Annotated in this window: 50 protein-coding genes and 12 pseudogenes (2 of these 62 running past the window's edge); 35 read left to right on the forward strand and 27 right to left on the reverse strand. The window is 61.5% G+C overall.

The window, feature by feature from the left end; all coding sequences use genetic code 11:
- Both tnpA and tnpB read left to right on the forward strand, forming a co-directional pair.
- A protein-coding gene (gene tnpA / locus ABIF91_RS44715; protein ID WP_060913208.1) for an IS66-like element accessory protein TnpA crosses the window boundary here: on the forward strand, nt 1-46 show its 3' portion. It extends 407 nt beyond the left edge of the window; only the last 46 of its 453 coding nucleotides appear in the window; its start codon lies beyond the left edge, outside the window; the stop codon is at nt 44-46.
- Nucleotides 36-344, forward strand: a complete 309-nt coding sequence (gene tnpB, locus ABIF91_RS44720) for an IS66 family insertion sequence element accessory protein TnpB (RefSeq protein WP_157783827.1) — start codon at nt 36-38, stop codon at nt 342-344. Before tnpA ends, tnpB begins: the two co-directional genes overlap by 11 nt.
- Here the strand turns inward: tnpB and ABIF91_RS44725 are convergent.
- Complete coding sequence (locus tag ABIF91_RS44725) at nt 332-2422, reverse strand: recombinase family protein (RefSeq protein ID WP_424579900.1); 2091 nt, start codon at nt 2420-2422, stop codon at nt 332-334. The two genes, tnpB and ABIF91_RS44725, sit on opposite strands and share 13 nt — an antisense overlap.
- Nucleotides 2419-2748 carry a hypothetical protein gene (locus ABIF91_RS44730; RefSeq protein ID WP_035696893.1) on the reverse strand — a complete coding sequence of 110 codons (330 nt, stop codon included), beginning with the start codon at nt 2746-2748 and terminating at the stop codon, nt 2419-2421. The genes ABIF91_RS44725 and ABIF91_RS44730 overlap by 4 nt, the downstream gene beginning before the upstream one ends.
- Before the next feature lie 178 nt (nt 2749-2926).
- On the opposite strand from ABIF91_RS44730, the gene tnpC reads away from it, so the two are divergent.
- The 4 genes and pseudogenes from tnpC to ABIF91_RS44750 all read left to right on the forward strand — a co-directional run.
- A complete protein-coding gene (gene tnpC / locus ABIF91_RS44735; RefSeq protein ID WP_424579912.1) occupies nt 2927-4468 on the forward strand; it encodes an IS66 family transposase in 1542 nt (513 codons plus the stop codon).
- 44 nt (nt 4469-4512) lie between these two features.
- Nucleotides 4513-5082 (forward strand): YecA family protein, encoded by a 570-nt coding sequence (locus ABIF91_RS44740; RefSeq protein WP_035718258.1) that lies wholly within the window; start codon nt 4513-4515, stop codon nt 5080-5082.
- Nucleotides 5037-5963: pseudogene (locus ABIF91_RS44745) on the forward strand (IS256 family transposase); the annotation flags it as partial. The gene ABIF91_RS44740 and the pseudogene ABIF91_RS44745, both read left to right, overlap by 46 nt.
- A 31-nt stretch (nt 5964-5994) precedes the next feature.
- Nucleotides 5995-6346, forward strand: a pseudogene (locus tag ABIF91_RS44750) (DDE-type integrase/transposase/recombinase); the annotation flags it as partial.
- A 112-nt stretch (nt 6347-6458) separates the two neighbouring features.
- On the opposite strand, the gene queD reads toward ABIF91_RS44750, so the two are convergent.
- The gene (gene queD / locus ABIF91_RS44755; protein ID WP_051393948.1) at nt 6459-6833 is read right to left on the reverse strand and encodes a 6-carboxytetrahydropterin synthase QueD; all 375 of its coding nucleotides are present in this window, start codon (nt 6831-6833) and stop codon (nt 6459-6461) included.
- Between the two features lie 590 nt (nt 6834-7423).
- Nucleotides 7424-8767 (reverse strand): IS1380-like element ISBdi2 family transposase, encoded by a 1344-nt coding sequence (locus ABIF91_RS44760; protein WP_424578699.1) that lies wholly within the window; start codon nt 8765-8767, stop codon nt 7424-7426.
- 257 nt (nt 8768-9024) lie between these two features.
- Here ABIF91_RS44760 and ABIF91_RS44765 point away from each other — a divergent pair.
- The 4 genes and pseudogenes from ABIF91_RS44765 to ABIF91_RS44780 form a co-directional block, all read left to right on the forward strand.
- Nucleotides 9025-10154, forward strand: a protein-coding gene (locus ABIF91_RS44765; RefSeq protein WP_424579913.1) for an IS3-like element ISRj2 family transposase whose coding sequence is annotated in 2 segments (ribosomal slippage) — nt 9025-9277 and nt 9277-10154 — 1131 coding nt in all. Because the reading frame shifts where the segments join, the coding sequence is not laid out codon by codon here.
- A 161-nt stretch (nt 10155-10315) separates the two neighbouring features.
- Nucleotides 10316-10570, forward strand: a pseudogene (locus tag ABIF91_RS44770) (transposase); the annotation flags it as partial.
- Between the two features lie 100 nt (nt 10571-10670).
- Complete coding sequence (locus ABIF91_RS44775) at nt 10671-11939, forward strand: IS256 family transposase (protein ID WP_038952271.1); 1269 nt, start codon at nt 10671-10673, stop codon at nt 11937-11939.
- 36 nt (nt 11940-11975) lie between these two features.
- Nucleotides 11976-12242, forward strand: a pseudogene (locus ABIF91_RS44780) (transposase); the annotation flags it as partial.
- Nucleotides 12243-12362: 120 nt separating this feature from the next.
- Here ABIF91_RS44780 and ABIF91_RS44785 read toward each other — a convergent pair.
- Together ABIF91_RS44785 and ABIF91_RS44790 are read right to left on the reverse strand one after the other, a co-directional pair.
- On the reverse strand, nt 12363-12734 hold the full coding sequence (locus ABIF91_RS44785) for a transposase (RefSeq protein ID WP_424579901.1): 372 nt from the start codon (nt 12732-12734) through the stop codon (nt 12363-12365).
- A gap of 254 nt (nt 12735-12988) precedes the next feature.
- Nucleotides 12989-13765 (reverse strand): annotated as a pseudogene (locus ABIF91_RS44790) (IS630 family transposase); the annotation flags it as partial.
- A 230-nt stretch (nt 13766-13995) separates the two neighbouring features.
- Here ABIF91_RS44790 and ABIF91_RS44795 point away from each other — a divergent pair.
- From ABIF91_RS44795 to ABIF91_RS44810, 4 genes are all read left to right on the forward strand, one after another.
- Nucleotides 13996-14856 carry a tyrosine-type recombinase/integrase gene (locus tag ABIF91_RS44795; protein ID WP_035695117.1) on the forward strand — a complete coding sequence of 287 codons (861 nt, stop codon included), beginning with the start codon at nt 13996-13998 and terminating at the stop codon, nt 14854-14856.
- Complete coding sequence (locus ABIF91_RS44800) at nt 14856-16082, forward strand: IS91 family transposase (protein ID WP_424579164.1); 1227 nt, start codon at nt 14856-14858, stop codon at nt 16080-16082. The genes ABIF91_RS44795 and ABIF91_RS44800 overlap by 1 nt, the downstream gene beginning before the upstream one ends.
- Nucleotides 16083-16378: 296 nt before the next feature.
- Nucleotides 16379-17470: an IS630-like element ISRj1 family transposase gene (locus ABIF91_RS44805; RefSeq protein ID WP_424579902.1), complete on the forward strand. Its 1092-nt coding sequence runs from the start codon at nt 16379-16381 to the stop codon at nt 17468-17470.
- A gap of 55 nt (nt 17471-17525) precedes the next feature.
- Nucleotides 17526-18590 (forward strand): IS630-like element ISRj1 family transposase, encoded by a 1065-nt coding sequence (locus ABIF91_RS44810; RefSeq protein ID WP_011084514.1) that lies wholly within the window; start codon nt 17526-17528, stop codon nt 18588-18590.
- 28 nt (nt 18591-18618) lie between these two features.
- Here ABIF91_RS44810 and ABIF91_RS44815 read toward each other — a convergent pair whose 3' ends face one another.
- A complete protein-coding gene (locus tag ABIF91_RS44815; protein WP_370164765.1) occupies nt 18619-18753 on the reverse strand; it encodes a DUF3606 domain-containing protein in 135 nt (44 codons plus the stop codon).
- Between the two features lie 148 nt (nt 18754-18901).
- On the opposite strand from ABIF91_RS44815, the gene ABIF91_RS44820 reads away from it, so the two are divergent.
- Both ABIF91_RS44820 and ABIF91_RS44825 read left to right on the forward strand, forming a co-directional pair.
- Nucleotides 18902-19258, forward strand: coding sequence for a hypothetical protein (locus ABIF91_RS44820; protein ID WP_284282849.1), 357 nt, complete (start codon nt 18902-18904; stop codon nt 19256-19258).
- A gap of 307 nt (nt 19259-19565) precedes the next feature.
- Nucleotides 19566-20483 (forward strand): carotenoid biosynthesis protein, encoded by a 918-nt coding sequence (locus ABIF91_RS44825; RefSeq protein WP_284282850.1) that lies wholly within the window; start codon nt 19566-19568, stop codon nt 20481-20483.
- A 197-nt stretch (nt 20484-20680) separates the two neighbouring features.
- Here the strand turns inward: ABIF91_RS44825 and ABIF91_RS44830 are convergent.
- Both ABIF91_RS44830 and ABIF91_RS44835 read right to left on the reverse strand, forming a co-directional pair.
- Nucleotides 20681-21810 (reverse strand): IS3-like element ISRj2 family transposase gene (locus tag ABIF91_RS44830; protein WP_129557670.1). Its coding sequence is split into 2 segments (ribosomal slippage): nt 20681-21558 and nt 21558-21810, totalling 1131 coding nucleotides; the frame shifts between segments, so codons are not numbered across the junction.
- A gap of 54 nt (nt 21811-21864) precedes the next feature.
- Complete coding sequence (locus ABIF91_RS44835) at nt 21865-22203, reverse strand: hypothetical protein (RefSeq protein WP_424579903.1); 339 nt, start codon at nt 22201-22203, stop codon at nt 21865-21867.
- 522 nt (nt 22204-22725) lie between these two features.
- On the opposite strand from ABIF91_RS44835, the gene ABIF91_RS44840 reads away from it, so the two are divergent.
- Nucleotides 22726-23331: a recombinase family protein gene (locus ABIF91_RS44840; RefSeq protein ID WP_424579904.1), complete on the forward strand. Its 606-nt coding sequence runs from the start codon at nt 22726-22728 to the stop codon at nt 23329-23331.
- 10 nt (nt 23332-23341) lie between these two features.
- Here ABIF91_RS44840 and ABIF91_RS44845 read toward each other — a convergent pair.
- A pseudogene (locus tag ABIF91_RS44845) lies at nt 23342-24507 on the reverse strand (IS256 family transposase); the annotation flags it as partial.
- On the opposite strand from ABIF91_RS44845, the gene ABIF91_RS44850 reads away from it, so the two are divergent.
- Nucleotides 24389-25609 carry an IS256 family transposase gene (locus tag ABIF91_RS44850; protein WP_424579905.1) on the forward strand — a complete coding sequence of 407 codons (1221 nt, stop codon included), beginning with the start codon at nt 24389-24391 and terminating at the stop codon, nt 25607-25609. The pseudogene ABIF91_RS44845 and the gene ABIF91_RS44850 sit on opposite strands and share 119 nt — an antisense overlap.
- Here the strand turns inward: ABIF91_RS44850 and ABIF91_RS44855 are convergent.
- Nucleotides 25597-27273 carry a recombinase family protein gene (locus ABIF91_RS44855; RefSeq protein WP_424579914.1) on the reverse strand — a complete coding sequence of 559 codons (1677 nt, stop codon included), beginning with the start codon at nt 27271-27273 and terminating at the stop codon, nt 25597-25599. The genes ABIF91_RS44850 and ABIF91_RS44855 overlap by 13 nt on opposite strands.
- On the opposite strand from ABIF91_RS44855, the pseudogene ABIF91_RS44860 reads away from it, so the two are divergent.
- Nucleotides 27208-27384: pseudogene (locus ABIF91_RS44860) on the forward strand (IS256 family transposase); the annotation flags it as partial. The gene ABIF91_RS44855 and the pseudogene ABIF91_RS44860 overlap by 66 nt on opposite strands.
- Nucleotides 27385-27782: 398 nt before the next feature.
- Nucleotides 27783-27917 (forward strand): annotated as a pseudogene (locus tag ABIF91_RS44865) (transposase); the annotation flags it as partial.
- A 29-nt stretch (nt 27918-27946) separates the two neighbouring features.
- Here the strand turns inward: ABIF91_RS44865 and ABIF91_RS44870 are convergent.
- The gene (locus ABIF91_RS44870) at nt 27947-29215 is read right to left on the reverse strand and encodes an IS256 family transposase (RefSeq protein ID WP_038952271.1); all 1269 of its coding nucleotides are present in this window, start codon (nt 29213-29215) and stop codon (nt 27947-27949) included.
- 240 nt (nt 29216-29455) lie between these two features.
- Nucleotides 29456-30282 (reverse strand): annotated as a pseudogene (locus ABIF91_RS44875) (IS3 family transposase); the annotation flags it as partial.
- 236 nt (nt 30283-30518) lie between these two features.
- On the opposite strand from ABIF91_RS44875, the gene ABIF91_RS44880 reads away from it, so the two are divergent.
- A protein-coding gene (locus tag ABIF91_RS44880) for an IS3-like element ISRj2 family transposase (protein ID WP_086023025.1) occupies nt 30519-31648 on the forward strand; the annotation gives its coding sequence in 2 pieces (ribosomal slippage) (nt 30519-30771 and nt 30771-31648; 1131 coding nt in all).
- A gap of 145 nt (nt 31649-31793) precedes the next feature.
- On the opposite strand, the pseudogene ABIF91_RS44885 reads toward ABIF91_RS44880, so the two are convergent.
- The 5 genes and pseudogenes from ABIF91_RS44885 to ABIF91_RS44905 all read right to left on the reverse strand — a co-directional run.
- A pseudogene (locus tag ABIF91_RS44885) lies at nt 31794-32240 on the reverse strand (conjugal transfer protein TrbE); the annotation flags it as partial.
- A gap of 9 nt (nt 32241-32249) precedes the next feature.
- A complete protein-coding gene (locus tag ABIF91_RS44890; RefSeq protein WP_284282884.1) occupies nt 32250-32549 on the reverse strand; it encodes a conjugal transfer protein TrbD in 300 nt (99 codons plus the stop codon).
- Complete coding sequence (locus ABIF91_RS44895; protein WP_028181482.1) at nt 32542-32922, reverse strand: TrbC/VirB2 family protein; 381 nt, start codon at nt 32920-32922, stop codon at nt 32542-32544. The genes ABIF91_RS44890 and ABIF91_RS44895 overlap by 8 nt, the downstream gene beginning before the upstream one ends.
- Nucleotides 32912-33880 carry a P-type conjugative transfer ATPase TrbB gene (gene trbB / locus ABIF91_RS44900; RefSeq protein ID WP_028181483.1) on the reverse strand — a complete coding sequence of 323 codons (969 nt, stop codon included), beginning with the start codon at nt 33878-33880 and terminating at the stop codon, nt 32912-32914. Before trbB ends, ABIF91_RS44895 begins: the two co-directional genes overlap by 11 nt.
- 15 nt (nt 33881-33895) lie before the next feature.
- A pseudogene (locus ABIF91_RS44905) lies at nt 33896-34454 on the reverse strand (acyl-homoserine-lactone synthase).
- Between the two features lie 412 nt (nt 34455-34866).
- Here ABIF91_RS44905 and repA point away from each other — a divergent pair.
- The 5 genes from repA to ABIF91_RS44930 all read left to right on the forward strand — a co-directional run bounded on the left by repA (nt 34867) and on the right by ABIF91_RS44930 (nt 39409).
- On the forward strand, nt 34867-36081 hold the full coding sequence (gene repA, locus ABIF91_RS44910; RefSeq protein WP_080660038.1) for a plasmid partitioning protein RepA: 1215 nt from the start codon (nt 34867-34869) through the stop codon (nt 36079-36081).
- Entirely contained in the window at nt 36078-37106 is a 1029-nt protein-coding gene (gene repB, locus ABIF91_RS44915) for a plasmid partitioning protein RepB (RefSeq protein WP_424579906.1), read from the forward strand. Before repA ends, repB begins: the two co-directional genes overlap by 4 nt.
- A 281-nt stretch (nt 37107-37387) precedes the next feature.
- The gene (repC, locus tag ABIF91_RS44920) at nt 37388-38713 is read left to right on the forward strand and encodes a plasmid replication protein RepC (protein ID WP_028181486.1); all 1326 of its coding nucleotides are present in this window, start codon (nt 37388-37390) and stop codon (nt 38711-38713) included.
- A 79-nt stretch (nt 38714-38792) separates the two neighbouring features.
- The gene (locus ABIF91_RS44925) at nt 38793-39257 is read left to right on the forward strand and encodes a hypothetical protein (RefSeq protein ID WP_284282882.1); all 465 of its coding nucleotides are present in this window, start codon (nt 38793-38795) and stop codon (nt 39255-39257) included.
- Nucleotides 39254-39409, forward strand: a complete 156-nt coding sequence (locus ABIF91_RS44930) for a hypothetical protein (RefSeq protein WP_284282881.1) — start codon at nt 39254-39256, stop codon at nt 39407-39409. The genes ABIF91_RS44925 and ABIF91_RS44930 overlap by 4 nt, the downstream gene beginning before the upstream one ends.
- Before the next feature lie 18 nt (nt 39410-39427).
- Here the strand turns inward: ABIF91_RS44930 and ABIF91_RS44935 are convergent.
- Nucleotides 39428-39595 (reverse strand): annotated as a pseudogene (locus tag ABIF91_RS44935) (integrase); the annotation flags it as partial.
- Nucleotides 39596-39707: 112 nt separating this feature from the next.
- Here ABIF91_RS44935 and istA point away from each other — a divergent pair.
- A complete protein-coding gene (istA, locus tag ABIF91_RS44940) occupies nt 39708-41465 on the forward strand; it encodes an IS21-like element IS1631 family transposase (protein ID WP_100214066.1) in 1758 nt (585 codons plus the stop codon).
- 4 nt (nt 41466-41469) lie between these two features.
- On the forward strand, nt 41470-42237 hold the full coding sequence (istB, locus tag ABIF91_RS44945; protein ID WP_038952109.1) for an IS21-like element IS1631 family helper ATPase IstB: 768 nt from the start codon (nt 41470-41472) through the stop codon (nt 42235-42237).
- Here istB and ABIF91_RS44950 read toward each other — a convergent pair.
- The 5 genes from ABIF91_RS44950 to ABIF91_RS44970 all read right to left on the reverse strand — a co-directional run bounded on the left by ABIF91_RS44950 (nt 42234) and on the right by ABIF91_RS44970 (nt 44632).
- Nucleotides 42234-43217, reverse strand: coding sequence for an integrase (locus ABIF91_RS44950; protein WP_424579907.1), 984 nt, complete (start codon nt 43215-43217; stop codon nt 42234-42236). The genes istB and ABIF91_RS44950 overlap by 4 nt on opposite strands.
- Before the next feature lie 2 nt (nt 43218-43219).
- A complete protein-coding gene (locus ABIF91_RS44955; RefSeq protein WP_035696746.1) occupies nt 43220-43606 on the reverse strand; it encodes a type II toxin-antitoxin system VapC family toxin in 387 nt (128 codons plus the stop codon).
- Nucleotides 43606-43860: a type II toxin-antitoxin system VapB family antitoxin gene (locus ABIF91_RS44960; RefSeq protein WP_028153009.1), complete on the reverse strand. Its 255-nt coding sequence runs from the start codon at nt 43858-43860 to the stop codon at nt 43606-43608. Before ABIF91_RS44960 ends, ABIF91_RS44955 begins: the two co-directional genes overlap by 1 nt.
- Nucleotides 43861-43970: 110 nt before the next feature.
- A complete protein-coding gene (locus ABIF91_RS44965) occupies nt 43971-44378 on the reverse strand; it encodes a type II toxin-antitoxin system VapC family toxin (RefSeq protein WP_424579908.1) in 408 nt (135 codons plus the stop codon).
- On the reverse strand, nt 44378-44632 hold the full coding sequence (locus ABIF91_RS44970) for a type II toxin-antitoxin system Phd/YefM family antitoxin (protein WP_038381008.1): 255 nt from the start codon (nt 44630-44632) through the stop codon (nt 44378-44380). The genes ABIF91_RS44965 and ABIF91_RS44970 overlap by 1 nt, the downstream gene beginning before the upstream one ends.
- Nucleotides 44633-44940: 308 nt before the next feature.
- On the opposite strand from ABIF91_RS44970, the gene ABIF91_RS44975 reads away from it, so the two are divergent.
- Both ABIF91_RS44975 and scpB read left to right on the forward strand, forming a co-directional pair.
- Entirely contained in the window at nt 44941-45882 is a 942-nt protein-coding gene (locus ABIF91_RS44975) for a DUF1403 family protein (protein WP_028182290.1), read from the forward strand.
- A gap of 17 nt (nt 45883-45899) precedes the next feature.
- Complete coding sequence (gene scpB / locus ABIF91_RS44980) at nt 45900-46586, forward strand: SMC-Scp complex subunit ScpB (RefSeq protein WP_028182291.1); 687 nt, start codon at nt 45900-45902, stop codon at nt 46584-46586.
- Nucleotides 46587-47022: 436 nt separating this feature from the next.
- Here scpB and ABIF91_RS44985 read toward each other — a convergent pair whose 3' ends face one another.
- On the reverse strand, nt 47023-47376 hold the full coding sequence (locus ABIF91_RS44985; RefSeq protein ID WP_028182292.1) for a hypothetical protein: 354 nt from the start codon (nt 47374-47376) through the stop codon (nt 47023-47025).
- A gap of 533 nt (nt 47377-47909) precedes the next feature.
- Complete coding sequence (locus ABIF91_RS44990) at nt 47910-48116, reverse strand: hypothetical protein (protein WP_424579909.1); 207 nt, start codon at nt 48114-48116, stop codon at nt 47910-47912.
- 725 nt (nt 48117-48841) lie between these two features.
- Between ABIF91_RS44990 and ABIF91_RS44995 the strand changes: the two genes are divergently transcribed.
- The 5 genes from ABIF91_RS44995 (at nt 48842) to ABIF91_RS45015 (ending at nt 55614) form a co-directional block, all read left to right on the forward strand.
- The gene (locus tag ABIF91_RS44995) at nt 48842-49045 is read left to right on the forward strand and encodes a hypothetical protein (RefSeq protein ID WP_035697190.1); all 204 of its coding nucleotides are present in this window, start codon (nt 48842-48844) and stop codon (nt 49043-49045) included.
- A 165-nt stretch (nt 49046-49210) separates the two neighbouring features.
- The gene (locus ABIF91_RS45000; protein ID WP_035697191.1) at nt 49211-51412 is read left to right on the forward strand and encodes an SF1B family DNA helicase RecD2; all 2202 of its coding nucleotides are present in this window, start codon (nt 49211-49213) and stop codon (nt 51410-51412) included.
- 9 nt (nt 51413-51421) lie between these two features.
- Nucleotides 51422-51799 carry a hypothetical protein gene (locus tag ABIF91_RS45005; RefSeq protein ID WP_018273921.1) on the forward strand — a complete coding sequence of 126 codons (378 nt, stop codon included), beginning with the start codon at nt 51422-51424 and terminating at the stop codon, nt 51797-51799.
- Nucleotides 51800-51886: 87 nt separating this feature from the next.
- Complete coding sequence (locus tag ABIF91_RS45010; RefSeq protein ID WP_424579910.1) at nt 51887-54697, forward strand: DEAD/DEAH box helicase; 2811 nt, start codon at nt 51887-51889, stop codon at nt 54695-54697.
- Nucleotides 54694-55614 carry an SWIM zinc finger family protein gene (locus tag ABIF91_RS45015; protein ID WP_284279817.1) on the forward strand — a complete coding sequence of 307 codons (921 nt, stop codon included), beginning with the start codon at nt 54694-54696 and terminating at the stop codon, nt 55612-55614. Before ABIF91_RS45010 ends, ABIF91_RS45015 begins: the two co-directional genes overlap by 4 nt.
- 112 nt (nt 55615-55726) lie before the next feature.
- Here ABIF91_RS45015 and ABIF91_RS45020 read toward each other — a convergent pair whose 3' ends face one another.
- On the reverse strand, nt 55727 holds a 1-nt sliver of the coding sequence (locus ABIF91_RS45020; protein WP_284279815.1) for a hypothetical protein. It continues 233 nt past the right edge of the window; a 1-nt sliver of its 234-nt coding sequence is all that appears in the window; the start codon falls outside the window, past its right edge; only part of the stop codon is in view: it crosses the right edge, with 1 base visible at nt 55727.

Consider the following 55727-nt stretch of genomic DNA (forward strand, 5'->3'; position numbering starts at 1 on the left):
GGCGCTGTGCGAGGTGCTTGCGGCAGTCGGGACGGTTGGTCGATGATCGGGCTCCGACCTGGGTTGTCGATCTGGATCGCGACGCAGCCGATCGATTTCCGTCGGGGATGGACTCACTGGCGATGCTGGTGAGCGAGGCGTTTGGGGCCAATCCGTACGACGGCGGACTTTATGTCTTCCGGTCCAAGCGCCGAGATCGCGTGAAGATCCTGACCTGGGACGGAAGCGGCCTTGTCCTTTACTACAAAAGAATCGAGGGGCAGTTCACCTGGCCGCCGATCAAGGAAGGCGTCATGCCGCTATCTCATGCTCAACTCTCGGTGCTGCTCGATTACGCATGTTGATGCCCCTCCTCGTGAGGCTCAGTGATTCTGAGATCGAGCTGATCGAGTTCATGATTGCGTAGTTTTCGAACAGCCTCAATCACGCGCGACGTGTTGGAGAACAGATGTGCGCCGGAAGGATGACGATCGATCAAAAGGCGCCCTTGCCTGATCTGGACGTAGAGCCAGTTCACGGGAATGTTCAATACGCCTGCAAGTTGCTGTGCGCTGAGCAAGTCGGTTGAATGCCGCCATCGTGTACGTTGCTCGGTAAGCCCCTTGAGGCCGGCGTGCAAGCGAATGCGCTGAACGGTGATCGGCAGCACCTTGTCGGGGCAATTTGGTGACCGGTGTCCTTCGCTCGTCAACTTGGCAGCGATCTCGTCGTCGTGCATCTTGGCGCGGGCGAGCTCAAGCACGCGTTCTCGCATCTCCGCGCCTTGGGTAAGATCGGCTACTGAGTTGACGCGCATCTTTACCTCGATGTCGGTGACGGCTCCGCCGCGCCAGACGATCCTCATTCTGACGACGTCGTGCTCGCCGCGGTCGAGGATCACCTTGTCAATAAGACAGCGCAGCAGCGCCTTGCGTTTCGCGTCGGTCGTGCCCGGGTCCGTCCAGATCTCAGGCAGACGGCCGGAGAGGCGGACGACTTTGTCGTTCAGCACCTTGTTGCCGACGGTGATCTGAGCGATAGCCTGGGGAGACTTCAAACGGGCCAGGGCCTCCTCTGCCACTCGGACCTCCTTCAGAGCCACCTCCCAACGGCACTCGAGTTCGGCGGCGACAAGCCGGTTGTCAGGATCGACGCGGTGGAACTGACGTTCGGCGAGCGCTGCTTCATAGCGCCGGCGTTCGAGCTGCTGCTCGGCACCGCTCTGCATTGCTTTGTACGCCTGTTGCTGAGCGCGACGAGCGCACGACAATGCGTCGATCTCGGCCGGCGCCAGCGCTGTGAGGAACGCTTGCGCCACGGCGGCGTCGACGCGGCGAGCACGGATGTATTGACATGCCGGCAGCCCTTGATGCGAATGCAAGTGATTGCAGACGTACTCGGCTCCCCCCTTGTAGCGAGCGTACATCTTGTGACCGCATCTTCCGCACCATGCGATGCCTTGCAGCAGTAGTTCGCCCTCACGTGGAGCACCCCTGGTCTTGTTGCGCATGTATTCTGCTCGGTTGTCGCTGACGATGCCCCTGATCTTCTCGTAGCTTTGCCAGGCGATATAGGGAGGATAGCGGTCCTTGACGATGATCCGCCATTGCTCGATCGGCTTTGGCACCTTCGTCGGCAATCTTCCGTCCGACGGTCGGCGCAGTCGTGTCCGTCCGTAGACGAAGGCGCCCGCATAGGCAGGATTCTTCAGAATCGCTGCGACCGCGGATGTCGTCGCCCGCGCCCACTGCAGATCGCCGTGACGATCGCGGCGCGGCAGCTCCAGACCACGGTCGTTGAACTCACGCATGACCTTGGCAATGGTGCGCACTTTTAGGAAGGTCTCGAACAACAGCTCGAGCCGTTCCTGCACCTCCAGATTCGGGTCCTTGACGACGACGCCAGACGGATCGCGGACAAGGCCGATCGGTAAGGTGAGCGCAAGCTCACCGCGCTCCGCCTTGGCAAGAAGACCAGCCGTCAATCGACTACGTATCGTATGGAGCTCGAGCTCCGATATCGTCCCCTTTAGGCCAAGCAGCAGTCGACCATTCGCGCTGCCAGGGTCATAGACGCCGTCACGGTCGGCGATGAGGCAGCCGTGCAGCCCGCAGATATCGAGCAGCGGATACCAATCCGAGCAATTGCGGGCGAGGCGCGTCACGTCGATCGACAGGATCAGACCAACCTCTTTGAGCCCAACACGTCCGACCAACTCCTTGAAGCCGCTGCGCTGAGCCGCCGACGCTCCACTGATGCCGAGATCAGCGTCGATGACGTCGATGCCAGCTTCGGGCCAGCCGAGCTCGATGGCGCGTTGGCGAAGCGCGTATTGCAATCGCAGACTCTCTTGGTTGGTCACCACCTGATGGGTCGTCGATTGCCGGATGTACACGACCGCCCGTCGCGCCAGGTGTATCGGTTTGATCAGCTCGGAGTTCATGACTTGCCTCCGCCAGCACCGCGGCGACCTCGCTGACGATTTGGCGCTGCAGTGTCGTTGACAGCGTGGCCCAAAGGTCTTTTGGATCGATCGGCATCGTGTTCGAGCTGCTCAACCAGAGAGGTCAGATCGTGTAGTGCCTCGACGCTCAGCTTCGTTCGATTCTCCATCGACATCCGTGGTTCGGTCGCCGCGACCGGAATCAAAAGGCTGGCACCGTCTCGATATTCGACCTCGTACGAAAGCGGGAAGCCCCCGCCACGATGAACCGAGCGGCGAATGACGCGGAACGTGCGGCCGAACAGCGGATGCGTCGGTTCGAACACTGTAACTTCGATGGCAGGTGATTCGTCAGACTCCCCAGAGGGGATATTTCGATGTGCCCTCGCTTGACGGGTTGGAGTGGACGCGTGTCTCGCCCAAGCCTGTGAAGCAGCTGGCCGTTGTTGGGTGAGAGGAGAGGAGTTCGCTGGAGCATGGAGCGCGCGCATGTATCGTCTGATCATGGCGATTCGTCCCGACGCTCTCCCGACCGACCCGGCGTCTCTGACCGAGATGGTGCTCGCGCTTGATGCCGAGAACGAGAAGCTGCGCGTGGCCATGCAGACACTCAGGGAGATGATCTTCGGGAAGCGTTCGGAGAGGCTTGCGGTGCTCGTCGACGAGCAACTGGCGCTCGAGCTGGATGATCTTCAAACCGACGCCACACGGCCTGCACCGGCCAACGACGATGCGCCCGCGGCGAAGTCGCCCGACAGACCACGCAGGAGAGCGCGCCGCAACATCGGTGCGCTGCCCAAGCACCTGCCGCGTTGTGAGCAGGTGCTGGAGCCGGAGGCGACCGCGTGCCCGTGCTGCCAGGGCCAGCTTCACAAGATTGGCGAGGACGTCAGCGAGGTGCTGGACGTGATCCCGGCGATGCTGCAGGTGCTGCGGACGGTCCGTCCCAAGTACGCCTGCCGCAGCTGCACCGATGGCGTGGTCCAGGCGAAGGTACTGCCACGCCTGATTGAGAGCGGCATGGCCTCGACGGCACTCGTGAGCCACGTGGTGGTCTCGAAGTTCGCCTGGTATCTGCCGCTGTACCGGCAGGTGCAGATCCTGGCCGGCCAGGGCATCCAGCTTGACCGTGCGACACTCGCCGGTTGGATCAAGCGTGCCGCCTGGTGGCTCAAGAGCCTCTACGAACTCCAGCTGCGGATGATCCAGGCTGCACAGCGCGTATTCTGCGACGAGACGCCGATGCCGGTGCTCGATCCTGGACGACATCGCACCCGCATCTGCCAGTTCTGGGCGCATGCGATGGATGACCGGCCATGGGGCGGGCCCTCGCCGCCGGCGGTTGCCTACGTGTTCGCCAACGGCCGCGGCACGGAGGAGATCGCCGGACAATTGATGGGTTTTTCCGGCATTCTGCAAGTAGATGGTTATGCCGCCTACAAGGCGCTCGCCCGCCATCATGGCGGCGCGATCCAGCTCGCCTTTTGTCTCGCCCATGCCCGCCGCAAATTCGTCGAGGTGTACAAGACGACCCAGTCGCCGTTCGCTCGCGAGGTAATCGAACGCCTGCAGGCAGTCTATGCTATCGAAGCGGAGATCCGTGGCAGGACCGCACGCCGCACCAGGAGCGCACCGTTGATGGCGGCACTCAAGGCGCGATTGACCGGGACGGTGGACCAGCTCTTCTCACAGTCGAAGCTGGCAGAAGCGATCAACTATGCGCTCAATCACTGGGACGGGTTGACACTGTTCCTCCGCGACGGCCGTGTCGAGGTCGACAGCAATACAGTCGAGCGTTCCATGCGCCCGATTGCCATGGGAAGACGCAATTCATTGTTCAGTGGCAGCGAAGGCGGCGCCGAGAGCTGGGCGATCCTGGCTTCGCTCGTGAACACGGCAAAACTCCATGAACTCGACCCGCAGTCCTACTTGACCGATGTGCTGGAGCGCATCGTGTCCGGGCGAACCAAAAGCCATCAGCTGCACGAACTGCTCGCCTGGAACTGGAAGGCGGCGCGCCATCGCACCACACAGGCTGCCGCATGAGCCCGCGTCGCCATAAAACAGCATCGTCGGTGACGTCAGCTACGATGCCGCTTACGGAACTCGAGCGATGGCTCCAGGCTCGCGCCAATCGCCATCCTGTCGCCACCAGCATCCCCATGCTCGACGGCCATGCCGCCGCGATCGTCGCCGGACCGGTGTCAATGAGCCCGATCGACTGGATCTGCCCGCTGCTCGCGATCGACGCCGACGCTTTCAACCACGGCGGCACGCCGGAGTTCGCCGCGATCTCCGCCGTCGCGCTGCGCCACAACGACATCAGCAACACCCTCTCGACCGCGCCCGATCGGTTCGAGCCGATACACCGGCGCGATGTCAATGGCGATATCGATCCGCGCCCGTGGTGCCAGGGCTTCTATGCCGCGATGCAGCTCAGACTGTCCGCGTGGGCGCCGCTGCTGGACGCCGCCAACGTCACTCACGGCCTGCTGCTGCCCATCCTGCTGCACAGTCGCGATGATCAGAGCCGTCCGCTGCTCGGAGCGCCACAAAGCGGTCGCGAGACCAGAAACTTTCTGCCTAACGCTCACGCCGACATCCCAGCGGCCGTCGAGGCCTTGCGCCAATACTGGATGCCGATCCGCTACGCACGCTGATCACCGCGGACGTGGTAGCTCATACCGCTTACGACGCACCGAACCTGTCGCCTGCGGTGATTTCCCGGCTGACGGCGGAGTGGCACGGCGAGTACGAGCGTTGGCAGAAGCGCGATCTGTCGGCGCGGCGATACGTGTACGTGTGGGCCGACGGCGTCTTCCTGCAGGCCCGCATGGAGGACCATGGCGAATGCATGCTGGTGCTGATCGGCGCGACGCCGGAAGGCAAGAAGGAACTGATCGGCTTCCAGGTCGGCGTCCGAGAGAGTTCACAAAGCTGGCGCGAGCTCTTGATCGACGTCAAACAGCGCGGGTTGCAGATCGCCCCGGAAATCGCCGTCGGCGACGGCGCACTCGGCTTCTGGAAGGCGCTCGACGAGATCTTTCCCGGCACGCGGCACCAGCGCTGCTGGGTGCACAAGACCGTGAATGCCTTGGACAAGGTCCCACTCTCAGTGCAGGCCACCATGAAGAAGGATTTGCGCGAGGTCTACTGGGCGCCGAGCCGGGCGTCCGCCGAAGTGGCGATCGACGTCTTCGCCGAGAAATACCGCGCCAAGTACGGCCGGGCGGTCGAATGCCTCGCCAAGGATCGCGACGCGCTGCTCGCCTTCTACGACTTCCCGGCCGAGCATTGGGATCACTTGCGCACGACCAACCCCATCGAAAGCGTGTTCGCGACCGTGCGGCACAGAACCGTGCGGACGAAAGGATCGCTGTCGTCAACGACCGCCAGGCTGATGGTGTTCAAGCTGGTTATCACCGCATCAAAGACCTGGCGGCGGCTCAAAGGCACAAATCAGTTGCCGAAGGTGATTGCAGGTGTCAGATTCAACGACGGCATCGAGGTCATCCACATGCCGGCAAACCACGCCGCCTGATCGCCTCGTCACCCAAAATTCCGCATAGCTCGTCGAACATCGCCAGCACAAAGCTCTCAACAATCGGGCCGAGAAATCTCATCAGCCGATGCGGCGACGCGAGCGGATCGTGAAGCGATTCAAGCCGTCCCGTCAGGCTCAACGGTTTCTGTCCGTTCACGATCAGGTCGCGAACCTTTTCCACATCCCCTATCCCGGAGCCGTCACCGCCGACTTCCGTCGTGTTTCGCGCGAGCGAGCCTTTGCGACTTGGCGCGAAATCTCCACGACAAGCGCTATCGCCGAATCTCGAACCTTTGAGAATCGCCTCCTTCAGCTCGACGGTCGATCAAGTTGACGATACCCTCGTCGTTCTCGCGCCGGCCGCCGCGACGGCGAGTTGATCTGCGGGCGGTGTATCGAAATTAAGTTACGGCGAGCCGTCGCGCAGCTACCCCGCGGAAATTGATGCCTCGCTTTCGCGCGATCGCCGTAAAGTCTTTCGCTTTGAGGGCGTTACGCCTCAACCCAATAGCGCAGCGTTTCGTAAATCCGCACGGTCGGGATGAACGGAATCTTGGCTCCGATGCGGTCTTTGAGCCATTCAGCCAGAATCTCGCTGGTGGGGTTTTCCAAGCCGGGGATCTCATTGAGGTAGCGATGGTCGAGGCTGTTGATGATCGGCCGGACCACGGCATCAAGTTCGGCATAGTCGATGACGAAGCCGCGCCGATCCAACTCTCCGATGATTGAGACCTCGACCTTATAGTTATGACCGTGTAGCCGATGGCACTTGTGATCCACGGGCACCATCGGCAAGCGGTGGGCGGCTTCAAAGCTATATTCTGCGGCAATTCTCACGCGAAGAACCTTGTCCAGGGTGTGCTGCATTGGCAGCGCTATCCAAGCCCCAGCTCCTGAGTGGGATTCTTGGGAGCTGAGGCGGGGCTGCAAGTCGCCTCCTGTAATGGCGCTACCGGCGGCAAGGACCACGTGGCCTTAATCGGCTGGCACCGCATTGACCCATGTCAATTTGGCGGGCCAACCACCATCCGTGTGGCCGAGTCCTACGTTTCTACGAGGCATGTTGCCCGGTCTGCCAACATAGCTCACGAGAGCGAGGCGCCGCGCGGTTACGACGATCTTCGACAATGGCGGCATTGAAGGATTTCGCCAATATCGCGTTCGCTACGTGATCCAGGCAACGGGGCTTTGCTTTCACTGAGAGAGCTGACATCGCCTTGCGATCTGAATTCCATACGATCTCACGTAATGATGCGGCTCAGCGGAGCTTGTTGCTGCTTACAGTTACTAGCCCGTCCTATTCGTGAGAGTGCGGCTTTTGGGCCCGATTGATGCGGCCGCACATCTTGTCTGACGAGGCGCACAGGATTGCCTTCGGCTTTTCGCCGCCTGACGACCGGTACTTTGCAACGCGCTTGAGGGATGGGTTGGGCGAACGGGGGCGGACGCCCCGCCGGTCAAGGACCGAGCGGCAGCAGCGCGCCGGGCAAGCCGCAGATCAGGTCGGCTTCGGGACATGCCGCGGCAAACGCAAGGCGAATGCGGCTCGTGGTCTCGACGACACGGGCGGCGATTTTCAAGAGCCGAAGACGCAGCGTCGCGAACTCGGCAGCGGCCAATTCCCGGACTTTGGGAATGGCGTCGCGCACGGTCAGCATCAGCCAATAAGCGGCCGTATGGAGCACGAGACGGACCTGGTTGGCGAGCGCCGAACGGCAGCTGGTGCGGTCGGAGGCGAGCTGCGTCTTATGCAGCTTGATCAGATTCTCGGCTTGGCCGCGCGCGCAATACAGGCTGTCGTAGATCCACTCGGCCGAGCCGACATCGAGGCTGGTGACGACGAAACGGATGTCGAGGCCGAGCATCGTCGCCTCAATACGGGCGACGGTGCGCCGTTCGCGATCCCAGGACTTTGCCTTGTGGCGGGTCTCGGTATAGCCACGCAGAACCGGCAGGTTCTCGATGGCGCGTCGGGTGCGGATGTCGTCGGCGACCTCGTCGACTTTTCTGGCGAGAGGCTTGGTGCCGGACAGACCGAAGATGTAGTCGATGCCGTTGGTCTCGCACCACGCCATGGCCTCCGGCCGGGCATAGTGCCCGTCGCCACGGAACGTAATTCGCGTGTTGTGCCACCGCGTGCGGATATGCCGTACCAGGCGGCGCAGAAGGGCACGCACCTCGACGCCGCCCGGCGTCTTGCCGGGCCTCAGCACGACCGCCACGGGACGGCTCTTCTCCGTGTCGTAGACGTGGATCGGCAGGAAGCAGCGTTCGTCATAATGAGCGTTGAACAGCGAGAGCTGCTGATGGCCGTGGACGACATCGCAGGTATCATCGATGTCGAGCGTGACGGATGCCGGCTCGCGCGGGTAGCTATCCATCCATGCGTCGACCAAAATGTAGGTCAGTCGGATCACGTCGCGCAGGCGCGGAGCATTCTCCAGCCGCGACAGCGTCGGTTGGGAACACAGATCGCGGCCCGTGTCCGGCAGCCGTCCGCAGGCCAGCTTGAATGCGGGATCGGACCGCAGATGATCGAGGTCGTCGGCGTCCTCGTAGCCGCAGCAGATCGCGAACATGCGCGCGCGGAACATATCGACAAGGCTGTGCACGACCCGCGTCGGATCGCGCCGATCCGGGAACACCCGGGCCAGATTGTCGGCCAAGCCGAGACGCCGCTCGGCCATCGCCAGAAGCATCACGCCCCCGTTCGAGGTCAGGCGACCGCCATCGAAGGCAGCTGTGACTTTCTTGGCGTGAACGGCTGGAAACGAGAAGGGCGGAATCGTATCGTCGGTCATGGCGGGCGTGGCGTTCGCGGTTGAAGGTGATGGGGTGGCTTCGCAACCGAATCCTACGCCGCATCAGCGCTTTACACCACGCTCGCCAGCCCTCAGGCGCACTCTTACGAATAAGACGGGCTAGACACCAACCCAATTCTGTCCAGCACCGTCATCCAACTATCGATATAGAGCTGGCCCCGCAAATTCGGACAGTAGCTTGAGTGGATTTTCTGCCTGACAGCGGCGAGGATTCTTGCTGCGAATCAGGAGCGAAGATGACGAAGAAGAGCCGCCGGACGCATTCTCCGGCATTCAAGGCGAAGGTTGCTTTGGCTGCGGTCAAAGGCGACAAGACACTGGCGGAGCTGGCGCAACTGTTTGATGTTCATCCGAACCAGATCACGATCTGGAAAAACCAGCTCCTGGAAGGCGCCGCCGGCGTGTTTGGGCATGACAAGACATCGGCCGAGACGCCGGTCGATTTGAAGGCGTTACATGCCAAGATCGGCGAGCTGGCGTTGGAAAACGATTTTTTGTCCGGCGCGCTCACCAAGGCGGGCCTGCTGAGCGCAAAGCGATGATCGACCGCGGTCATGATCTTTCTATCGTGCGCCAGGCGAAGGTCCTGAAGCTGGCTCGCAGCACGGTCTACTATGAACCTCGGCCAGTTTCGACCGAGGACCTTGCCTTGATGCGTCGGCTCGATGAGCTGCATCTCGATTATCCCTTCGCGGGAGCGCGTATGCTGCGATCGTTGCTGCGGCGGGAGGGCGTATACGCCGGTCGCCGCCACATCGCGACGCTGATGAAGCGCATGGGGATCGAGGCGGTCTATCGTCGCCCGAACACGAGCAAGCCGGCTCCGGGTCACAAGATCTACCCGTACCTGTTGCGCGGATTGAAGATCGAGCGGCCCGACCATGCGTGGGCAATGGACATCACCTACATTCCGATGCGGCGTGGCTTCGTCTATCTCGCGGCGGTCGTCGATGTGTTCAGCCGACGGGTCCTGGCCCATCGCGTCTCGATCACAATGGAGGCGGCCTTCTGCGTCGAAGCGGTCCAGGAGGCGTTGGCGAAGCACGGCAGGCCCGAGATTTTCAACACGGATCAGGGCAGCCAGTTCACCAGCCTCGAGTTCACCGATGTGCTGCTGGACGCGAAGATCGCCATCAGCATGGACGGCAAGGGCGCCTGGCGCGACAACGTGTTTGTCGAGCGGCTCTGGCGCACGGTCAAATACGAAGAAGTATATCTCCGCGCCTACGACAGCGTGTCCGAGGCGCGAGCGTCAATTGCCAAGTATCTGGCCTTCTACAATCAGGGACGCCCTCACTCGAGCCTTGACGGGCGCACGCCCGACGAGGCTTACTTCGGCACGCAAGCTATGGTGATGGCCGCATGACCGTCGCCGACGGTTTTGTCGTCGCTCTGGTCGGGCTACGCCCTCCCGACGCAACGACAAAACCGTAAAGCCCCGCGTTCAGCATAACCCGGCAGGAATCCACTTAAATCCAGCGGGGCGCTGTCCAAACAACCGGGGCCAGCTCTATCATCAGCCATGATACCGACATTCCTGAGTTGGCTAGACCGATCCTACGGCTGCTCGTCGAGCAGTTGCGATCCCTAAACGAGAAGGTGGCGCTGCTCGACCGAGAGCTCGCCCGGCGCGCCAAGGAGGATGCCGAAGCGAAGCGGCTAATGACGATCCCAGGAATTGGGCCGATCACGGCTACGGCGCTCGTTGCCCTGGCGCCGACAGCCCAGGCCTTCAGGAGGGGACGCGACTTTGCGGCATGGCTGGGGCTTACCCCGCTGCAGCGCGAGCTATGGCGGAATCTGGGTGATGACGGTGTGAGGAAGGCGGCGTATCGAGGCGGGTGACGAGCCTGCCAGAACCTCTCGAGGAGAGCGATACGCCATGACCGAGACTACCAATGTTCTTGCTTTCCGTCAGCCGTCCGCGGTTGATGATCCACTGACCGATATCGTTCGTGCCGGCGCACGGGACCTGCTTGCCAGGGCGATCGAGATCGAGGTTGGCGCGTTTCTGGCCAGCACGGCCAATCTGACGCTGCCCGACGGTCGAGCGCGCCTGGTCCGACATGGGCACGGTCCGGTGCGCGAGATTGCGACCGGCATCGGTCCGGTGGAGGTCGCTCGTCCCAAGGTCCGCGACCGCGGAGCGAGCGGGCCAGGCGACCGCCTCCGCTTCAGTTCGGCAATCCTGCCGCTATGGGCGCGGCGGACGAAGAGCCTGGATGCCTTGATCCCGGTCCTCTATTTGCGCGGCATCTCGACCGGCGACTTCCAGGAGGCGCTCTCGGCGCTGCTCGGCAAGGATGCGCCGAACCTGTCGCCTTCGGTGATCGCCGGCCTGAAGGCCGATTGGCAGGTCGAGTACGAACGCTGGCAGAGACGCGATCTGTCGGCGCGTCGCTATGTCTACATCTGGGCCGATGGCGTGTACCTGCAGGCCCGCATGGAAGATCACAGCGAATGCATGCTGGTGCTGATTGGCACCACGCCGGAAGGCAAGAAGGAGCTGATCGGCTTCCAGGTCGGCGTGCGCGAGAGCGCGCAGAGCTGGCGCGAACTCCTGATCGACCTGCGGCAACGCGGGTTACGGATTGCCCCGCAACTCGCCATCGGCGACGGCGCCCTCGGCTTCTGGAAGGCACTGGACGAGGCCTTTCCCGGCACGCGGCACCAACGATGCTGGTGCCATAAAGTGAGCAACGTACTCGACAAGGTCGCCAAATCCGTGCAGGGCCCCATGAAGAACGACCTGCGGAACATCTATCTGGCCCCACACCGGGCCGAAGCTGAAACCGCGATCGACGTCTTCGTCGAGAAATACCACGTCAAATACGGACGTGCGGTGGAGTGCCTGATCAAGGATCGCCATGCGCTGCTCGCCTTCTTCGACTTCCCTGCTGAGCACTGGATCCACCTACGCAGCTCGAACCCGATCGAGAGCGTCTTCGCCACGGTGCGCCACCGAACGGTGCGGACCAAGGGATCGCTGTCGCAACAAACTGCGAAGCTGATGGTGTTCAAGCTCATCGACGCCGCATCGAAGACCTGGCGGCGATTGAAGAGCACGAACCAGTTGCCGAAAGTCATCGCCGGTGTAAAGTTCATCGACGGAATCGAAGTCATTCCGAACACTGAAAGCCACGCCGCCTGATCAGGCCGCGTCACCCAAAATCAGCCATAGCTCCTGCAGCGCTCCACCGGAGGCAAGCAGAAGCTCGGCAAGACGTCACGTATGGGCGAACGAACCCTGCGACGACTGCTGATCATCGGCGCGAGCGCGGCCGTGCGCTGGGCAATGCGCAAAGGCTCGACAGCGGATCCTTGGCTTGCGCGCATGCTTGCCCTCAAGCCGCCCATGCTGGTGATCGTCGCCCTCGCTAACAAGATGGCGCGCATCGTCTGGGCATTGATGGCGAGAGGCGGAACCTATCGGGCTCCGGCTGCGGCGAAGTAGTTCCGCGGCAGGGACCGTGAGTGTGAGAAGGTCAACCGGAGAGTATGGCGCACGGTCACGAGCAGGAATGGGAGTGTCAGAAGTTTTGTGTAAGAGCGTCTCTGTGAGGGGTTTGCGGGGTCAGCGGACTGACCCCATGGGGTCAGTCCGCTGAGCCTGCAAAGCGCTCGCCGAACTGGATGGCAAACTGGCCCATTGCGGCCGTCCATGCAACCGGTCGTCGCCAATGGATGCCGGCACGATCTCGATCTCGCCGTCGTCCGTCAACAGCGCTTTGCTGCTTGTGCCGTTGCGGCTGTTGCCCGACCCGCGGCCCGCCGGGTCGCCCTTCTCATAGCCAAGGTGGTGGGTCAGTTCCGCACCCAGTGCGCGCTCCAGAAGCGCCTTCTTCAGTCGTCTGAAAAGCCCGTCTTCGCCGGCTAAGTCTTCTGGCTTGAGGCTGCCCCCGGCAAGAAGCTGGTCCAAAATCTCAGGTGAAAAATCCGGAGCCATGTGAGTCTCCTGTCAAAGGTAAACTCACAGAAACCATCTTACACCGAGTTACTGACACCCTCGCAGGAATGGGAAAACCACATCATGGATACGCGCCTCGAGCACGCGAAGTTGAATTGGACCCGTTCCGCGAACTCCCATACGGGCCAGCGGCATGTGACAGCCGCAGCAAAAGGCCGGACACATGTCAGCACCCGACCACGCTCCGCGCTCTTCGAAAGATTCTTCTTGCATCAACGGGGGCGTCCACACATGTCCATGACGAGATGGACGTCGAGTTCACGCGGCACGGCAGCCTCGATCTGGTCGAGGAACTTGCGGAACTCAGCAGCACGGTGGCGTCCATAGCACTTGCCGATGACCCGTCCGCTCGCAATGTTGAGGGCGGCGAACAGCGATGTGGTGCCGTGCCTGGTGTAGTCATGGCTTCTTCGGGCCGGCTGGCCGGGACGCATCGGTAGCATCGGCTGACTGCGGTCCAGCGCCTGGATTTGGGATTTCTCATCCACACATAGAACGATGGCGTGCTCCGGTGGCGAGACGTAGAGGCCCACAACGTCGCGCACTTTGGCCACGATTGGATCGGTCGAGAGCTTGAACGTCTCCATCCGGTGCGGCTGGAGCCCGAAGGCCCGCCAGATGCGTTGCACCGTCGACACCGATTGGCCACTGGCTTTCGCCATGTCGCGGGAACTCCAATGGGTGGCGTTCTTGGGGCAACTCTCCAACGTCCTCACGATCACGGCTTCGATGCGGGCATCGTCAACCGTACGTGGCGCCCCGGAGCGCGGCTCGTCATGCAGCCCGTCCACGCGCCGTCCCACAAAACGCCGCCGCCACTTACCTACCGTCGACCGGTCCAGCCCCAGCTTGGCCGCCACTTCCCTGTTCTGACCGCCTTCCGCACAGGCCAGCACTATCCGGGCTCTCAGAGCCAGCGCCTGCGCCGTCTTCCGCCGCATCGTCAGCGACTTCAGTTCGGCACGCTCTTCATCGCTCAATGTTAGGGGCGCAAGTTGCTGGACCGCCATCAGATCCTCCGTCGCTGCTGCAGCCTCTATCCTTGGCACGGCGACGCGAATCTACTGCGAATCTACGATTGCGAACTTGTGACTCAGGACACTAGTACCCACTTTTCTTGGAACGTGAGTCGTGATTGAACGAAGCCGCTGCCGCGGCGTGAGGGGCAAGGTGGCGTAGATCGCCTCCTGGCTGAGAGGATGTGGGTGTTGGAGCCCACCCCCTCAGACAGGAGTATGAGATGGCCGATTTGAGCCCTCTTCGCCGCCGCATGATCGAAGACATGACCGTCCGCAATCTGTCGCCGGCGACGCAACGATCCTACATCAGCGCGGTTTCGAAGTTCAGCCGCTATTTTGGCCGATCGCCTGACCGGTTAGAGCTGGAAGACGTCCGCGCCTTCCAGGTGCATCTGGTCTCGACCGGCATCTCATGGCCGGCGCTGAACCAGATCGTCTGTGCGCTACGGTTTTTCTACGGCGTCACGCTCGGCGAGGCACTGATCCCGGAGCGCATTCCCTATGCGCGAGAACCGCGCAAGCTGCCGGTCGTGCTCAGCGCCGACGAAGTGGTTCAGTTCCTCGAGGCCGTGTCCAGCCTGAAGAGCCGCGCCGCGCTCACCACGGCCTATGCGGCCGGACTCAGGGCCTCCGAAGTCGCGGGACTGCGGATCGAAGACATCGACAGCGCCCGCGGCGTCATCCAGGTGCGCCACGGCAAGGGGGCGAAGGACCGCAACGTGATGCTGTCGCCCCAGCTGCTGGGTATCCTGCGCACGTACTGGCGGCTCGCCCGGCCGCGGCTTTATCTGTTCCCTGGTCGTGACGAAGATCATCCGATCGATCAGACCGTGTTGCACGCCGCCTGTCGGTCGGCGGTGAAGGCTGCGGGCCTGACCAAGCGCGTCACGCTCCACACGCTGCGCCACAGCTTCGCGACGCATCTTCTCGAGAACGGAACCGATATCCGGATCATCCAGGTCTTGCTCGGGCACAATAATTTGTCGTCGACAGCGCGCTACACGCAGGTCGCCACCGATACGATCCGGGCGACGCAGAGCCCGCTCGATCGCCTGTCGCTGGCCGCGGCGGGATGCGGGTGATGATCCGCCCCGACAGCCGCTGCAACAGGCCCGCCATCGAGATCGCCGATATTCTGCGCCGGCATGGCGACACCTATCGCCGTGTACATGCCGGTCATCTCGGTCGGGTCGAGCGGCGCGTGATGAGCGCGATCGTGGCGTGCCGGACCGAGGCGCTCGGCGGCCACATGGAGGCTTGCGACGACTGCGGCATGACGCGGATCGCCTATAATTCCTGTCGCAACCGGCACTGTCCGAAGTGTCAGGGGCCAGCCCGAGCCGCGTGGCTCGCCGCGCGAGAAGCCGACCTGCTGCCGGTTCCCTATTTCCACATCGTCTTCACACTGCCGGCTCCGATCGCCGCGATCGCCTTTCAGAACAAGGCCATCGTTTATGCGATCCTGTTCAAAGCCGCCGCCGAGGCAATGTCGACGCTCGCCGCCAATCCACGCCGGCTCGGCGCCGGGATCGGCGTCGTCGCCGTCCTCCACACCTGGGGGCAGGCGCTGACGCACCATCCCCACGTCCACTGCGTCGTGCCGGGCGGCGGCCTCTCGCCCGATAGCGCGCACTGGATCGCCAGCCGACCAAACTTCTTCCTGGCCGTCAAACCGCTCGCCCGGCTGTTCAGACGCCTGTTCCTCGAACGTCTGACCGCCGCCTTCGACGCCGGCACCCTGAACTTCTTCGGCGATCTCGCATCCCTGGCCGAGCCTGCCGCCTTCGCAGCTCACCTCGTCGCTATGCGGCGCATCAGCTGGGTCGTCTACGCCAAACGGCCGTTCGGCGGCCCCGCGCAGGTGCTGGCCTATCTCGGCCGCTATACCCATCGCGTTGCAATCGCCAACAGCCGGCTCGTCGCCCTCGACGAGGATCACGTCGCCTTTACCTGGAAGGACTACCGCCAGAATGGCGCGACAAAGATCATGAAGCTCAAGCCCGACGAGTTCATCCGCCGCTTCCTTCTTCACACGCTGCCCGATGGCTTCCATCGCATCCGCCACTTCGGCTTCATGGCCAACGGCCATCGCGCTGCCAAACTTGCTCTTTGCCGCAAACTTCTCGATCGTGAGCGGACACCGCCAAACGATGGCGAGCCGTCGCCTGTGGATTCGGACGCTCTGACGTGGGCCAAGGCTCCCGCCTGCCCTGATTGTGGTGGCGTCATGCGCATCATCGAGCGCTTTCGACACAGCTTCAGCTGTTCCGGCGCTCCCACCCAATCGTACCGGTGCGACACATCGTGAGCCAACTTATACCGTGCACGAAGATCGTCATTCGTCATTATGATCCCATCGTCTCGATCATCGCAGACGCTGCCGAATCCGTGCGGCCAAACAGCGCGATGGAAATTGTTCGATGCAGCGGGCCATCGATCGCTACAGCCGGTAAAATGCTCTCTGTCTCAAGTTGCCGCCATTGCGCAACCAAAACGTCGCCGCGTCAGCTCCGCAGTCTGCCGATAGCAACCCGCGATCTCAAACTATCCCCATAGCCGCACCACCGTGCATATTCTCCCGCGGCTTCGTTCAATCCGGCTTCAATGAGGTCGCGTTACAAGCGCTTGCCGCGCCCTCGCGTGAGCGCGACCTCACAGAACTCGAGGAAAGATCGCAAGGTGCTTGAGGCGTGCTGTCGCTCACCGGTGACGTTGCAGCGCGATTTGAAGCGGGCGCGGATAGTTCTGTTGGCGGCGGATGGGCGCAGCACCCGGTCGATCGCCAAGGAAGTTGGGGTCCAGCCGCGGATTGTCAGCCTTTGGCGGCATCGCTATGCCGACCATGGCCTTGAAGGGCTGCAAGACAAGCCGCGGCCTGGCAAGCAGCCGATCTATACGAAGACGACCGACAAGCGGATTCTGAAGCTGCTGGATAAGCCGCCACCGCAAGGGTTTGCGCGCTGGACCGGCCCCCTGCTGGCCGAGGCGCTGGGCGATGTCGATGTCCAATATGTCTGGCGGTTCCTGCGCAGCCACAAGATTGACCTGGTGGCTCGCAAGTCCTGGTGCGAGAGCAACGACCCGAACTTTACGGCCAAAGCCGCCGATGTTGTCGGCCTCTATGTCGCGCCGCCGGCGAAGGCCATTGTGCTGTGCGTGGACGAGAAGCCCTCGATCCAGGCTTTGGAGCGAGCGCAGGGTTATCTGAAGTTGCCCAATGGCCGCGCCTTGACCGGCCAAAGCCACGATTACAAGCGGCATGGCACCACAACATTGTTTGCGGCGCTCGAAGTCGCCACCGGAAAGATCATCGCGACCCATTCAAAACGCCGGCGCCGCGTCGAGTTTCTCGATTTCATGAACAGCGTCACCGCGGCTTTTCCGAACCGCAAGCTTCACGTCATCCTCGACAACCTCAACACCCATAAAAAGAACGAGGACTGGCTCAAGGCCCACCCCAACGTGCAATTTCATTTCACGCCGACAAGTGCGTCATGGCTCAATCAGGTCGAAGTATGGTTTTCCATCTTGCAGGGGCAGTCGCTCAGCGGCACCTCCTTCACGAGCCTCAAGCAGCTTCAGGAACACATCGATGCCTACGTCAACGCATACAACGACAGAGCCGAGCCCTTCGTCTGGACCAAGAAAAAGGTCCGTCAACGCCGTTTCAAAGGCCGCCGTATCACTCAGCTCTGATTCCGGGTACTAGTACCCACTTTTCTTGGAACGTGAGTCGTGATTCAAGGTCGGGATGATACCCGAAGCAAGAGAAGTCCACCTTTCGAGGAAAGATCGCAAGGTGCTTGAGGCGTGCTGTCGCTCACCGGTGACGTTGCAGCGCGATTTGAAGCGGGCGCGGATAGTTCTGTTGGCGGCGGATGGGCGCAGCACCCGGTCGATCGCCAAGGAAGTTGGGGTCCAGCCGCGGATTGTCAGCCTTTGGCGGCATCGCTATGCCGACCATGGCCTTGAAGGGCTGCAAGACAAGCCGCGGCCTGGCAAGCAGCCGATCTATACGAAGACGACCGACAAGCGGATTCTGAAGCTGCTGGATAAGCCGCCACCGCAAGGGTTTGCGCGCTGGACCGGCCCCCTGCTGGCCGAGGCGCTGGGCGATGTCGATGTCCAATATGTCTGGCGGTTCCTGCGCAGCCACAAGATTGACCTGGTGGCTCGCAAGTCCTGGTGCGAGAGCAACGACCCGAACTTTACGGCCAAAGCCGCCGATGTTGTCGGCCTCTATGTCGCGCCGCCGGCGAAGGCCATTGTGCTGTGCGTGGACGAGAAGCCCTCGATCCAGGCTTTGGAGCGAGCGCAGGGTTATCTGAAGTTGCCCAATGGCCGCGCCTTGACCGGCCAAAGCCACGATTACAAGCGGCATGGCACCACAACATTGTTTGCGGCGCTCGAAGTCGCCACCGGAAAGATCATCGCGACCCATTCAAAACGCCGGCGCCGCGTCGAGTTTCTCGATTTCATGAACAGCGTCACCGCGACTTTTCCGAACCGCAAGCTTCACGTCATCCTCGACAACCTCAACACCCATAAAAAGAACGAGGACTGGCTCAAGGCCCACCCCAACGTGCAATTTCATTTCACGCCGACAAGTGCGTCATGGCTCAATCAGGTCGAAGTATGGTTTTCCATCTTGCAGGGGCAGTCGCTCAGCGGCACCTCCTTCACGAGCCTCAAGCAGCTTCAGGAACACATCGATGCCTACGTCAACGCATACAACGACAGAGCCGAGCCCTTCGTCTGGACCAAGAAAAAGGTCCGTCAACGCCGTTTCAAAGGCCGCCGTATCACTCAGCTCTGATTCCGGGTACTAGCGGGGCGTCGTGTGACTATTTCTCGCTCAGGTGCTTTTTGACTTTGGCTACTGAGGTGCCCACCGCTCGAACTGCGCCAGCCAACTGCTGACCGGACATGTTGAAAGACTTCTTCCAGTATTCCTTCTCCCAATCCTCGTTCAGGTTGATCGGAGTATCCGCTTAAGCGATCCCGATTGAGCAAGTGCTACCAAATGAGATAGGTTCGACATGTTGCCGCTTGTGGTACTTTCCGAAGTCTCTTGGTCGGATCTAGACCACGCAGCGCTGCGATCCTGTTCAGATGGGGAGACGTTGAATGCCCGTGAGAAGCCCCGAATACGAGAAACGCGAACGGAAGACAGATCCAGAGCCCGAACGGGCCGCCCAGGCATCAGCCTCTGGAACGGGTGGCACTACGCACGATGTGGGAGAATCAGCGAGGGCCGCATCAAGCCATTCATTTGCGCCTCCAGAATGGAAAAAATCTCTCGAAGAGACAACAGACCTGTTCGCTGCGGCATTGAAGGACGGGTCAAAGCTGGCTGCTTCCTCTCTGCACGCTCAGGCCAATCTTCTGAAAAACCTTGCCAATTCCAAAACTCCCTCGGACGTAGTGAAGTCCCATCTGGATTTCGCGGAGCGGCTCTGGTCGAAACCGTTCAGCGAAGGCTGAGAGATAAGATCACTTAAAGCGGGTCCGTCATCTGTGGCAAGGCAAGCAATTCTCCAAGCGCGAAATAGGGTCGATCGCGCACTATTCCCTCCGAGGTGAGCAAACTTTCGGCGGGGCGATTATTCTTAATACCGGACTATCGGCGCGCATACGCTTGGTAGATTAAGGAGAGAAAAGATCTCTTCGGCAATATTCCCAAGGTTCAGAAGAGACCAAGCAGTGCCATTTTCTGGCAATAGATAGGGTGGATAGTCAACGCAACTGCGTTGCCGTTGATTGCTCGCTCAGCCGACGGAAACCATGCGCAATGACGTTAGATAATGTTGCCCGCAGCAGATTCTGGGCGCGGCAGGAGCCCGCGCTTTGGTTGGCCATCGCTGGCATCCTTGCTGCGGCAATTGGGTTTTCCTGGAATCCAACCCCGCTTGCGCAAGCGCTCGCGGCGATTTTCATTGGCTGCGCGCTGGTCCATGCCACTTTTGACTATGGTCCACGGCGAGCCTTGGTTCTGTTCGTTGCTTGCAATGCAATTGCATTTGCGATGGAAAATCTCAGCACCGCCACGGGCTTTCCATTCGGCATCTATCATTTCGAGGTAGGACCGAACTTGTTGCACGTCGGCTTGATTCCGATTATTGTGGGACCGCTATGGTTCGGAGCCGGTTATTTTTCCTGGGTAGTCGCGTCGGTTCTGCTTGATGGCGCCGACCGTCAGCTCCATCGCCCTTTCAACTTGGTCGCCCTGCCCGTCGTCGCTGCGTTCGTGATGACCCAATGGGATCTTGTGATGGATGCCCCCAACGCGACAATCGCCAAGGTCTGGATATGGCACGACGGCGGTGGGGTATTCGGTGTTCCTCTCTCCAACTATCTTGGTTGGCTGCTTACCTCATGGCTGATTTTTTACGCCTTCGCGCTCTATCTCCGCCGCAGCTGCCTCCAGCCGTATCCAAGGATGAGCCCTAAGCTACCAGCGATTGGCATCCTTTTTTACGTAAGCGCCGGCCTCACGCATATCGTGCCATGGATAATTGGACAAACAGGTCGAGCGGTCGACGCCAGGGGGTATAGCTGGCGGGTTCATGACATCCGCGAAGCCACTGTGGCGATCCTGCTGTTGACGATGGTCTTCACGGCTGTGCTGGCAGCACTGCATCTCCTGCGCCAAACGAGTTGGAACAGCCGGCCAACTGCGTCAAGTCGAAAGAGCGCCGGCACCGATTGATGTAGCCAGCTGGATTGCGCGACCTATAATTCCGAAGGCGCAGGCGGCGGGAGAGCTGGCCCCGGTTGTTTGGACAGCGCCCCGCTGGATTTAAGTGGATTCCTGCCGGGTTATGCTGAACGCGGGGCTTTACGGTTTTGTCGTTGCGTCGGGAGGGCGTAGCCCGACCAGAGCGACGACAAAACCGTCGGCGACGGTCATGCGGCCATCACCATAGCTTGCGTGCCGAAGTAAGCCTCGTCGGGCGTGCGCCCGTCAAGGCTCGAGTGAGGGCGTCCCTGATTGTAGAAGGCCAGATACTTGGCAATTGACGCTCGCGCCTCGGACACGCTGTCGTAGGCGCGGAGATATACTTCTTCGTATTTGACCGTGCGCCAGAGCCGCTCGACAAACACGTTGTCGCGCCAGGCGCCCTTGCCGTCCATGCTGATGGCGATCTTCGCGTCCAGCAGCACATCGGTGAACTCGAGGCTGGTGAACTGGCTGCCCTGATCCGTGTTGAAAATCTCGGGCCTGCCGTGCTTCGCCAACGCCTCCTGGACCGCTTCGACGCAGAAGGCCGCCTCCATTGTGATCGAGACGCGATGGGCCAGGACCCGTCGGCTGAACACATCGACGACCGCCGCGAGATAGACGAAGCCACGCCGCATCGGAATGTAGGTGATGTCCATTGCCCACGCATGGTCGGGCCGCTCGATCTTCAATCCGCGCAACAGGTACGGGTAGATCTTGTGACCCGGAGCCGGCTTGCTCGTGTTCGGGCGACGATAGACCGCCTCGATCCCCATGCGCTTCATCAGCGTCGCGATGTGGCGGCGACCGGCGTATACGCCCTCCCGCCGCAGCAACGATCGCAGCATACGCGCTCCCGCGAAGGGATAATCGAGATGCAGCTCATCGAGCCGACGCATCAAGGCAAGGTCCTCGGCCGAAACTGGCCGAGGTTCATAGTAGACCGTGCTGCGAGCCAGCTTCAGGACCTTCGCCTGGCGCACGATAGAAAGATCATGATCGCGGTCGATCATCGCTTTGCGCTCAGCAGGCCCGCCTTGGTGAGCGCGCCGGACAAAAAATCGTTTTCCAACGCCAGCTCGCCGATCTTGGCATGTAACGCCTTCAAATCGACCGGCGTCTCGGCCGATGTCTTGTCATGCCCAAACACGCCGGCGGCGCCTTCCAGGAGCTGGTTTTTCCAGATCGTGATCTGGTTCGGATGAACATCAAACAGTTGCGCCAGCTCCGCCAGTGTCTTGTCGCCTTTGACCGCAGCCAAAGCAACCTTCGCCTTGAATGCCGGAGAATGCGTCCGGCGGCTCTTCTTCGTCATCTTCGCTCCTGATTCGCAGCAAGAATCCTCGCCGCTGTCAGGCAGAAAATCCACTCAAGCTACTGTCCGAATTTGCGGGGCCAGCTCTGACTTTATGAATCCAAACCGCAGTAAATAGCGGTTGTCGGCAAACCGTTCTCGTTTGAAAAAGGGGATAGCGAAAGGCGAGTTCAGCGGCGCTTCCAGGGCGAGAAACCTTGACAGCGGGATCGGTAAGGTTTGCGTGCCCTGGGCTTTGTGATGGAATCGATCGGCGTCCTCGGCGTTCCAGCCCTGATCGAGCGAAACCTGCTCGCTCACGGAAACCGGTTCAGGGAGACCAGGCGGCGTCAGAGCTTCGATTATCGCGCCAAGCTGGGGGCTGGTCATGACTGCGATCAAAGCAATGACCACGATGATCGCCAGAAGAGCAAGAAAGCGTGGGAGTGTCAGAAGTTTTGTGTAAGAGCGTCTCTGTGAGGGGTTTGCGGGGTCAGCGGACTGACCCCATGGGGTCAGTCCGCTGAGCCTGCAAAGCGCTCGCCGAACGAGGGGATTGAGGAATGTCCCTGATAGTGAGTCTGACGAATCATTTCCGGAGGTGGTCGAGGTTCGGGACCCCCACCATCCTTTGTGGGGGCGCTCATATCGAGTGATTAGGAAGATCGGTCAGCGAGGCCGAGGCATTCCCGCTTCGTATGAAGTTGAGTATCGCGCAGGAAGCAGTCTTCTGATTCAAGCAACCGCAATCGAATATTATGAGCAAGAGGCAAATCAGATTAAGCTGAGTATGGAGGCTCTACTCGAGCTTTTATCGACAGCGGATTGTCCCGACGCACATGAGCATGGATCCAGCCGATCTTTGGTCGACGCTGACGCCCGCGCTCCGACGCCAGATCGTCGAAGACGTCGCCGCAATTTTGGCGGAGATCCCTCATGAAGTCCGAGCTGGTCACACCAAGCCACTTGGCGCGCAAAGCCGTAGTCTACATCCGGCAGTCGACGCCCCATCAGGTCGTAAGCAATCAGGAGAGCCTGCGCCTTCAATACGCGCTTCGCCAGCGCGCCCGCGAACTCGGATGGCGTGAGGCGGCCATCGACGTGATTGATGCCGATCTCGGGTTGAGCGGCGCGTCTATAGCACAGCGTAACGGCTTCAAGGAACTCGTTGGCCGTGTTGGCCTGAGTGAAGTGGGACTCATCCTGTCGATCGACGTGACCCGCTTGGCGCGTAATTGTACCGACTGGTATCCGCTCCTGGATATCTGTGGTCTACGTGGCTGCCTGATCGCCGACCGCGATGGTGTCTATGATCCGGGCACTCCCAACGGACGGTTGCTTCTCGGGCTGAAGGGTTCGATCTCCGAGCTTGAGCTACATACGATCCGCAGCCGGCTGACCGCCGGCCTGCTGGCCAAAGCCGAACGCGGCGAACTTGCGGTTATGCTGCCAATCGGGCTGATGCGGGACCCGAGCGGTGTGGTCGTTAAGGATCCCGACATGGCCGTGCAAGGGCGGCGAGCTATGGCTGATTTTGGGTGACGCGGCCTGATCAGGCGGCGTGGCTTTCAGTGTTCGGAATGACTTCGATTCCGTCGATGAACTTTACACCGGCGATGACTTTCGGCAACTGGTTCGTGCTCTTCAATCGCCGCCAGGTCTTCGATGCGGCGTCGATGAGCTTGAACACCATCAGCTTCGCAGTTTGTTGCGACAGCGATCCCTTGGTCCGCACCGTTCGGTGGCGCACCGTGGCGAAGACGCTCTCGATCGGGTTCGAGCTGCGTAGGTGGATCCAGTGCTCAGCAGGGAAGTCGAAGAAGGCGAGCAGCGCATGGCGATCCTTGATCAGGCACTCCACCGCACGTCCGTATTTGACGTGGTATTTCTCGACGAAGACGTCGATCGCGGTTTCAGCTTCGGCCCGGTGTGGGGCCAGATAGATGTTCCGCAGGTCGTTCTTCATGGGGCCCTGCACGGATTTGGCGACCTTGTCGAGTACGTTGCTCACTTTATGGCACCAGCATCGTTGGTGCCGCGTGCCGGGAAAGGCCTCGTCCAGTGCCTTCCAGAAGCCGAGGGCGCCGTCGCCGATGGCGAGTTGCGGGGCAATCCGTACCCGCGTTGCCGCAGGTCGATCAGGAGTTCGCGCCAGCTCTGCGCGCTCTCGCGCACGCCGACCTGGAAGCCGATCAGCTCCTTCTTGCCTTCCGGCGTGGTGCCAATCAGCACCAGCATGCATTCGCTGTGATCTTCCATGCGGGCCTGCAGGTACACGCCATCGGCCCAGATGTAGACATAGCGACGCGCCGACAGATCGCGTCTCTGCCAGCGTTCGTACTCGACCTGCCAATCGGCCTTCAGGCCGGCGATCACCGAAGGCGACAGGTTCGGCGCATCCTTGCCGAGCAGCGCCGAGAGCGCCTCCTGGAAGTCGCCGGTCGAGATGCCGCGCAAATAGAGGACCGGGATCAAGGCATCCAGGCTCTTCGTCCGCCGCGCCCATAGCGGCAGGATTGCCGAACTGAAGCGGAGGCGGTCGCCTGGCCCGCTCGCTCCGCGGTCGCGGACCTTGGGACGAGCGACCTCCACCGGACCGATGCCGGTCGCAATCTCGCGCACCGGACCGTGCCCATGTCGGACCAGGCGCGCTCGACCGTCGGGCAGCGTCAGATTGGCCGTGCTGGCCAGAAACGCGCCAACCTCGATCTCGATCGCGCTTCTGGAGCGCGCACTGGGTGCGGAGCTGACCCACCACCTTGGCTATGAGAAGGGCGACCCGGCGGGCCGCGGGTCGGGCAACAGCCGCAACGGCACAAGCAGCAAAGCGCTGTTGACGGACGACGGCGAGATCGAGATCGAGGTGCCGCGCGACCGCGCCGGCACGTTCGAACCGGTGATCGTCGCGAAGGGCCAGACCCGCTTCGACGGCTTCGACGAGAAGATCATCAGTCTCTACGGGCGGGGCATGACGGTACGGGAGATCCAGGGCCATCTGGCCGAGCTCTACGGCACCGAGGTGTCCCCCGATCTGATCAGCAAGGTCACCGACGCGATTCTCGACGAGGTCCGCGAATGGCAGAGCCGGCCGCTGGAAGCGATCTATCCGGTGGTCTTCTTCGACGCGCTCAGGGTCAAGATTCGCGATGAGGGGATGGTCAAGAACAAGGCAGTCTACGTCGTGCTGGGCATCACTGCATCGGGCGAGAAAGACGTGCTCGGGCTTTGGATCGAGCAAACCGAAGGCGCCAAATTCTGGCTCAAGGTCATGAACGATCTGAGGAACCGCGGCGTCGCCGACATCCTGATCGCCGTCGTCGACGGTCTGAAGGGCTTTCCCGAGGCGATCAACAGCGTCTTTCCCAAGGCGATGGTCCAGACCTGCATCGTGCATTTGATCCGCAACAGCCTATCCTTCGTGTCCTGGAAGGATCGCAAGGCGATCCTTCCCTCGATCAAGGCGATCTATCATGCCGAGAATGCCGACGCCGCTCTGCTCAGGCTCGAGGACTTCGAAGCCGAGTGGGGCAAGCGCTATCCCGCGATCGGGGCGGCCTGGCGCCGGGCGTGGGAGCACGTCATTCCGTTCTTCGCCTTCGCGCCGGAGATACGCAAAATGATCTATACCACCAACGCGGTCGAGGCGCTGAACCGTTCGCTGCGCAAGATCATCAAAACACGCGGCAGCTTCCCCAACGACGAGGCGGCGATGAAGCTGCTTTACCTCGCCATCAGAAATGCCGGCATCCATTGGCGACGACCGGTTGCATGGACGGCCGCAATGGGCCAGTTTGCCATCCAGTTCGATCACCCATGTTGATGCCCCTCCTTGTTAGGCTGACAGATTCTTAGATCAAGTTGCGCGATGACGTGGTTTCGAAGGTCTCCGATGGCGTGAAGAACGGATGGTGTATTCGGGAAGAGATAGGCGCCGCTGGGCTGGCGATCAATTAGCAAACGCTTGGTTCGGATCTGAACATAGAGCCAGTTTACTGGAATCTCGAGCCTTCGGGCCAGTTCGGGCGGGCTGAGGTATGAGTCGTCATGCTCCCATCGGCTGCGCTGGGCAGTTACCTTGATGGCGGCGGCACGACGGAGCCGCCCAACGGTGATAGGCAGCACCTTATCGGCGCAACGGGGAGAGCGGTGACCTTCCCGAGTAAGGATTGTGGCGATCTTGTCGTCTGGGACGCCGTCGCGAGCGAGCGTCAGAAGGCGTTCCCGCATCTCTGTGCCTCGCGTCAATCTGGTGACGGAGTTGACGCTCATCTTCACTTCGAGCTCCGTCACGGCGCCTCCCCGCCAGACGATCCTAGCCAGGGCCAAGTCGCGCTCACCGCGGTCGAGAACGACCTTTTCGATGAGACATCGCAACAACGCCTTGCGATGCGCATCCGAGATAGTCTCGTCACCCCATATCTGCGGGAGGCGGCCGGTGAGGCTGATGACCTTGTCGTTGAGCTCCTTGCTTATGGCCACTTGTGTGATGGCTTTGGGCGGCGTCTGTCGGGCAAGCGCCTCTTCGGCGGCGCGCACGTCGTTTAGCGCCGCTTCCCATCGACGCTCGAGTTCCGAGGCGACCAACCGATTATCTGGATCAGCTCGGTTGAACTGCCGTTCGGCGAGCGCCGCCGTGTATCGCTTGCGCTCGAGCTCTCGTTCTGCACTGGAGCGTAGCGCATTGTTCGTCTGCTGCTGCACCCGGCGGGAGCGCGACAAGGCATCGAGTTCGGCCGGCGCTAGTGCGGTTAGGAATGCGTCGCCAACGGCTGCATCGATATGGGCGGCGCGGATGTGTTGGCAGGTTGGCTGACCTTCCTGGGTACGCAGGTGATTGCATACATATTCGCCGCCGCCCTTGTAGCGGACGTACATCTTATGGCCACATCGTGCGCACCAGGCAATGCCGTGGAGCAGGAGCTCGCCATTGCGAGGCGCGCCGCGGGTTTTGATGCGCATGTATTCGGCTCGGTTATCTCTGATGACGGATCGGATTTTTTCATAAATTGGCCAGTCGATATAGGCTGGATATCGATCTTTAACGACGATCCGCCACTCCTCCATCGGCCGCGGAGCCTTTTGTGGCAGGGCCCCCTCCCGCTTCGGCGGCCGGAAGCGGGTTCGTCCATAGACAAAGGCGCCCGCGTATGCGGGGTTCTTCAAGATCGCCGCGACGGCAGCCAGCGTCGCGCGCGTCCAGCACAAATCGCCATATCGATCACGACGCGGCAGTTCCAGGTCACGCTCGTTCAACGCTCGCATGACCTTGGCAACGCTGCGCAGCTGCAGGAATAACTGGAAGACGAGACCGAGCCGCCCTTGAGCTATGGCGGAATCTGGGTGATGACGGTGTGAGGAAGGCGGCGTATCGAGGCGGGTGACGAGCCTGCCAGAACCTCTCGAGGAGAGCGATACGCCATGACCGAGACTACCAATGTTCTTGCTTTCCGTCAGCCGTCCGCGGTTGATGATCCACTGACCGATATCGTTCGTGCCGGCGCGCGGGACCTGCTTGCCAGGGCCTTCTTCAGTCGTCTGAAAAGCCCGTCTTCGCCGGCTAAGTCTTCTGGCTTGAGGCTGCCCCCGGCAAGAAGCTGGTCCAAAATCTCAGGTGAAAAATCCGTAGCCATGTGAGTCTCCTGTCAAAGGTAAACTCACAGAAACCATCTTACACCGAGTTACTGACACCCTCGAAAGCGTCGCCACCAAAGGCGCCGAATTGCGCTGGCAACTGTCGACATGGCTTCCCCGGTGTCAGCGACGAGCTTCAGGAGAGAACCGCGTAAACAGCACTACTACAACTACATGATCTTGTAGGCTACCCCGGCTGTCGACCTCCTTGAGACGCGATCACTATCTTTCTGCGTCACAAGCGGTAACCTAACGTGATCACACAACAAGGACATCTCGGCAGCGTACGGACGAGCTCTTGTTCGAGCCGCCATCCCTCGTCGGATCCAAATGGCTCAGCACGACCGCCTCAAGATCGATGCGGCATCCAAGTCTACTTCTGCGACCCGCAAAGCCCTTGGCAGCGCGGCACTAACGAGAACACCAACGGGTTGCTGCGGCAGTACTTTCCGAAAGGCACAGACCTGAGCATCCACAGCGCCGACGAAATATCGAGCTATGGCTGATTTTGGGTGACGCGGCCTGATCAGGCGGCGTGGCTTTCAGTGTTCGGAATGACTTCGATTCCGTCGATGAACTTTACACCGGCGATGACTTTCGGCAACTGGTTCGTGCTCTTCAATCGCCGCCAGGTCTTCGATGCGGCGTCGATGAGCTTGAACACCATCAGCTTCGCAGTTTGTTGCGACAGCGATCCCTTGGTCCGCACCGTTCGGTGGCGCACCGTGGCGAAGACGCTCTCGATCGGGTTCGAGCTGCGTAGGTGGATCCAGTGCTCAGCAGGGAAGTCGAAGAAGGCGAGCAGCGCATGGCGATCCTTGATCAGGCACTCCACCGCACGTCCGTATTTGACGTGGTATTTCTCGACGAAGACGTCGATCGCGGTTTCAGCTTCGGCCCGGTGTGGGGCCAGATAGATGTTCCGCAGGTCGTTCTTCATGGGGCCCTGCACGGATTTGGCGACCTTGTCGAGTACGTTGCTCACTTTATGGCACCAGCATCGTTGGTGCCGCGTGCCGGGAAAGGCCTCGTCCAGTGCCTTCCAGAAGCCGAGGGCGCCGTCGCCGATGGCGAGTTGCGGGGCAATCCGTAACCCGCGTTGCCGCAGGTCGATCAGGAGTTCGCGCCAGCTCTGCGCGCTCTCGCGCACGCCGACCTGGAAGCCGATCAGCTCCTTCTTGCCTTCCGGCGTGGTGCCAATCAGCACCAGCATGCATTCGCTGTGATCTTCCATGCGGGCCTGCAGGTACACGCCATCGGCCCAGATGTAGACATAGCGACGCGCCGACAGATCGCGTCTCTGCCAGCGTTCGTACTCGACCTGCCAATCGGCCTTCAGGCCGGCGATCACCGAAGGCGACAGGTTCGGCGCATCCTTGCCGAGCAGCGCCGAGAGCGCCTCCTGGAAGTCGCCGGTCGAGATGCCGCGCAAATAGAGGACCGGGATCAAGGCATCCAGGCTCTTCGTCCGCCGCGCCCATAGCGGCAGGATTGCCGAACTGAAGCGGAGGCGGTCGCCTGGCCCGCTCGCTCCGCGGTCGCGGACCTTGGGACGAGCGACCTCCACCGGACCGATGCCGGTCGCAATCTCGCGCACCGGACCGTGCCCATGTCGGACCAGGCGCGCTCGACCGTCGGGCAGCGTCAGATTGGCCGTGCTGGCCAGAAACGCGCCAACCTCGATCTCGATCGCCCTGGCAAGCAGGTCCCGCGCGCCGGCACGAACGATATCGGTCAGTGGATCATCAACCGCGGACGGCTGACGGAAAGCAAGAACATTGGTAGTCTCGGTCATGGCGTATCGCTCTCCTCGAGAGGTTCTGGCAGGCTCGTCACCCGCCTCGATACGCCGCCTTCCTCACACCGTCATCACCCAGATTCCGCCATAGCTCCGAAATATCCGCTGTAGCAGCGGCCCTCAACGCCCGACCGAGAAAGACACTGGGCTGGAAAACGCCGGCAGAAGCGCTTGACGAATTACTGTCATGAGTGAAAACAATAACAATTGGTGTTGCGACGACCGTTTGAATCCGCCCTGACTACCCTGGTCGGAGTGGTGCAACAGTGCGTCGGGCTTGCCGCGTCGCCAGACGGCCATCAGCAGGGCATCGGTCACCAACTAAGCTGTCATGGCGGCGCTCATCGACCAACCCACCACCCGGCGTGAGAACAGGTCGATCACTGCTGCGACGTAGAGCCAGCCCTCGGCCGTCCAGAGATACGTAAAGTCGGCGATCCACTTCTGGTTCGGCCGCTCGGCAATGAAGTCCTTCAAGCGCCGGCGTCGCGGTCGCGCCCGCAAGCCTTGCAGGCGCATCAGCCGTTCGATTTGGTGGAGGCCACAGTCCGCCCCATCGGCAAGCAGATCACGCCAAACCCGGCGCGCACCATAGGTGCGGTCGCTCGCCATGAAGCTTGCCTTCACCTTGCCGCCGAGCTCTTCGTCGCTGCGGGATCTGGCACTGGGCGAGCGATTCAGCCAGGCATGGAAGCCCGACCGCGACACCCCCAGCGCATCGCATAGCCATGCCACCGGCCAGATCGCCCGGTGCTTCGCGATGAAGACGAACTTCATGTCGCTTCCTTCGCGAAGAAGGCTGCGGCCTTTTTTAGGATATCCCGCTCGGCCTTTAACTTGGCGAGCTCACGGCGCAACCGCGCGATCTCATGTTGCTCCGGCTTCATCTGCCCGTGGCCGGGAAAGGCCTGCACCGGATCGGAGCCGAACTCTTTCACCCATTTGCGCAGAACGTTCTCATGGACATCCAGGTCGCGCCCGGCCTGCGCCACCGACACCCCACGCTCCCTAACCAGTTTGACCGCCTCGATCTTGAACTCGCGACTGAACTTCCGTCTCTTCATCGCCCACCTCCGGCTTCATGAAACATTCTAACCTCGGTGTCCATCAAACCGGCAGCAGCTCAATCATCCTCGTTTGGAGGAGCGGTGATCCGCCAAGTCAGTCGGGACGCGTGTTCGTTCACTTTCCGCTTGGACCGGCGCAGTACTGAGAGCTGGCCCCGCAAATTCGGACAGTAGCTTGAGTGGATTTTCTGCCTGACAGCGGCGAGGATTCTTGCTGCGAATCAGGAGCGAAGATGACGAAGAAGAGCCGCCGGACGCATTCTCCGGCATTCAAGGCGAAGGTTGCTTTGGCTGCGGTCAAAGGCGACAAGACACTGGCGGAGCTGGCGCAACTGTTTGATGTTCATCCGAACCAGATCACGATCTGGAAAAACCAGCTCCTGGAAGGCGCCGCCGGCGTGTTTGGGCATGACAAGACATCGGCCGAGACGCCGGTCGATTTGAAGGCGTTACATGCCAAGATCGGCGAGCTGGCGTTGGAAAACGATTTTTTGTCCGGCGCGCTCACCAAGGCGGGCCTGCTGAGCGCAAAGCGATGATCGACCGCGGTCATGATCTTTCTATCGTGCGCCAGGCGAAGGTCCTGAAGCTGGCTCGCAGCACGGTCTACTATGAACCTCGGCCAGTTTCGGCCGAGGACCTTGCCTTGATGCGTCGGCTCGATGAGCTGCATCTCGATTATCCCTTCGCGGGAGCGCGTATGCTGCGATCGTTGCTGCGGCGGGAGGGCGTATACGCCGGTCGCCGCCACATCGCGACGCTGATGAAGCGCATGGGGATCGAGGCGGTCTATCGTCGCCCGAACACGAGCAAGCCGGCTCCGGGTCACAAGATCTACCCGTACCTGTTGCGCGGATTGAAGATCGAGCGGCCCGACCATGCGTGGGCAATGGACATCACCTACATTCCGATGCGGCGTGGCTTCGTCTATCTCGCGGCGGTCGTCGATGTGTTCAGCCGACGGGTCCTGGCCCATCGCGTCTCGATCACAATGGAGGCGGCCTTCTGCGTCGAAGCGGTCCAGGAGGCGTTGGCGAAGCACGGCAGGCCCGAGATTTTCAACACGGATCAGGGCAGCCAGTTCACCAGCCTCGAGTTCACCGATGTGCTGCTGGACGCGAAGATCGCCATCAGCATGGACGGCAAGGGCGCCTGGCGCGACAACGTGTTTGTCGAGCGGCTCTGGCGCACGGTCAAATACGAAGAAGTATATCTCCGCGCCTACGACAGCGTGTCCGAGGCGCGAGCGTCAATTGCCAAGTATCTGGCCTTCTACAATCAGGGACGCCCTCACTCGAGCCTTGACGGGCGCACGCCCGACGAGGCTTACTTCGGCACGCAAGCTATGGTGATGGCCGCATGACCGTCGCCGACGGTTTTGTCGTCGCTCTGGTCGGGCTACGCCCTCCCGACGCAACGACAAAACCGTAAAGCCCCGCGTTCAGCATAACCCGGCAGGAATCCACTTAAATCCAGCGGGGCGCTGTCCAAACAACCGGGGCCAGCTCTCGGCTCTCGGCATCGGAATAGATGTAGCGCGCGAGCCCCGCGCGCCGCCGCTCGGGCGGACGCCAGGTCAGGATGATCGCGTGGCGGCACTCGAAATGTCCCCTCTCCTGCTCGAAGCGGCTGCGGCGTTCGTCGTCGATCGCCCGCGTCACCGGATCGGGGAAGTGGCAGTCCTGCCGCGCCGGATAGTCCGTGGTCGGCACCCGCACCGCCTCGACCTGGATCATCCAGCCGGAGCCAAGGCGCGCCAGGATCGTGTTGATCTGGCGCGAGACCTCGTTGCGTTCGGCGTCGGTCGAGCTCTCGGAGTCCGGCCCGGCAAAATACCAGCCCGCCATCAGCGAGCCGTCCTTCAACAGCACGATTCCGTTCGCAACCAGCCCTGCATACGGCACGAGATCGGCGAAGGACGGGCCGGAGTGACGGAATGGGCGCAGCGCGACCATGAGCGGACCTCAGTAACGACGCCAGGGCGTCGCGGTCGCCCGGTAGTAGGGTCGGTAGGCGATGTGGCGGGCATAGACCCGTCGCATCATCGGGTCGGCTTTTGCCATCATCCGCAGCGCCGCCACGACAACGATCCAGATCGCCGCGCCCAGGATCGCCGCGTACCAGGTGAGCACGACGAAGATCAGGATGACGGCGGCAAGGCCGGTCAGCAGCACGAGCTCGCGATCAGCGCCGAACAGCAGGTTCGGCCGGGACAGCGCGCGGTGAATGCGATTACGCCTTAGATTGGCGCCGACCTCAGTCATGGCCGAGGTCCCCTGCCCCTTCGGCAATGGAGATCGTGCGCGCGACGTCGCCAATTGACGCGCCGCTCGCACCGAACAAGGCGACGATCTGTGTGGCGCCGAGGAGAATGCCCGCGACCAGCACGACATACATGAGGCGTCGCGCGAAGTCATTGAGCTCGCCGCCAAAGATCAGCATGCCGCCGGCAACCGCCACGGCGGCAAGCGCGATGAAGCCAGCCACGGGACCCGTGATGGATTGCTGGATCTGCTGAAGCGGGCTCTCCCAGGGAAGATTGCCGCCGCCGCTGCTCGACGCAAAAACTGGATCCAACATCACGAGTGCGAGCAGCAGGCCGCCGGCACCTACAATCATCATGCGGTTATGCGACATGGCGCTCCTCCTTCGGGGCATAGGACTGGGTCTGGTATTGGCCCGCTGAGAAGCTCTCGACATGGAGCACGTCGCGGACCTGGCGACCGCGATCCGTTCGTTCGATCGAGACGATCAGATCAACGGCCTCGCCGATGACTTCGCGCATGGGCTGGTGGCTGGCTTCGGCCGTGAGTTGCTCCAGACGGCGCAGCGCTGAAGCGGCGCTATTGGCGTGAATGGTGGTGATGCCACCGGGATGGCCGGTATTCCACGCCTTGAGCAGCGTGAGCGCGGCGCCGTCGCGCACCTCTCCGACAATGATGCGATCGGGCCGCAGCCGCATCGTGCTCTTGAGCAGGCGCGCCATGTCGACCGTGTCGCTCGTGTGAAGCGAGACGGCGTTTTCGGCCGCGCACTGGATCTCGGCCGTGTCTTCGAGAATGACCAGGCGGTGCTCCGGCGCGTGCGCGACGATCGCTGCAATCACGGCATTGGCGAGCGTGGTCTTACCCGAGCCCGTGCCGCCCGACACCACGATATTCAAGCGCGATGCGATGGCGTTGCGGATGACCGCGAGGTGGTCGGCCATCATCACGCCCTGTGTCACGTAATCCTCGAGATCGAACAAACGCGAAGCCCGCTTTCGGATTGTGAATGTGGGGGCGCCGACGACGGGCGGCAGCAAACCTTCGAAGCGATGACCGCCGATCGGCAGTTCCCCCGAAATGATCGGGCGCTCATCGTCGGCTTCGGATTGCAGCGCGTGGGCGACGCTGCCGATGATGATCTCGGCGGTCGCCCCCAGCATGGTTCCGGCAGCTGTCATCCCTTGGCCTAGTCGTTCAATGAACAACCGGCCATCCGGATTGAGCATCACCTCGACGACCGCCGGATCATCGAGCGCGGCACAGATCTGGTCGCCCAGGGCATCCTGAAGTTTACGGACAAGTCGCGGATGAGAACGAAGTTCGGCCATATCGCTCGCCATCGCTCACGCAGCGACGCGCTGAAGGCGCCGCACGTCGGATCGATAGCCAGGCGGGCACATGCGTTCGAAGCTTGTCTGGTCGGCCGGGAGGATGCCGGCGACGCTCATGGTCTCGCCGATGAGCTTTATGCCGCCAGGGCGCGTCATCGGCCAGCCCGCCCGGTGCAGGATGCGCTCAAGGCGCACGTCCGTTGCCGTGGCGATCTCATCGAACCCCTCCCCTCCCCTCGCCTCGCGTGTCGACGCAAAAGCGCGAACTCTCGACCATGTTCGATTTGCCATGTAGCCGGCCGCCCGGGAGCAGTTGCGGGAAGGTATGCGACAGCATGGTTGGGCCCGTGGTCGGAAGCAGGCGGGCACAGCCTGCGACGCCGCCGAGGTCTGTCAGGGCCAGGATGTAGGTCGGGTCGAGCGCGTCGTATTCGTCGCGCTCGCGGCCGTACTCGACCTTTACCCGCCAACCGAGCCGGCCGGCGAACACCCGGGCGCGCAGCTTGTGCATCTCATCGAACAGAGCCCCCAATCCGCCGTGCTCGTTGGCACCAATCGCATTTGCCCGCATTCGTCGAATCCTCCGTCGCGTTCGCGTGAACAGAGGCAAGTCAGCATGGCGCGGCAGCTCGTACGCTCTGTTGAATTAACGGGGCCCCGGCGAGCTCCGATTCGCGTGAGCCGCGTCGCAGGCGTCGTGTCTGCGTCTGTCAGTGATCGAAATCCGGCGGCCAAGGGTAGGCTCGGACTGTAAGATTAACGGGGGACGAAGCGTCACCGTGGCGTTTTCGACGCGCAAGATAAGTCTACGATAAGATTGAGCAAATTCCTACGAATCAGCGGCTCGATAAGCACGATGCGAAGGTGCCGTTAAGTATCTGTTAACCTTAAAGGACTGGACGAAAGCCGAGAATCGTGACCTAGCTTTAGCGGGCAAAGGGCGACAAACCGCCTACTGGCCGACAACGAAGGAATGAATCGGCATGACTGCGCAGGCCCAGACCAGGATCCAAATTGAAGATCCCGCCGACAAGATTATCCGGCACGCGGGAATGCTTTCTGAGCATCTGCAGGCCAGGCGCCAGCAGATGTATCCTCCGGACGCTCAGAAAAGCCTACGGTATTTCATGACCCATGAGGTCTCAAAGCTGACCTCAATTCCAGAATCGACTCTCAAGTTGATGTCAAACGAAGGCAAGGGTCCCCTCCCTGCCCGTCTGGAGAACAATCATCGCGCATACACGCTTGCCCAGATCAATGAGCTTCGGGAACTGTTCGCTGCGCAGCGTCCGGCAGATGCTTTGAGGTTCAAGCCTCATCGTCGGTCGGGCGAGCATCTGCAGGTTTTGGCGGTCGCGAATTTCAAGGGCGGCAGCGCGAAAACGACAACCTGCGCGCACCTTGCCCACTACTTGGCCCTCCAAGGCTATCGTGTCCTGGCGATCGACCTCGATCCCCAAGCGTCGTTGTCGGCCATGTTCGGCGCCCAGCCGGAAATTGATGTCCAACACAACGAGACGATCTATGCGGCCCTGCGCTACGACGATGAGCGTCGCTCTATCGCAGACATCATCCGGCCGACCTATTTCACTGGCATCGACCTCATTCCCGGAAACATCGAGGTCATGGAGTACGAGCACGAGACGCCGCGCTACTTGTCGAAAGGACAGGCGGACGCTGAGAGCATCTTTTTCGAGCGGTTGCGTCTCGCATTGACGGACGTAGAAGACGCTTACGATGTGGTCATTCTGGACACGCCGCCTTCGCTCGGTTTCTTGACGCTGGGCGCCATCTATGCGGCAACCGGGCTTCTCGTGACAGTCCACCCTGCGATGCTCGACGTTATGTCGATGAGCCAGTTCTTGCTGATGATGGGTGATCTCATATCGGTCATCCGCGATGCCGGCGCAACGATGAAGCAGGACTTCCTTCGCTACGTCGTCACGCGGCACGACCCGTTTGACCAGTCTCAGGTCCGGGTCGTGACCATGCTCCGACACTTGTTCACTGAAGACGTGCTGACGGCGACCGCCATCGCGAGCGCGGCCATCGAGACCGCTGGTCTGGCGAAGCGCACGCTCTATGAGCTGGAGCCGGGCAACATCTCGGCCGCGACTACGAAGCGAGCGCGGGAATCCATTGACGCGGTCAACGACCAAGTTCTTGCGCTGGTCCTTCAAGCTTGGGGGCGCGCATGACCAACAAGCGTCCTTCAGGTCGATCGATCCTCGCCAACTTCGGTTCGTTCGCGAAGCCCGAAACGTCGCCTGACAGCTCCTCCCCGCCCGTAGGCGCGGATGCGCCGAACCAAATCCCAGCCCGTGTCGGAGCCGGGGTGATCGGAGCCACGCAGCGTTCGTTGGCAGAACTGCGAGGCGAGCGTGACCGTCTCCAGGCGCTGGTCGACGCCGGCGGCGGCTCGGAGCTCGATCCCTCCTCTATCGATCCATCGCCTTTCCCGGATCGTCTGCCCGACGACAGTCAGGTCGATTTCGAGGCACTCAAGAAGCTCATTGCTGATGAAGGCCAGAAGGTGCCGATCCAGGTCCGTCGTCATCCGACCGTCAGTGGGCGGTACCAGGTCGTCTACGGGCATCGGCGTTGGCGTGCGGCTTTGGATCTCGGCATCAAGGTCAAAGCCACAGTTGTCGCGCTGTCGGACAGCGAGCTTGTCGTCGCGCAGGGTATCGAGAACGCGGCGCGTCAAGATCTGAGCTGGATCGAGCGCGCGCTATTCGCGTGGCGTATGGATCAGGCCGGCATCAAAGCTCGCGACATCCGAGCCGCTCTTTCGGTCGATGATCCAGAGCTTGCTCGCCTCAGAGCGGTCTGCCGGGCTGTGCCCGTCGAGGTGATCGAGGCGATTGGCCGGGCGCCGAAGGCCGGGCGGCCCCGTTGGGTCACGTTGGCGGCCGCCATCGGAGAAGATTCGGCGGCGCTGGATCGGGTGCGAAAAACCTTGTCAGGTGACAAGGTTTCGGAACTGACCTCCGACGATCGATTCAAGCTCGTCTTTGCCGCTGTAAAGCAGCCGTCAGCGCGCTCGCAAAGCGAGCTCGAGCTTCGGAGCTCTGCCGGGAAAGTCTTGGGGAAGGCGACCTTCGCAAAGGGGGACATCAAATTCACGGTCGCTGAGGAGCACGCGACCGGGTTTGGTGCCTTCCTGGAGGAAGAGCTGCCGGGACTGGTGGAAAGGTTTTTTGCCCGGGAGGGCAGTGAGTGATTTCGTCGTCCGGTCCAAACCTTGTCATCTGACAAGGTTTGGTTGGGCGGCGGGAAGGGCGGAGGTCTCGGCCGAAGCCGGAAGATGGCGCAACAAACACAGAGGTAGCATGCGGTAAAAAGAAAGGCCCCCGAAACAGTGTCCCGGAAGCCCTTCTCTCGTATGTTTGGCGACAACGAGAATCTCACTTCCGCGAATCACAGTCAAGAGCCTCTTCTCGAGGCATTGGACACCGTTTTGGTGAGCGCTTTCGCTTTGCCTAAAGGCTGAAAGACAAAACCATGACGCACCCCCTATCAACGACGCCCTTTGGGCGGCGGCCGATGACGCTTGGCATGATTTCAAGCCAGCTGGCCGCGAAGGCAAAGCCAGCGACGGCCATTGTTCACAAATGGCACGTCTTTCAGCACATCAAGGAGGCGCGCCAGGTTCTCGGCGCCACCGACCGTGCGCTGACAATCCTGCACGCGCTGTTGTCATTCCATCCCGAGACTGCGCTGGAGCCCGACGGCGAGCTGATCGTCTGGCCCTCGAATGAGCAGCTGATGGCGCGGGCCAACGGGATGCCGCCGACGACGCTGCGCCGGCATCTCGCCGTCCTGGTCGACTGCGGCCTGATCATTCGCAGGGATAGCCCCAACGGCAAACGCTACGCACGCAAGGGGCACGGCGGAGAGATCGAGCAAGCTTACGGCTTTGACTTGGCTCCGATTGTGGCCCGCGCCGAGGAGTACAAGACGCTCGCCAGCGCCGTGCAGGCCGAGAAGAAGGCCTTCCGCGTTGCCAAGGAGCGGCTCACCATCCTGCGTCGGGACATCGTGAAGATGATCGAAGCCGGGCTTGACGAGGGCGTCCCGGGAAATTGGAAGCGGTTTCAGCAGGTCTACCAGGAGATCGCAGGGCGGATTCCGCGGACTGCCCCTCGGCAACTTTTGGAAAGCCTCGGCGGCGAGATGGAAAAGCTCTGGCGTGAGGTCCGTGAGCTGCTGGAAATGTTCGCGAAAACACAGAATCCGGACGGCAATGAGTCCCATTCTGGTTGCCACATACAGAATTCAAACGCAGATCTTTCACCTGAATCTGAAGGAGGCCTCCCGAAGAACGATGAAGCGGGCGGCAACGCCGTGGCTAACCACAACCTGCGGAGCTTGCCGAAGCGTGAGCTCCCCTTAGGAATTGTGCTGGATGCCTGCCCCAACATGCTTTGGCTGAGCAAGGGCAGCGAAATCCGGCACTGGAAGGATTTGATGGCTGCGGCGGAGCTTGCCCGGCCGATGCTGGGGATCAGCCCCAGCGCCTGGTGTGAGGCTAGGGAGGTGCTGGGTGACCAACAGGCTGCGATTACGCTGGCCGCGATCTACCAGAAAGCGGACCAGATCAACAGCGCCGGCGGCTATCTGCGAAGCCTGACCGACCGGGCCAAGGGCGGGAAATTCTCCGTCTGGCCGATGATCATGGCCTTGCTGCGCGCCAAGCTGGATGGGTCGAAGCCAACCCCGCCGCCCGCGGGCGATTCCGCCGGGTTCGAGCCGGGCAAACCCGCGCAAACTGGCGCCTACCAAGCCAGCGCCGAATTACGCGCCTCAATTGCCAAGAGGCCGAAATGACCCGAAACGGCGCCAGGAAGGACTCCGTCGTCGGAGACGACTCGGCTACGGTTTTCGGGCAGAGATCGGGGAGGGTGATTTGACCAGAGACACGACATCAGTCGGCGGCGCAATCGCATCCGCCCTCGAACGGGCCGAGGAGCTGCGTAGCCTCAGCGACCGCCCGGCGCGGTTGCGGATCATGACGATCTCTGGCGCTGATTGCTCGGGTCTCACGATTAACGCCCGGATAGCGGCGCGGTCCCCAGCGGAGCATCGGGCTCAGGAAGGCCTCGGGACACGGTGTATCCCATGGGACGAGCTCGACGTGCGCGCCGGGGAGATCATTGGCCTGGTGGATGAGGTGGTGGGCGAAGTGACGCTTGCCGTGCGAAACACCCCGCCTGTGCCGCGGCCGAGCCGCTCCGAGGATGATCTTGAGCTTGCCGTGTTCGACGATCTGATCGGCGAGATCGGACAGACGATCACCCAGTCTGTCTTTCCGTGCTGGAGAAGCATCCGGCTAAGCAGGTCTCACGCGAGCTGGGCAGCGAAGCTGCGATGATAGCCGCACTGAAATTCGCGGCACTCGCGGCCTATACCGGCCACGTGGAATTGAATGATGCCCAGGACGAGCTCCGAATGGCGATGGGCGAGGTGATGAACAAGGTGCGCGCTTCACCTGAGTTGGCGCGTCGACCAAGCCTGAATTCGTAAGCGGAGAGGGGCGCGGCGTCAGAGACCGGCGGCCTTGGTGAGATTGACCCGGAAGCGGTCGCGACGCCGCTGATAGCGCCGGGTCTGCTCCGCGCTGGCGTGGCCGAGCTGTTTCTGGACATAACGCTCGTCGACTTCGGCCGAGGAGGCGAGGCCGGCGCGCAGCGAATGTCCGGCGAATTTCTCGACCCCCCCGTGGGTCGGTCAAAATCCCCCGGGTATGGTCACTTGAAACTCCCCCACCTGATGATCGCCGTCAGCGCCGCTGAACAGCAGTAGCCGGTCAGGCAGGACGTTTATGTTCGACCCCTTTAGCCAGCAAGGGGCCGGGGAGTTGAACGTCTTGAAGCGACATCTGCAAAGCACCGTACTTACATTACTTGATCGCAACACCAGCCAGCGCGAGATTCACCGGCTGACGGGTGTCGATCGCAAGACGATCCGGCGTTATCAGGCGCTGCGGGCCGGTGCGGAGGCAAATTCCCCCGGGGAAGTGACCACCGGCTCGGTGAGCGCGGACGGCCAAATTCCTCCACCCCGACCACCGGCTTTTGGGACATCGGAAGCGACGGTCACCAGCAGCCTGGCCCGTTCGGCTTGCGAAGCGCATCGGACGTGGATCGAAGAACAGGTCCGGCTGAAGCGGAACGCGCAGGCGATTTACCAGGACCTGGTTGATCAATTTGGCTTTCCGTCCAGCTACCAGAGTGTCAAGCGGTTTGTGCGCCGGTTGCGGCACGCTGATCCTGAGCAGTTTGATCGTCTTGAGTTCCTCCCCGGCGAGGAAGCTCAGGTCGACTATGGCGAGGGCGCGCCGACGGTTGATCCGAAGAGCGGGCGGTACCGTCGTCCCCGCCTGTTCGTGATGACGCTACGCTACTCGCGGCGCAGCTTCCGGCGGGTAGTCTGGAAGTCCAGCCAACAAGTCTGGGCGCAGCTCCACGAAGAGGCGTTCCGGTATTTTGGCGGGGTCCCCAGCTATGTCGTGCTCGACAACCTGAAGGAAGGCGTCCTCAAGCCGGATTTGTACGAGCCCCAGCTCAACCCGATTTACAGCGCGATGCTGGCTCATTACGCCGTGGTCGCCGATCCCGCGCGCGTGGCCGATCCAAATCGGAAAGGATGCGTCGAGAATGCGATTCAACATACCCAGGGCACTGCGCTGGCCGGACGGCGCTTCGAGACGCTGGAGGCGCAAAACGAGTTCTTGAGGCACTGGGAGGAGAACTGGGCTTCCAAACGCATCCACGGCAGCACGCGCCGTCAGGTCGAGGCGATGTTCCAGGAAGAGAAGCCGCACCTGCGGCCGCTGCCTGTCGCTCCCTTCCGCATCTTCACCGAAGTCGTCCGGACTGTCTGCGACGACACCACCGTACGCGTCGACAACAGCTATTACGCCGCGCGGCCCGCGCCGATCGGCAGCCAGGTCGTCGTGCGCATCTACACCACCACGATCGAGATCCGTGATCGCCACACCCGTGCGCTGCTGCGTGTTCATTCCCGGATGGCGCACCCCGGTTCTGTCGTCCTGCCGACCAGCGAACGGCCGTTCAACCCGTCGCGGCAAACCGCCGTGCTGCTGGCGAGCGCCGAGCGCATCGGACCGCAGACCAGGGCCTTGTGCCAGCAGGTGTTCGACACCGAAGGGCGCCCCGGACAGCGCGCGATGTGGGGCATTGTCGGGCTGGGCCGGAAGTATCCGGCGCGGCTGGTCGAGCAGGCCTGCGCGCACGCCATCGACAACCGCATCTACCGCTACAAGCACGTGCGTGCGACCGTCGAGCGGTTGTTCGAACAGGCGATCGAGCAGGTTGGAGTGACGCCACAGCCGGCATCGCCGCTCACCCAGGATCATCCGCTGATCCGTACCCCCGCGGAATACGGCGACCTCTTCAGCCGCGCTGTGCGGCGCGACGCCGACGACAATGGTCGGCAGGCCGAGGCTCACGACGATCACGCCACGGCAATCCGCGCTCGTGTCGCCTGCGCAACCCCGGCCAACTCCGGCGCCACGAGCGCTCCCGCTGCACCTTCTCACCTTAAACTGGAGACCTAGCCACATGATGACCATGCCGGAAATTGAGCGTTGCCTACGACAGCTGCGCCTGTCGGGTGTCCGCGACACGCTGCAGACGCGCGTGCTCCAGGCGCAGGGCGCCAACCAGCCCTTCCTCGAGACCTTCTCCCTTATCCTGCAGGATGAACTGGACCGTCGTCAGTCCCGTCTTATCGAGCGGCGATACCAGCAATCCGGGCTCGACGAAAAGCTGACGCTCGCCGAGTTCGACTGGTCCTTCAATCCCAAACTGCCACGTCAGACCTGCTTCCAGCTCCACACCCTGGCGTTCATTGCCGCTGGCGAGAACGCTCTGCTTGTTGGCAAACCTGGCACCGGGAAGTCGCACATCGCCAAGGCGATTGCCTATCAGGCGATCCTGCAAAGCCACAAGGTCCAGTATCTTGAGACCGACGACTTCTTCCACCGCTACGCCCTGAACTCTCCGGCACAACGCGAGGTCCGGCTGCGAACCATCATCGACTGCGATCTCCTCGTGCTGGACGATCTATTCCTCGCACGCGCCATCCCCGACGACGCCGGCACTTTGCTGCAGACCCTGATCCATCAGCGTTACAAACTGCGCCGCAGCGTCATCGTCACCTCCAATCGCGTCGTGCAGGATTGGGGGGCATACCTTGGGGACAACACTATGAGCACGACGATCCTCGATCGCCTTATGCATCATTGCCATCTGCTTGAGTTCGACGGACGCAGCTATCGGCTCAAAGAAGCCGCTGAAGCTCTTGCCCGGGAAACAAACTCAAACTAACAGTCCCTTGTCCTGCCTCGCGGGTGGAGGAATTTGACTGACCACACCCGGAGGAATTTGAAGTGACCCGCGGGGACCCGTTCGCCTTCGGTCAGATCTGCTCGCACCCCGGCGGCTAGCGCGGCGCGTTTGACCAGCCGGGCGACCTGTTGATCGTTCAGGCGATCCGGACCGACGTCTTTGCCCTGGCCGGTCACCCGGCGGAAAATCGGTCCATGGCCGATCCGCGCGAGCTTCAGCCAGATCTGCAAGGCAACGAGTGGGCAGGTCGCGTCGGACGAGCCCCGGCCGATCTCGATCTCGCGCCAGCCGGTTTTGCCGCGCAGGGTGACGATCATGCCCTTGTCGAGGAGCTCGACCCAGCCTTGGCCGTCCTCGGTGTCATCGCGATGGACGTCGAGCCCGACGATCTCGGAGCGGCGCAGGCCACCCGCAAAGCCGAGCAGCAGCATCGCGCGGTCTCGGAGGCCGCGCAGGGTGCTGCGATTGAGCGTCTCGAGCATGGCGATGACATCCTCCGGCAGCACCGCTTCCTTCTGCCGGGGCGGGGCGCCATGGGTGTTGCGGATGCCGGCGAGGACGGTCGCGATATGCCGATCGGTGCGATCGAGAGGCATTCCGCGCTGCGCATAGTTCCAGGTCAGGGCCGAGAGCCGGCGCTCGATCGTCGCGACCGAATTCGCCTGGCGATCGGCCGTTGCGGCGCCTGAGGCGCAGGCGGTGATGTAAAGCCCGACCGTCTGCGGGGAGGGCGGAAGCACCTCGAGGCCCTGGCGCCGGCACCATCCGGAAAAGTGCTTCCAGTCGGAGGTGTAGGCCCGGCGCGTGTTGGCCGAGCTCGCCGCCTCGACATAGTCGCGGGCACGATCGGCGAGCCGTTCCAGGTGAGCGGGCAGGGTAGGGGAGGGGGCTTCGCCCGTCTCTTGCACGGCCTCCGACGTGACGGGAAGGCTTTCGCTGCCAGGAGAGATAATGTTCATGGTCAGGCCGCCTTGATGTCGGTCTGCGAGAAATCGCTGCCCTTGAACAGCAGAGGTTCTCCGGTGAGGGCGGCGAGAGCGTAAGAAAAGCAATCGCCAAAGTTCAGTTTGGCGGGATGCCGGCCTTTCCCATACCGCCGCCACGCCCGCCGTGCCTGATCCGCATGCCCGGCCGTGACCGGAACAATCTCGACACCAACCTTGTGTAGCCAGAGATCAAGCTCGGCGCCGCCGCCGTCGCCCAACTTTGACTCGATCCCTATTCCGGTTTCCAACACCGTCGCCGCCGAAATCAACCGGACAGGATCGGCCGCAATGCGATGCTCGAATTCGCTGGCTTCCGGTTCATTCAAAAAAATCGCCAGAATGGCGGATGAGTCGATCACCATCAGACCGGCAAGCCGTTTTCGTCGTACCCGAGGATGTCATCCATGCTGCGTGGATCGAGGACCGGGAGGGCAGCGAGGCGGCGCCGAATGGCTTCCATATCCTCAATCAGCGCGGCCTTGGTCGCGTCGGCCCCGATCCGTCGCAACCTATCCTCGATCGCCCGTCGGGTCGCGACGGTGATGGTTTCCCCTGTCCGCTCGGCTAGCGTGCGCGCGAGTTTTTCGGTTTCGGGATCCTTGATGCTCAGCGCCATCTTGGCGTTCCTTGGTTCCTGTTTGTCAATATTCTACCTATATAGGACGGCGATGCGATTGCCCAGCACCTTTGGACAGGCTTCGCCACATCCGGTTGCTGGACTGCGGCTCATGTCGACGCCTCCCAGGGATTGATCACCGTTGCGCCCGTATCGTCGAAATCCCCCACATTGCGGGTGACGAGGATGAGGTCGTGGACGATCGCGGTTGCGGCGATCAGCCCGTCGATATCGCCACACGGCCGGATCGCGGCGATGCGACCCCACTCGACGGAGATCTGGTCGGTCACCGCCAGGATGCGGTTGGCGTGGCCGTGGCGCAACTTGCGCAACCATTCGGCAAGGTGGCCGGCCACCTTCGGGTCCGACTTCTGCTTCAGCGCGATGCCGCGCATGATCTCGCCGAGGGTGAGGGTGCTCAGGTAGACGCTGGCCGGATCCACCGAGCGCAGCCAGCCGGTTGCCTGCGGAGAGCCGCGCCGCGCCTCGGAAACAACATTGGTATCAACGAGATACATCAGAAGGCCACGTCACGGCTGGGGGTCTTGGCGCGCCGCGTGACCGCCTCGGCCAGGTCGTCATCCCAGCTTGGCCCGGCCAGCAAGTCGTCGACCAGGGTCGGCCGGCCGGACCGTAATGCATCGTAATCGGCGGCCGACAGCACCACCGCGGCGCGCATCCCGCGCAGGGTGACGACCTGCGGGCCTTCCAGGCGGGCCTTCTGCACCACCTTGGAAAACTGGTTCTTGGCGTCCTGCAGCGGCCATTCCATTTTGTGCGTTCCTAGCTAGACAGGCTAGCTGTGTTCTAAATGGCGTCCTCGTCGCGGTCAAGGATGGGCCGCCTCGGGTGCCGACGCCTCGACCGCGGAAAGATTCACGTCGGCCGCCGGCTCTCAGGCGGCGCGGGGGCTTCCGAAGCGCGATTTGCCGGGATCTCGGCGTTGAAAAACGGGCGTGCCCTCTATAATGAAGAAAACGACCGATAATGCAACATTATCGGTCGTTGTTATCCGCCGACAGGCACGGCGGTTTTATCGAAATAAATGGTCACAAGCGCCGTCATTTGTTACCCTTAGCCATGCTCTCTCGCGCGCGAATCATCCCCGAGCCCCCGCCGACCGTCCCGCCTGTGCCTAGCTGGGCGCGGCAGGGCTCGTCCGCCCAACCGGTTGACGATGCGATGTTTTTTGCCGGCGGCGCGCTTGCTGCGGTCCACCCGATCGCCCGCAGCGAGCATCCCCTCGGTCAGCTCTGGCGCCAACGCCTGGCGCTCGCCAACGCCGCCGTCCTCGCTCGCCAGGGTGGCCGCACCGAGGACGAAGCGGCGTTGCGTGACGCCTGGTATCTGCGCCGCGAGACCGACGACCCGGGGCCGGGCGGATGCATCCTCAAGGCCTGGCGGTATCTCGGCGAGCAGGCCGCCATGGCGCCGACGGACTGGATGCTTACCTTGTCCTCGCTGTTCGAGCTGCGCTTCAATGAAGCGCTTGAGGACGTCGTCACCGCCGCGGCGAAATTGGCGGCAGGACAGAGAAGCGCCGTCGCGGCCGCTGCCGAGATCGCGGCGATAAGCCTGCGCGTCGTCCCCGACAGCGAACCGCTCGCCTTGTGGCTCGCAGACATTGTGCTCGCCCATCGCTTGAAATGGCCGATGGCGGTGCCGCTGCTCGCCGGCCAGCTGCGCCGCGCCGAGCTGCGCGCGGCCGGCAAGGCCGGCGGCCCCGACGAGACCTGGGCGAGGACTTGCGCGCTGGCCTATGCGCGCGCCGCTGCTGCTGCCGTCGATCTCTACGCCGACCTCGTGCGGCGCGCCCATCGGCTACTTGCCTCCGCGCCGAAGTTGCGGGCCAAGGATGCCGACATGATGGTGGCGATCCTGCTGATGGAGGACGCCCAGGCGGCCGGCGCCGGCAGGACCGCGAGTGACCGCAGCACACGGCGGCTATTCGAGCGGCTGGTCTCGCTCGGCGCGGTGCGCGAGCTGACCGGCCGCCCCACCTTCCGACTGTATGGGCTCTGACATTTTGGGAGGGTGATTTGGGGCGGCGCGCGCGGCCAAAAGAGGATCTCGACATCGAGCTGGCCGAGCTGCCGCCGGAGCTGCGCTGGCGCGAATGGATGGGCCGCGTCGAGGCGGTGATCTTCGCCTCGCCCGCGCCGGTGACGCGCGAGGTTCTGGCGCGCGTCGTCGGCCGCGACTGCAGCATTGACCTTCTGATCGACGACATCCGTGATGAGCTGCGCGGCCGGCCCTACGAGCTCGTTGCCGTCGCTGGCGGCTGGCAGCACCGCACCCGGAAAAACTTCGCCGAAACGATCCGGGCTGCGATCGGCGCTCCCGGCGACGGCAAGGCGTTGTCGCAGACCGAAGCGCTGATCCTTGCTTGCATCGCCTACTACCAGCCGATCAATCGCACCGAATTGTCATCCTTCTTCGGCAAAGAGGTCAGCCGCGATACCATCGCCCGTCTGCGCGGACTGGAGTTCATCGCTGCCGGGCCGCGTAGCCCCCAGCCCGGCGCGCCCTACACCTATGTGACGACGAAGGCGTTCCTGTCGCACTTCGGCCTGGAGACGCTGCGCGATCTTCCGGACATGGAGATGCTCGAGGAGGCTGGCCTGCTCAGCAAGGACAAAATGCTGGCGGGGGAGTTTCCTGTGCTGGCGTCGGACGAGGCCGACCAACTCGAGGCGGACCGAGACGAAGACGATCATGTGACTTGAATCGCTGCCGAGGAGTTTTCGACAATGCATTGACCGACGAGCAGTCGCCTCGTTTTCTGTGATCTCCTTGCGCTTCATGCGCAGCAACTACGCGAGCCGGCGCTGCTTACATGCATTGACGAGATATTTTCCCGGTGGGTTTGCCCTTGGGGCCGCGCGCGGGGGCGCCTGACTGGCTCACTCGCTTTCTCGTCAGCAGCGAAAGAGGCTGGTCCTTGAGCAGCTAAAGCGGCCGTAAGCAGTCGTAGCAGCGCCGGCCAGCGCATTGCGCTGCTGGCCGGACTCTGCCCGTCGGAGGGGGCGTCATCGTAATTGATTCTCATTGCAACAGCTTGTTGTTCGGATAAGCCTTCGGAAAGCTGACGAAACCCTCGGGGACTCGGTAATGCGCAGGGCGTCGTCTGACGTCCCGCGCCTTTGTCGCCCAAAGCAGAACTCAGCGCTCTAAAAGATTGCAATTGGCGTTGCCGACGATCACTGTCCGCTCGATTTGCTCCGGACAATCCTGCAACCACGCAAAGACATCTTCGAGCCTATAAGGCGTTACGACTTCACGAGCACCCGGCTTGATGTCTGGACCTTCTATCAAATAGAAGCGCCCTTCCGCCGTCCTGACCATGCGGTCCCGTATTTCACCCTCGACCCCCGTGGTCGGGTCGAAATTCGACAATACGCGCGTTGCAAAGTTGAACGCTCCGTCAAGTTGACGACGCGCTGTCCGCTTCGGCTTCGCTCGACGTCGCTTGGTTGCGCACTTAAGCTTGCGGCCCGACACCTGTCTCTTGAACATCTGTACTCCTTTGCGATGCTCCGCCGCGGATTCCGCGAGCGTGCTCTTCGCTCGCCGCCATCGCAATATGGCCAATTGAAAGAGCCCGTGCTGATCAGTCGATACGTTTCTAGCCAGCGGCTGTGACATTTGTAAGATTACAAACGCTCGCGAGTTTGGCGCGGCCCGTTGGAATGATGCTTCAGCTAGCCTGCACACTCCGACCGCCACCACTTCGCACCGATTGACCGAATGTGCGCGTGAGAGCCTTGGCGACGACGTTGCCGGACGACACCGCCAAGGTCAACGGATAGCCCCTTAGATGGCTCGTACCAGCATGTGGGCCATGTCGGCCAAACTTGGGCAGGGTAGCCCCCGTCAGCCGCGCGTGCCCATCCTTGGCGGCTCATCGACCGAACGAATGATTGAGCTGCGCTTGCCTCAGACTGTGCAAGTGAACCGCGGCTGGAGACCGGATAGCCGCATCTCGTCCGGCCATCTCGCCGCGTCCATCTGGACGTTGTGCGAGCACCGGTAGTCGTTGCAAACGTCGGTCAAGCCGTCTCCAGCCGCTGCTTAATCTGCTCGGCTTGTTCCTTCGTCAGCTTCTCAGCCAAGCTGTAATCCTTCAGTTGGGCCGCCCCCTTGCGATCCCGATCATAAACCATCCAGTCGACGCTTCCTTGTTCCTTCGTCAGCTTCTCAGCCAAGCTGTAATCCTTCAGTTGGGCCGCCCCCTTGCGATCCCGATCATAAACCATCCAGTCGACGCTTCCTCTTCGTACGAGGAACCTAGCCTGTATCGGTGCCATGTAATTCACCGTAAACTCCGTCACCAATATGAACGACCGCAATAATATTCGCGAAGAATATCTAGCACCCGGTCTGCGATGCTTCTGTGAACTTACGCACACACACACACACACCGGAGCCCAGATATAGATACTTCGACCAACGCCAATCAGCCGAAAGCCCCTCGAAGATCCCGCCTGAGGTCGTGACTTACTCTAACTCAAATCTTGGCCGCAACTCACTGCAAATACGTTCGAGCCGAGAATGTAACTCACAGAGATCCTCCGGCGCCGCTACCACAGTTGTGCGAAACCCGAGCTGCCTGTCCTCGCTGACCTGAAAGAAGTTGGTCAGTCCAAACCGTTCTAGGATCAATTCATGAAGCTGGTCTTTGGTGATCTTTTGCTTTTGTAACGCCATTGAAAAAGCCGATGCTAAGATTGTCTCCTTTTGCTTCTTCCGCAGCGCAACTGCAAGGCGCTCGTTGCGGCACCCGTAATTGCCCGGGGGGCGATTGTGAATCGACGCTGAACATTGACCCCGCACGCGCGAAGTCAATCAAGCACTTGGACGCCGATCGGCGTCCGGACCCCACGCAGATTCACACTGGTGGCGCTATGGGAGGCCTCGGATCGGATCTGCGGCAAGCGGCTCAGGGTAATGATTCCGACGTTGCTGCCTTCGCTGGAGCGGCATGGCCGGCTCAAGCTCGGACCAGGCCGATCGAGCACTGGTGCTCGGCGTCAGCGCAGCCACGATTGATCGGCTGCTGGTCGAGACCAAGGTTGCCGCGGCCGGCGGTAACCGCAAAGCGAAATCACGACTGGCTGGTCTCCTTTACAGTTCGATTCTTACACCGCTCGGCGGCTACCGACACATATCGCCGGACGCCCATTGATCGGCCATGCAGTCGCGCTATGCATGTCAACCCGGTGGGCTCCGAAGGGGGTTGACCGCCGTGGTGGCTTGCCAACGACGATCCAACTGAGCAAATTGGGTTCGGGGAAGAGAGCTGTCCGCAAATGGTGCTCTCAGCGACGGAACAGATGATGCGACGATCCGCATGAAACCGCAGCCGGAACCATCAAGTCGGGAAGTTCTTGCTGGCCTTGTTGAGCGCGTCACATACCACAACGACGGGAATGGCTACTGCGTTTTGCGGATCAAGGCGCGCGGCCACCGCGAACTGGTCACTGTAGTCGGGCACGCCGCGGTGATCTCCGCTGGCGAGTGGATTACCGCATCGGGCGAATGGGTCAATGACCGCACCCATGGCCAACAGTACAGGGCGAAGTTCTTAAAGACCTCGGAACCGACATCACTCGATGGCATCGAGAAATACCTCGGCTCCGGAATGATCCGCGGCATCGGGCCAGTCTATGCCAAGAAGCTGGTGCGCGCCTTCGGCGAGAAGGTGTTCGATACCATCGAGGCGGAGCCCGAACGCCTGCGCGAGGTAACGGGCATCGGCCCGGTTCGGGCCAACCGGATCACGGCCGCCTGGGCTGAACAGAAGATCGTTCGCGAAATCATGGTCTTCCTGCACAGCAATGGCGTCGGCACAGCCCGGGCGGTGCGCATCTATAAGACCTATGGTGCGGACGCCGTACAGGTCATGACCGAGAACCCCTACCGCCTCGCGCGTGACATTCGCGGCATCGGCTTCAAGACTGCCGACGCAATCGCGATGAAACTCGGCATCGAAAAGACCGCAATGATCCGGGTTCGGGCCGGGATCTCCTATGGGCTGACCGAGGCGATGGACGAAGGGCACTGCGGTTTGCCGACGGATGAACTGGTGCCGCTTGCCGAGAAGCTGCTTGAGGTCCCGGTGGAACTGGTGCGCATTGCGCTTGATCTCGAACGGACAGCAGGCACAGTCATCGCGGACAGCGTAGGCGAAACGTCATGCGTATTTCTGGCGGGCCTGCATCGGGCGGAGCGTTCGATTGCCGAGCGACTGATCCGGCTTGCGAATGGCACACTGCCCTGGCCATGGATCAATCCCGACAAGGCACTGCCTTGGGTCGAGCAACGGATCGGGCTTACCCTTGCCGAAAGCCAGGTCGCTGCGATCCGGCTCGCATTGATGTCCAAAGCGTTGGTCATGACCGGCGGTCCTGGTGTCGGCAAGACCACCATCGTCAAAGGTATTCTCCGCATTCTCGCAGCAAAGGGCGTGAGGCTCCTGCTATGCGCGCCGACCGGCCGCGCCGCCAAGCGCATGACCGAGGCGACCGGTTTTGAGGCTAGGACGATCCACCGGCTGCTGGAGGTTGACCCCAAGGGCGGCGGCTTCAAGCGCGGCGAAGACAATCCGCTCGACTGCGACCTGCTTGTTGTCGACGAAGCCTCAATGGTAGACGTCATGCTGATGCAGTCACTCATCAAGGCCGTGCCAGACAAGTCTGCCCTTTTGATCGTCGGCGACATCGACCAGCTTCCTTCGGTTGGGCCAGGCCAAGTGCTGGCCGACGTCATCTCATCCGGTGCTGTGCCGGTGGTGCGTCTCACCGAGGTGTTCCGGCAGGCCGCGCAAAGCCGCATCATCATCAGCGCACATCGCATCAATCAGGGGGCCATCCCCGATCTCAGCCTGCCCGGCACGGATAGCGATTTCTACTTCGTGCAAGCGGGCGATCCAGAAACCGCCGTACAGCGTATCATCGAGTTGGTGAAGACACGGATCCCCAATCGCTTCGGCCTCGACCCAATTCGGGACATTCAGGTTCTGTGTCCAATGAACCGGGGCGGCGTCGGTGCGCGCTCGCTAAACATTGAACTGCAGGCGGCTCTGAACCCCGCCGGCGAGCGCAAGGTCGAACGCTTCGGTTGGACGTTCGCGTCCGGCGACAAAGTGATGCAGATCGAAAACGATTACGACAAGGAGGTCTATAACGGTGACATCGGTTATATCGACGATGTCAGTTCCGAAGACAGCGAACTCACCGCAAGCTTCGACGGCCGCTCGGTCATTTATGAGTTTGGCGAGCTCGACACGCTGGTGCCGGCTTACGCAGCAACTATCCATAAGAGCCAGGGTTCGGAATACCCTGCCGTAGTGATCCCGGTGATGACGCAGCACTACACCATGCTGCAACGAAACCTGCTCTATACCGGCGTCACCCGGGGCAAGAAGCTGGTCGTGCTGGTCGGTCAGAAGAAAGCCGTTGCCATCGCGGTTCGCAACGTTTCGGGGCGGCGAAGGTGGTCGAAATTGAACGAGTGGCTGGCGTCAAGAATAGCATCGATGCCGACAAGATGAGGGCCGACTATGAATGCGGGCAAAGCGCATAAGATTTGGATCGAACAGTGCGAAGCGGCTCAAACGATCAAGGCGCGATTCGGGCTCACGGCGGCCTTCGACTACCTTGTCGGTGAGAAGTTGATGAGTTTTACCAGTACTGCCTCCAGACATCCCGACTTCGCGCGGGAACTGCCGCGGTTTGTTTCCGAGGTGAGACGCATGTTCGCGCCGGATGAGATCGGCGCACAGTTGGCGCAAATCGAGCGTTCGCAAAACGAAAGGAATGTCGATGTTTTGGAGGAGGATGATCTTCTGCCGGAGAGTCCGGCCGCAGTCGCGGAGTGCGTTCAGCAGTTCATGCGGGTCAAGGAGTTGCTGACCGCGCCCATGCTCGGTACTTCGTGACAGAATGGCGAATTACATCTCGATGTGGCGCGCGGCTCACCCCCAAAATCGCGGACATTTCCGGTGGGATCATAAGGTCTCACCGTCATGATGACGCTGGAACCCGTTCTTACCCCGCATGGTTTGCTGACACTGCGACAAACGGCGCAAGCTCCTGCGTTGGAGCTCAATCAGGGCTTGCGGCTGGAGAAAGCATTTTTACGTGGCTCAGGGCACGGATTGTTGTGGCTCGGCGCCGACGAAGTCGCGACGGTTCTCCCACCGGTGTTGTCGTATTGGCGAGCGCTTGGAATGCGCTACATGACTGCGCTGTGCGCGCTTCCTAGTGTTGGAGACGGCCGTACCAAGCCGCCTGTGCCGATCCCCGCCGATGGCGAGTTGGACACGATGGCAGCGGCTGTTCCGCCGATGACCGGCGCGGAATACCTGACGACGTCTGTCCTGGCCAATCTTTGGCAAGGTATGGATGCGGCCTTTGATGCCGAGTTGGTGCAAGCCAAGCTCTCCCTGCAGGAGTTCCTCAAGAGCCGTCATCCGGCTTGGAATTTGGTTGGGCGCGTTCATTTCAACCTCGCGGAGAACCGGAAGGACGATGAAGCCCCGTTCGCGTTTCTTGCGACCTACACCACCCGACTCTCTGCTGAGGCCAAGGCCCAGCATCTGCCGCTTGGTAAAGCCTTGCAGGAGTATTCCGGTGCGAGGAACCGCCAACGCCTGCTCTCGCTGCTGATGCCCGTCCAGCGCGCCGCCGAGAGGAGCCCTTGGTTGAAGACGTTGGTCAATGCCGGCGATATCTTTCACCCGCTGCGCTGGAGCCCACAACAGGCGCTGCAATTCCTGAAGGATGTTCCCGCAATCGAAAGCGCCGGGGTGGTCGTGCGAATGCCGGCGAGTTGGCGCATGAACCACCCCGCACGCCCGCAAGTGAAAGCAACGGTCGGGGGCAATGCGCCATTACAGCTGGGGATGGACGCGCTGCTCGACTTCCGAATGGAGGTGACGCTCGAGGGCGAAAGCCTCTCGAAGGCCGAGATCAAGCGACTCCTGGCGCATTCCGATGGATTGACCTTAATCCGTGGCAAGTGGGTCGAGGTCGATCATGAACGACTGCATCGCACACTCGAGCAATTTGAGGCCATCGAGCGCCGTGCCGCCGCCGAGGGTCTTTCGTTCGGTGAGGCGATGCGTCTGCTGGCTGGGGCTGGCATTGCCGGAGATAAAACTGCCGCACCAGCCGACATCGATTGGAGCCAGACCGTTGCCGGCCCCTGGCTGGCGGAGACGCTGGCGACCTTGCGCCATCCCGATTGGCTCATGCGGGTCGACCCCGGTCAATATTTTCAGGGTACGCTGCGACCCTATCAGCAGTCGGGTGTGCAATGGCTCTATCTGCTAACGCAGCTCAAGCTTGGGGCTTGCCTTGCCGACGATATGGGGCTCGGCAAAACCATCCAGGTGTTGTCGCATGCTGCTCAGGGTACGCTGCGATCAGCAGCAATGAGGCAGCTCAAGCTTGGGGCTTGCCTTGCCGACGATATGGGGCTCGGCAAAACCATCCAGGTGTTGTCGCTGCTGCTGGTGATCAAGAATGAGGACATGGCACGGAAACCGTGCCTGCTCGTAGCCCCCGCCTCGTTGTTAGCCAATTGGGCCGCCGAGATTTCCCGATTTGCGCCAAGCTTGAAAACAGTCGTGGTCCATCCATCGGCTGCGCCGTCCGAGAAACTGAACACTTACAGTGCGGACAGATGCGCAGATGTCGATCTCGTAATCACGAGCTACGGCTTTCTGACGCGTACGCCTTGGCTAGAAACTACATCATGGCGGTTTGTGGTGCTCGATGAAGCACAGGCCATCAAGAACCCGGGCGCTAAGCAGACAAAATCGGTCAAGAGGCTCAAGGCAGAAATGCGCATTGCGCTGACCGGCACGCCCATCGAGAATCGGCTCGGCGACCTATGGTCGATCTTCGACTTCATCAATCCTGGCCTGTTGGGATCGTCGAAGGAGTTTTCGGCATTCGTCAAACGCCTCGCCGACCGGCCACATAACCCTTACGGTCCGCTCCGCGAACTGGTGCGCCCCTATGTCCTGCGACGGCTGAAGACCGACAAGAGCATCATTGCCGACCTGCCCGACAAGACCGAGGTGAAAACCTTCTGCCCCTTGAGCCGCAAGCAGGCGGCGCTTTATCAGCAAGCAGTGGCGGAACTGGCCGGCCATCTCGAAGATGTCGATGGAATAAAGCGGAGAGGCATCGTCCTAGCTTTTCTCATGCGTTTGAAGCAGATCTGCAACCATCCATCACAGTGGCTCGGCGACGGTGCGTGGAATGAGGAGGATAGCGGTAAGCTTGTGCGTCTGCGCGACATCGCGGAAGTGGTTGCCGCCCGGCAGGAGAAGGCACTTATCTTCACCCAGTTCAAGGAGACAACGGCGCCACTAGTGGCGTTCCTGGGCTCCGTATTCGGAAGGCCCGGCCTCGTCCTGCATGGTGAGACAGAGGTTAAGAAGCGCAAGGGCCTGGTGCGCCAATTTCAGGAAGACGAAGACGTCCCGTTCTTTGTGCTCTCGGTCAAAGCAGGCGGCACCGGGCTCAATCTCACAGCGGCCTCGCATGTCATTCATTTCGACAGGTGGTGGAATCCGGCTGTCGAAAACCAAGCCACCGACCGTGCCTTCCGGATCGGACAGACCAAGAACGTGCTTGTGCACAAGTTCGTTTGTCGCGGCACCGTGGAGGAAAAGATCGACCATATGATTGAGTCGAAGAAACAATTGGCTGGGGATTTTCTTAGCGGCGGAGCTGACATCCTGTTGACTGAGATGAAAGATGAGGAGTTGCTTAGACTCGTGACTCTCGATTTGGGCGCGGCGATGAAGGAAGGGGATGAATGAGCTACTACGGGTGGCATGCTTACGTGCCAGTAGCTGAGAAGCGGCGACAGGCAGAACGCAAGTTGGCCAAGCTCAAGAAGCAGGGACGATCGGTTGCGCCCGTGAGGATCGAGGGCCGCACAATTACCAAGAGCTTCTGGGGCAGATCTTGGTGCGTCAACCTTGAACGCTACAGCGACTATGAGAACCGCTTGCCGCGCGGCCGGACCTATGTTCGAAACGGCTCCGTTATCGACCTGCAAATTGCCAAGGGCGAGATCTCGGCAATGGTCGCCGGGTCTGAGCTCTACCAAATCAAGATTGTCATTGCACCGGTTACGCGGGCACGCTGGAAATCCATCTGTCGGGACTGCGCCGGGACCGTCGATTCGCTAGTTGAGCTCCTGCAGGGCCGCTTGGCGAAGGGCGTGATGGACCGGGTCTGTCGAGAGGGTGACGGCCTGTTTCCGTCGCCGACGGAAATCAAGCTGTCCTGCAGCTGTCCGGACTGGGCGGACATGTGCAAGCACGTTGCGGCAGCACTGTATGGTGTCGGCGCCCGGCTAGATGAAAAGCCTCAGCTTCTTTTTGTGCTGCGTGATGTGGATGAAACTGAAATGCTCGCCAGCGCTGGACAGGATTCTCCGCTAACAACGGCGCCAGGCGCGGCGAAGGTGCTTGATGAAGGCGATGTCGCCGCTCTATTCGGGCTGGAGATGGCCGAAACTCTCGATACCCCAAATCCTGCCTTCACAGTCTCAAAGAGACCCCAACAGTCCAAGTCGCAAAAAGGCAAGATATCTGCCAGAAAGACCAAACGAGCAGCGAAGACAGATGTCGCCTTACATCGTGCGACTCGGGCCTGTTCGGGAACGAAAAAGACAACCCGAGCAAGTGCCAGGAAACGGCGCACTCGGGGATGTCCCGATCGCTGTTGAACTATGTCGGGCCGAGGTTGCCAGAATGAATGTTGCACTAAACCGCTCCGCGGTAGGGAGCGCATGGCTGCGGCCTGAAGGGGGAAGCGCCACAGAGTGCGCGGCAGCGGCAT

Source organism: Bradyrhizobium sp. USDA 241, from assembly GCF_049739505.1.
Classification (GTDB): domain Bacteria; phylum Pseudomonadota; class Alphaproteobacteria; order Rhizobiales; family Xanthobacteraceae; genus Bradyrhizobium; species Bradyrhizobium liaoningense.

Coding starts and splice junctions, on each gene's coding strand:
- ABIF91_RS44725 (WP_424579900.1), bottom strand. CDS start 2,422: ATGAACTCCGAGCTGATCAAACCGATACACCTGGCGCGACGGGCGGTC.
- tnpC (WP_424579912.1), top strand. CDS start 2,927: ATGGCGATTCGTCCCGACGCTCTCCCGACCGACCCGGCGTCTCTGACC.
- ABIF91_RS44740 (WP_035718258.1), top strand. CDS start 4,513: ATGCCGCTTACGGAACTCGAGCGATGGCTCCAGGCTCGCGCCAATCGC.
- queD (WP_051393948.1), bottom strand. CDS start 6,833: ATGCAGCACACCCTGGACAAGGTTCTTCGCGTGAGAATTGCCGCAGAA.
- ABIF91_RS44760 (WP_424578699.1), bottom strand. CDS start 8,767: ATGACCGACGATACGATTCCGCCCTTCTCGTTTCCAGCCGTTCACGCC.
- ABIF91_RS44775 (WP_038952271.1), top strand. CDS start 10,671: ATGACCGAGACTACCAATGTTCTTGCTTTCCGTCAGCCGTCCGCGGTT.
- ABIF91_RS44785 (WP_424579901.1), bottom strand. CDS start 12,734: ATGGCTCCGGATTTTTCACCTGAGATTTTGGACCAGCTTCTTGCCGGG.
- ABIF91_RS44795 (WP_035695117.1), top strand. CDS start 13,996: ATGGCCGATTTGAGCCCTCTTCGCCGCCGCATGATCGAAGACATGACC.
- ABIF91_RS44800 (WP_424579164.1), top strand. CDS start 14,856: ATGATCCGCCCCGACAGCCGCTGCAACAGGCCCGCCATCGAGATCGCC.
- ABIF91_RS44805 (WP_424579902.1), top strand. CDS start 16,379: ATGAGGTCGCGTTACAAGCGCTTGCCGCGCCCTCGCGTGAGCGCGACC.
- ABIF91_RS44810 (WP_011084514.1), top strand. CDS start 17,526: ATGATACCCGAAGCAAGAGAAGTCCACCTTTCGAGGAAAGATCGCAAG.
- ABIF91_RS44820 (WP_284282849.1), top strand. CDS start 18,902: ATGCCCGTGAGAAGCCCCGAATACGAGAAACGCGAACGGAAGACAGAT.
- ABIF91_RS44825 (WP_284282850.1), top strand. CDS start 19,566: ATGACGTTAGATAATGTTGCCCGCAGCAGATTCTGGGCGCGGCAGGAG.
- ABIF91_RS44840 (WP_424579904.1), top strand. CDS start 22,726: ATGAAGTCCGAGCTGGTCACACCAAGCCACTTGGCGCGCAAAGCCGTA.
- ABIF91_RS44850 (WP_424579905.1), top strand. CDS start 24,389: ATGCCGGTCGCAATCTCGCGCACCGGACCGTGCCCATGTCGGACCAGG.
- ABIF91_RS44870 (WP_038952271.1), bottom strand. CDS start 29,215: ATGACCGAGACTACCAATGTTCTTGCTTTCCGTCAGCCGTCCGCGGTT.
- ABIF91_RS44890 (WP_284282884.1), bottom strand. CDS start 32,549: ATGACTGAGGTCGGCGCCAATCTAAGGCGTAATCGCATTCACCGCGCG.
- ABIF91_RS44895 (WP_028181482.1), bottom strand. CDS start 32,922: ATGTCGCATAACCGCATGATGATTGTAGGTGCCGGCGGCCTGCTGCTC.
- trbB (WP_028181483.1), bottom strand. CDS start 33,880: ATGGCCGAACTTCGTTCTCATCCGCGACTTGTCCGTAAACTTCAGGAT.
- repA (WP_080660038.1), top strand. CDS start 34,867: ATGACTGCGCAGGCCCAGACCAGGATCCAAATTGAAGATCCCGCCGAC.
- repB (WP_424579906.1), top strand. CDS start 36,078: ATGACCAACAAGCGTCCTTCAGGTCGATCGATCCTCGCCAACTTCGGT.
- repC (WP_028181486.1), top strand. CDS start 37,388: ATGACGCACCCCCTATCAACGACGCCCTTTGGGCGGCGGCCGATGACG.
- ABIF91_RS44930 (WP_284282881.1), top strand. CDS start 39,254: ATGATAGCCGCACTGAAATTCGCGGCACTCGCGGCCTATACCGGCCAC.
- istA (WP_100214066.1), top strand. CDS start 39,708: ATGTTCGACCCCTTTAGCCAGCAAGGGGCCGGGGAGTTGAACGTCTTG.
- istB (WP_038952109.1), top strand. CDS start 41,470: ATGATGACCATGCCGGAAATTGAGCGTTGCCTACGACAGCTGCGCCTG.
- ABIF91_RS44950 (WP_424579907.1), bottom strand. CDS start 43,217: ATGAACATTATCTCTCCTGGCAGCGAAAGCCTTCCCGTCACGTCGGAG.
- ABIF91_RS44955 (WP_035696746.1), bottom strand. CDS start 43,606: ATGGTGATCGACTCATCCGCCATTCTGGCGATTTTTTTGAATGAACCG.
- ABIF91_RS44960 (WP_028153009.1), bottom strand. CDS start 43,860: ATGGCGCTGAGCATCAAGGATCCCGAAACCGAAAAACTCGCGCGCACG.
- ABIF91_RS44965 (WP_424579908.1), bottom strand. CDS start 44,378: ATGTATCTCGTTGATACCAATGTTGTTTCCGAGGCGCGGCGCGGCTCT.
- ABIF91_RS44970 (WP_038381008.1), bottom strand. CDS start 44,632: ATGGAATGGCCGCTGCAGGACGCCAAGAACCAGTTTTCCAAGGTGGTG.
- ABIF91_RS44975 (WP_028182290.1), top strand. CDS start 44,941: ATGCTCTCTCGCGCGCGAATCATCCCCGAGCCCCCGCCGACCGTCCCG.
- ABIF91_RS44985 (WP_028182292.1), bottom strand. CDS start 47,376: ATGTTCAAGAGACAGGTGTCGGGCCGCAAGCTTAAGTGCGCAACCAAG.
- ABIF91_RS44990 (WP_424579909.1), bottom strand. CDS start 48,116: ATGGTTTATGATCGGGATCGCAAGGGGGCGGCCCAACTGAAGGATTAC.
- ABIF91_RS44995 (WP_035697190.1), top strand. CDS start 48,842: ATGGCCGGCTCAAGCTCGGACCAGGCCGATCGAGCACTGGTGCTCGGC.
- ABIF91_RS45000 (WP_035697191.1), top strand. CDS start 49,211: ATGAAACCGCAGCCGGAACCATCAAGTCGGGAAGTTCTTGCTGGCCTT.
- ABIF91_RS45005 (WP_018273921.1), top strand. CDS start 51,422: ATGAATGCGGGCAAAGCGCATAAGATTTGGATCGAACAGTGCGAAGCG.
- ABIF91_RS45010 (WP_424579910.1), top strand. CDS start 51,887: ATGATGACGCTGGAACCCGTTCTTACCCCGCATGGTTTGCTGACACTG.
- ABIF91_RS45015 (WP_284279817.1), top strand. CDS start 54,694: ATGAGCTACTACGGGTGGCATGCTTACGTGCCAGTAGCTGAGAAGCGG.